The sequence below is a fragment of the Nocardiopsis sp. NPDC006832 genome, assembly GCF_040635885.1.
Classification (GTDB): domain Bacteria; phylum Actinomycetota; class Actinomycetes; order Streptosporangiales; family Streptosporangiaceae; genus Nocardiopsis.
The window spans coordinates 1-43,574 of the sequence record NZ_JBEYLC010000053.1 but is presented as its reverse complement, the minus strand read 5'-3'; the positions used below and the strand labels follow the sequence as shown (position 1 = coordinate 43,574).

Annotated in this window: 37 protein-coding genes; 9 read left to right on the top strand and 28 right to left on the bottom strand. The window is 69.6% G+C overall.

The window, feature by feature from the left end; all coding sequences use genetic code 11:
- Positions 1–639: 639 nt before the first annotated feature.
- The gene (locus tag ABZ717_RS22065; RefSeq protein WP_358513507.1) at positions 640–1,554 is read right to left on the bottom strand and encodes an alpha/beta fold hydrolase; all 915 of its coding nucleotides are present in this window, start codon (positions 1,552–1,554) and stop codon (positions 640–642) included.
- 97 nt (positions 1,555–1,651) lie between these two features.
- On the opposite strand from ABZ717_RS22065, the gene ABZ717_RS22060 reads away from it, so the two are divergent.
- Positions 1,652–2,221 (top strand): TetR/AcrR family transcriptional regulator, encoded by a 570-nt coding sequence (locus ABZ717_RS22060; protein ID WP_358513505.1) that lies wholly within the window; start codon positions 1,652–1,654, stop codon positions 2,219–2,221.
- 127 nt (positions 2,222–2,348) lie between these two features.
- Positions 2,349–3,812: a SulP family inorganic anion transporter gene (locus tag ABZ717_RS22055; protein ID WP_358513503.1), complete on the top strand. Its 1,464-nt coding sequence runs from the start codon at positions 2,349–2,351 to the stop codon at positions 3,810–3,812.
- 33 nt (positions 3,813–3,845) lie between these two features.
- Here ABZ717_RS22055 and ABZ717_RS22050 read toward each other — a convergent pair whose 3' ends face one another.
- The 10 genes from ABZ717_RS22050 to ABZ717_RS22005 all read right to left on the bottom strand — a co-directional run bounded on the left by ABZ717_RS22050 (position 3,846) and on the right by ABZ717_RS22005 (position 13,727).
- Complete coding sequence (locus tag ABZ717_RS22050) at positions 3,846–4,304, bottom strand: DUF1963 domain-containing protein (RefSeq protein ID WP_358513501.1); 459 nt, start codon at positions 4,302–4,304, stop codon at positions 3,846–3,848.
- Positions 4,301–5,530 (bottom strand): VWA domain-containing protein, encoded by a 1,230-nt coding sequence (locus ABZ717_RS22045; protein WP_358513499.1) that lies wholly within the window; start codon positions 5,528–5,530, stop codon positions 4,301–4,303. The genes ABZ717_RS22050 and ABZ717_RS22045 overlap by 4 nt, the downstream gene beginning before the upstream one ends.
- The gene (locus tag ABZ717_RS22040) at positions 5,514–6,329 is read right to left on the bottom strand and encodes an SRPBCC family protein (RefSeq protein WP_358513497.1); all 816 of its coding nucleotides are present in this window, start codon (positions 6,327–6,329) and stop codon (positions 5,514–5,516) included. The genes ABZ717_RS22045 and ABZ717_RS22040 overlap by 17 nt, the downstream gene beginning before the upstream one ends.
- Positions 6,326–7,204, bottom strand: a complete 879-nt coding sequence (locus ABZ717_RS22035) for a MoxR family ATPase (protein WP_358513495.1) — start codon at positions 7,202–7,204, stop codon at positions 6,326–6,328. Before ABZ717_RS22035 ends, ABZ717_RS22040 begins: the two co-directional genes overlap by 4 nt.
- Positions 7,205–8,107 carry an XdhC family protein gene (locus ABZ717_RS22030; protein WP_358513509.1) on the bottom strand — a complete coding sequence of 301 codons (903 nt, stop codon included), beginning with the start codon at positions 8,105–8,107 and terminating at the stop codon, positions 7,205–7,207.
- 34 nt (positions 8,108–8,141) lie between these two features.
- Positions 8,142–10,520 (bottom strand): aerobic carbon-monoxide dehydrogenase large subunit, encoded by a 2,379-nt coding sequence (locus ABZ717_RS22025; RefSeq protein WP_358513493.1) that lies wholly within the window; start codon positions 10,518–10,520, stop codon positions 8,142–8,144.
- The gene (locus ABZ717_RS22020; protein WP_358513491.1) at positions 10,517–11,020 is read right to left on the bottom strand and encodes a (2Fe-2S)-binding protein; all 504 of its coding nucleotides are present in this window, start codon (positions 11,018–11,020) and stop codon (positions 10,517–10,519) included. Before ABZ717_RS22020 ends, ABZ717_RS22025 begins: the two co-directional genes overlap by 4 nt.
- A 2-nt stretch (positions 11,021–11,022) precedes the next feature.
- The gene (locus ABZ717_RS22015) at positions 11,023–11,895 is read right to left on the bottom strand and encodes a xanthine dehydrogenase family protein subunit M (protein WP_358513489.1); all 873 of its coding nucleotides are present in this window, start codon (positions 11,893–11,895) and stop codon (positions 11,023–11,025) included.
- Positions 11,896–12,087: 192 nt separating this feature from the next.
- On the bottom strand, positions 12,088–12,402 hold the full coding sequence (locus ABZ717_RS22010; protein WP_358513487.1) for a hypothetical protein: 315 nt from the start codon (positions 12,400–12,402) through the stop codon (positions 12,088–12,090).
- A 110-nt stretch (positions 12,403–12,512) separates the two neighbouring features.
- Positions 12,513–13,727, bottom strand: a complete 1,215-nt coding sequence (locus tag ABZ717_RS22005; protein WP_358513485.1) for an acyl-CoA dehydrogenase family protein — start codon at positions 13,725–13,727, stop codon at positions 12,513–12,515.
- Between the two features lie 203 nt (positions 13,728–13,930).
- Here ABZ717_RS22005 and ABZ717_RS22000 point away from each other — a divergent pair, with 203 nt between their 5' ends.
- Together ABZ717_RS22000 and ABZ717_RS21995 are read left to right on the top strand one after the other, a co-directional pair.
- A complete protein-coding gene (locus ABZ717_RS22000) occupies positions 13,931–15,745 on the top strand; it encodes an AMP-dependent synthetase/ligase (protein WP_358513483.1) in 1,815 nt (604 codons plus the stop codon).
- Positions 15,746–15,852: 107 nt separating this feature from the next.
- Positions 15,853–16,623: a helix-turn-helix domain-containing protein gene (locus tag ABZ717_RS21995; RefSeq protein ID WP_358513481.1), complete on the top strand. Its 771-nt coding sequence runs from the start codon at positions 15,853–15,855 to the stop codon at positions 16,621–16,623.
- Here ABZ717_RS21995 and ABZ717_RS21990 read toward each other — a convergent pair.
- From ABZ717_RS21990 to ABZ717_RS21970, 5 genes are read right to left on the bottom strand one after another with little or no spacing between them, the layout of a single operon-like run.
- Complete coding sequence (locus ABZ717_RS21990) at positions 16,592–17,584, bottom strand: ABC transporter permease (protein ID WP_358513479.1); 993 nt, start codon at positions 17,582–17,584, stop codon at positions 16,592–16,594. The two genes, ABZ717_RS21995 and ABZ717_RS21990, sit on opposite strands and share 32 nt — an antisense overlap.
- Positions 17,581–18,552, bottom strand: coding sequence for an ABC transporter permease (locus ABZ717_RS21985; protein WP_358513477.1), 972 nt, complete (start codon positions 18,550–18,552; stop codon positions 17,581–17,583). The genes ABZ717_RS21990 and ABZ717_RS21985 overlap by 4 nt, the downstream gene beginning before the upstream one ends.
- Positions 18,549–20,084, bottom strand: a complete 1,536-nt coding sequence (locus ABZ717_RS21980; protein ID WP_358513475.1) for a sugar ABC transporter ATP-binding protein — start codon at positions 20,082–20,084, stop codon at positions 18,549–18,551. The genes ABZ717_RS21985 and ABZ717_RS21980 overlap by 4 nt, the downstream gene beginning before the upstream one ends.
- Positions 20,074–21,180 (bottom strand): ABC transporter substrate-binding protein, encoded by a 1,107-nt coding sequence (locus ABZ717_RS21975; protein ID WP_358513473.1) that lies wholly within the window; start codon positions 21,178–21,180, stop codon positions 20,074–20,076. Before ABZ717_RS21975 ends, ABZ717_RS21980 begins: the two co-directional genes overlap by 11 nt.
- 25 nt (positions 21,181–21,205) lie before the next feature.
- A complete protein-coding gene (locus ABZ717_RS21970) occupies positions 21,206–23,500 on the bottom strand; it encodes an AbfB domain-containing protein (RefSeq protein WP_358513471.1) in 2,295 nt (764 codons plus the stop codon).
- A gap of 260 nt (positions 23,501–23,760) precedes the next feature.
- Between ABZ717_RS21970 and ABZ717_RS21965 the strand changes: the two genes are divergently transcribed.
- Positions 23,761–24,780 (top strand): LacI family DNA-binding transcriptional regulator, encoded by a 1,020-nt coding sequence (locus tag ABZ717_RS21965; RefSeq protein WP_358513469.1) that lies wholly within the window; start codon positions 23,761–23,763, stop codon positions 24,778–24,780.
- Between the two features lie 20 nt (positions 24,781–24,800).
- Here the strand turns inward: ABZ717_RS21965 and ABZ717_RS21960 are convergent, their stop codons facing one another.
- On the bottom strand, positions 24,801–25,688 hold the full coding sequence (locus tag ABZ717_RS21960) for a LysR family transcriptional regulator ArgP (protein ID WP_358513467.1): 888 nt from the start codon (positions 25,686–25,688) through the stop codon (positions 24,801–24,803).
- An 84-nt stretch (positions 25,689–25,772) separates the two neighbouring features.
- On the opposite strand from ABZ717_RS21960, the gene ABZ717_RS21955 reads away from it, so the two are divergent.
- Complete coding sequence (locus tag ABZ717_RS21955) at positions 25,773–26,459, top strand: LysE/ArgO family amino acid transporter (RefSeq protein WP_358513465.1); 687 nt, start codon at positions 25,773–25,775, stop codon at positions 26,457–26,459.
- Between the two features lie 35 nt (positions 26,460–26,494).
- On the opposite strand, the gene ABZ717_RS21950 is transcribed toward ABZ717_RS21955, so the two are convergent.
- Together ABZ717_RS21950 and ABZ717_RS21945 are read right to left on the bottom strand one after the other, a co-directional pair.
- Positions 26,495–28,318: an ABC transporter ATP-binding protein gene (locus ABZ717_RS21950; protein ID WP_358513463.1), complete on the bottom strand. Its 1,824-nt coding sequence runs from the start codon at positions 28,316–28,318 to the stop codon at positions 26,495–26,497.
- Positions 28,308–30,095, bottom strand: a complete 1,788-nt coding sequence (locus tag ABZ717_RS21945; RefSeq protein ID WP_358513461.1) for an ABC transporter ATP-binding protein — start codon at positions 30,093–30,095, stop codon at positions 28,308–28,310. The genes ABZ717_RS21950 and ABZ717_RS21945 overlap by 11 nt, the downstream gene beginning before the upstream one ends.
- A 283-nt stretch (positions 30,096–30,378) precedes the next feature.
- Between ABZ717_RS21945 and ABZ717_RS21940 the strand changes: the two genes are divergently transcribed.
- Together ABZ717_RS21940 and ABZ717_RS21935 are read left to right on the top strand one after the other, a co-directional pair.
- On the top strand, positions 30,379–30,588 hold the full coding sequence (locus ABZ717_RS21940) for a hypothetical protein (protein ID WP_358513459.1): 210 nt from the start codon (positions 30,379–30,381) through the stop codon (positions 30,586–30,588).
- Entirely contained in the window at positions 30,585–30,851 is a 267-nt protein-coding gene (locus ABZ717_RS21935) for a type II toxin-antitoxin system RelE/ParE family toxin (RefSeq protein ID WP_358513457.1), read from the top strand. Before ABZ717_RS21940 ends, ABZ717_RS21935 begins: the two co-directional genes overlap by 4 nt.
- 49 nt (positions 30,852–30,900) lie before the next feature.
- Here the strand turns inward: ABZ717_RS21935 and ABZ717_RS21930 are convergent, their stop codons facing one another.
- From ABZ717_RS21930 to ABZ717_RS21920, 3 genes are read right to left on the bottom strand one after another with little or no spacing between them, the layout of a single operon-like run.
- Positions 30,901–31,767: a carbohydrate ABC transporter permease gene (locus ABZ717_RS21930; RefSeq protein ID WP_358513455.1), complete on the bottom strand. Its 867-nt coding sequence runs from the start codon at positions 31,765–31,767 to the stop codon at positions 30,901–30,903.
- Position 31,768: 1 nt separating this feature from the next.
- The gene (locus ABZ717_RS21925; protein WP_358513453.1) at positions 31,769–32,656 is read right to left on the bottom strand and encodes a sugar ABC transporter permease; all 888 of its coding nucleotides are present in this window, start codon (positions 32,654–32,656) and stop codon (positions 31,769–31,771) included.
- Positions 32,653–33,948: an extracellular solute-binding protein gene (locus tag ABZ717_RS21920; protein ID WP_358513451.1), complete on the bottom strand. Its 1,296-nt coding sequence runs from the start codon at positions 33,946–33,948 to the stop codon at positions 32,653–32,655. Before ABZ717_RS21920 ends, ABZ717_RS21925 begins: the two co-directional genes overlap by 4 nt.
- Before the next feature lie 217 nt (positions 33,949–34,165).
- Between ABZ717_RS21920 and ABZ717_RS21915 the strand changes: the two genes are divergently transcribed.
- Positions 34,166–35,185 carry a LacI family DNA-binding transcriptional regulator gene (locus tag ABZ717_RS21915; RefSeq protein ID WP_358513449.1) on the top strand — a complete coding sequence of 340 codons (1,020 nt, stop codon included), beginning with the start codon at positions 34,166–34,168 and terminating at the stop codon, positions 35,183–35,185.
- 5 nt (positions 35,186–35,190) lie between these two features.
- On the opposite strand, the gene ABZ717_RS21910 is transcribed toward ABZ717_RS21915, so the two are convergent.
- The 6 genes from ABZ717_RS21910 to ABZ717_RS21885 all read right to left on the bottom strand — a co-directional run.
- A complete protein-coding gene (locus tag ABZ717_RS21910) occupies positions 35,191–36,306 on the bottom strand; it encodes a GTP-binding protein (protein ID WP_358513447.1) in 1,116 nt (371 codons plus the stop codon).
- 173 nt (positions 36,307–36,479) lie between these two features.
- Positions 36,480–37,709, bottom strand: a complete 1,230-nt coding sequence (locus tag ABZ717_RS21905) for an FAD-dependent monooxygenase (RefSeq protein WP_358513445.1) — start codon at positions 37,707–37,709, stop codon at positions 36,480–36,482.
- Positions 37,710–37,886: 177 nt separating this feature from the next.
- The gene (locus ABZ717_RS21900; protein ID WP_358513443.1) at positions 37,887–38,732 is read right to left on the bottom strand and encodes an NAD-dependent protein deacetylase; all 846 of its coding nucleotides are present in this window, start codon (positions 38,730–38,732) and stop codon (positions 37,887–37,889) included.
- A 41-nt stretch (positions 38,733–38,773) separates the two neighbouring features.
- Complete coding sequence (locus ABZ717_RS21895; RefSeq protein WP_358513441.1) at positions 38,774–39,487, bottom strand: PIG-L deacetylase family protein; 714 nt, start codon at positions 39,485–39,487, stop codon at positions 38,774–38,776.
- Positions 39,488–39,548: 61 nt separating this feature from the next.
- Complete coding sequence (locus tag ABZ717_RS21890) at positions 39,549–40,352, bottom strand: SAM-dependent methyltransferase (protein WP_358513439.1); 804 nt, start codon at positions 40,350–40,352, stop codon at positions 39,549–39,551.
- A gap of 129 nt (positions 40,353–40,481) precedes the next feature.
- On the bottom strand, positions 40,482–43,574 hold a 3,093-nt coding region (locus ABZ717_RS21885), incomplete at its 5' end, for a pyruvate carboxylase (protein ID WP_358513437.1).

The following is a 43,574-nucleotide window of genomic DNA, read 5'->3' as shown; positions in this document are numbered from 1 at the left end:
CAACCCCGTGTTGTCTCTCCATCATGATGATCTTGTCCGTAGCGCCATGTTGGGCGCCCAACATGGCGCTACGAGCAAGATCATCGCTGAGAAGACCAGAGCCGGCTACCGCTGGGACGCGCCCGGCCCCGTGCCTGGCCTGTAGCGGGTACTTCGTGACCGGACCCGTCACGTAGTGGCGACGCGGCCCACGAGGACACCAGAGGGAAGGGAAGGCATCCGGCCGCCTGCGGCCGGACCGGGCGAAGCCCGGGGCCGTTGGGACCTCAACCACTCTCCCCCCTTCCCCGATAGCCGCCAAACCGCCGCCCGTGCCGTGCGGGTCAAGGCCACCAGCACCGCTGCCAGAGCACCCGACATTGCCTTGACGTGTGCGGTGCGGGCGGCAACAATCACGCGGCGGGGAAGGAGGGAGAACCCACCCCCACCCCGCCCAACCACCCCAAGAGCCAGAAACCCGAGGCGCCCCACCAACCACCCACACAACGCCCAACAACCCCAAGACTCTCAATCCGAGGCTCACCCACCTCAGATGCAGGACCGTTCACCTGGCCGAGGTTCGTCAACCGGCAGACTCTCTGTGCTCCCTTCTGCTCCTCCCGTTCCTTCCCGGTCCTTCCCCTCCCGTCCCGTTCCTTCCTATTCCTTGCTCTCGACCTGGTAGGCGTCGTGTCCTGTGGCAGCGTCATCGATGAGTTTCTTCCAGGGGGCGGGGTCGAGGCCCAATGCGTCGAGGAGGTAGCCGGCGGCGGCGTCCGCTACCAGTGCGACGCGGGCCGGGTCCTCGTCGGTGGTCTCGGCGACCGCCTCTCCGGCGATGCCGCCGAGGGTGTGCTCGCCGTCGGTGATGGTGAGCAATCTCTTGGGGGCGGGGGAGAGGCTGTAAGCGTCGGTGAACCAGTCCGGCCCCCGGGTGGACATCGCCGACTGGTCCTTGTCCCCGGCGATGACGAGCGCCGGCGCGGTCATGGTGGAGTAGTCCGGCCGCATGAACGGCAGGTGCTCGGCGGCGAACGGGGTGAGGGTGTCTCCGGTGCCGGTCGCCGTGATGAGCACGCCGGCCTTGACCCCCGGGTGGGTGAAGCCCTCTCCGGGGTTACCGTCGGAGTCGAACACGCGGGCACCGAGCAGGGTGCCGACCGTCTGGGCGCCCCAGGAGTGCCCGACGACGGTCACACGGTCGAGGCGAGCCCGGGTGTTCAGTTCCCCGGCGCGGGCCAGGACACCGCCGAGGTCATCGATGATGGCGTGCAGGTCGGTGATCCGGGTCCGCCAGATGGTGCCGAACCTGGGGTCGTCGAACCCGATGCCGTGTCGACGGGAATCGAGGTGGGTCGGCTGCACGACGACGAAACCCGCCGCAGCCCAGCGGTCGACGAGTGGCGCGTAGCCATCCATCGACCAGGCGTTGCCGTGCGAGAACACGATGATGGGAAGGTCCTCACCGGTCGCGGGTGCGGTGACCTTCACCCGCAGCTCGATGTCTCGGTCGGGCGCGGGGACGATGATGGGCCTGACCGTGATGAGCTGCTGTTCGGACGGGTTGATAGGCATAGGAGTGCTCTCTTTCGAGGGTGCGGTCCTGCCAGACTTGGCGGAACATTGTTCCGTCAATTTAGCGGAACATGGTTCCGCGAGCAAGGGGAGAGAAGTGACCGAGCCGATCGGCGTGCGAGCGGCGGGAGCGCAACGCACCCGCAAGACCCTCTTGGCGGCCGCGGCGGCCGTATTCGTGGAGCAAGGGGTGAACGCGCCCATCCGTGACATCGCCGGCCGTGCCGGGGTCGGAGTGGGCACCGTCTACCGTCACTTTCCGAACCGGGCGGAACTGGTCATCGCCGTGTACCGGCACCAGATCGAAGAATGTGCCGCGCTGGCCCCACGACTCCTGGGAGAGTCGATCGCCCCGAACGAGGCGCTCTCGCGTTGGGTCGACGCGTTCGTGGAGTTCCTCGTGACCAAGCACGGGCTGGGCGCGGCGCTACAGTCCGATGACGCCGGCCTCCAAGGCCTACATGCCCTCATGCTCGATGAGCTCGTCCCGGCCTGCGGATCACTGATCGACGCGGGAGTCGCGGCGGGCGAGATCGATCCGGACGTCGCCCCGTACACGCTCATGCGCGCGATCGGGAACCTGTGCGTCCTCGGCCCCGGTTATGGAGGGGAGGACGCCCGAACCATGGTGGCCCGCCTACTCGTCGGATGCCGCAGCGCCGACTGAAACAGGCGATATTTCCTCGTGCGCGTAAATGGCATTTTCCTGAATCGCGTGCCTATTTCTCGATGATGGCGCCGGTGGCGATACTTCTCACATAAAAGGGCCCATGGTCCTGGCATAGGGTTGTGCGGTGACCGAATCTCCCACGGCTTTCCAGGTCCTTCGTCGACCGCGCCTTCTCACCACCGAAGTACTCGCCGGCATCGTGACGACCCTCGCGCTCATCCCCGAGGTGATCGCGTTCTCGGTGATCGCGGGCGTCGACCCGAAGGTCAGCCTCATGGCCTCCGTCGTGCTGGCCGTGTCGATGTCGATCCTGGGCGGACGGCCCGCCATGATCACGGCGGCCGCCGGCGCCGTCGCCCTGGTGGTCGCGCCGCTCGTACACGAGCACGGTGCCGAGTACCTGCTGCCGACAGTGATCCTCGCCGGCCTCGTGCAGATCCTGTTCGGCGTCACCGGCCTGGCCCGGCTCATGCGCTTCATCCCGAGGTCGGTCATGATCGGCTTCGTCAACGCCTTGGGCATCCTCATCTTCGCCGCCCAGCTGCCGCACGTGATCGGCGTTCCGTGGCTCGTCTACCCGATGTTCGCGCTCACGCTCCTCATCGTGATCGGCCTGCCGCGACTCACGAAGGCGGTGCCCGCACCACTCGTGGCGATCATCGTCGTCACCTCGATCGCGATGGTCGCCCACATGACCATTCCGACCGTGGGAGACCAGGGGGCCGTCGGCGGTGGGCTGCCCGGAATGACCCCGCTGCTGGTGCCGCTCAACCTCGAAACGCTGCGCATCATCGGGCCGACGGTGCTCAGCGTCGCCTTCGTCGGTCTCATGGAGACCCTGCTCACGGCCAAACTCGTGGATGACATCACCGACACCAAGTCCGACAAGGGCCGTGAGTCGTGGGCGCTCGGTGTCGCGAACATCCTCGCCGGCTTCTGGGGTGGCATCGCCGGTTGCGCCATGATCGGCCAGACCGTAGTGAACGTGAAGCTCGGCCGCGCCCGTACCCGCATCTCCACGTTCATCGCCGGGGTCATGCTCTTGGCCCTGGTCACCGTGCTTTCGGACGTCATGGAGCAGATCCCCATGGTGGCCCTGGCCGCCGTGATGATGGTCGTGGCCATTTCCACCATCGACTTCCACAGCGTGCGGCCCTCGACACTCAAGCGGATGCCACGCTCGGAGACGAGCGTCATGCTCGTCACCGTCGCGGTCGTGGTGGCGACGGACAACCTCGCCATCGGTGTCGGCGTGGGCGTGCTGCTCGCGATGGTGCTGTTCGCGCGCCGGGTCGCGCACGTGGTCACCGTCGAGCGCGTCGTGGAGGCGGAGTCGGTCGTCTACACCGTGCACGGTCCCCTGTTCTTCGGCAGCAGCAATGACCTGGTCGAACAGTTCTCCTACGCGGAGGATCCGGAGTCGGTCACCGTCGACTTCTCGGCGGCACAGATCTGGGACGCCTCGACGGTCGCCGCCCTTGATTCGGTGCAGGCCAAGTACGCCGATCACGGCATCGACGTGCACTTCACCGGACTGGACGAGAACTCGACCCACTTCCACAGCCGCCTCACCGGAACACTCGGCTGAGCCGAGCCGGCACCTTCCGGTCAGGCGTGCTCGTCAGGGTGGGGGAGAGGAAAAGGTTTCTACCTTCACGTTTGTGAAATCACCCTCTTTCAGGTCGGATTTTTGAATGAACCAGAAGTGGATCATGGTGAATTCAGGAAAGTAACCCAAATGGTGCTGGGCCTGGGCCAAGAGGAGCCACTCTCCGCCCTTCTCGTCCGGTGGAGTGTTGGGGTGGGGTGGGTCCTGGGGAGAAAAGGCGTGTCCACCCAGGGTGAGGTCGTATCTCCACATCTCATGACCCTGCTGGTAATAATCCAGATCGTGTTCTCTGTACAGCCGACTCATTTCCGGGTCGGCGGCGATGAACGCTTCGTCGTAGCTCATCGGCATGTCCCAGGATCGCCGAGCGTATATGGGGTGCGGCTCCGTATAGGGAGACGGATCGTACCCTTCTTCGTCATACCGAAAAACTCGCTCTACAGTGGCGGTACCTGCCGGAACATGGATCACGCGGCCTTCGCTGTTGTCCTCCTCGTGGCGGTTTCGGCGGCCACCGCTTCGATGACGTCGCGCAGGGCCGTGAAGCCGTGCGCGGGCAGTAGCGCGTCGCAGTGGGGCAGGGCCGCGGACATGCCGCCCGTGGACGGGGTGAACCCGTGAGCCGCGGCCCTGGGGTTGGCCCACACGATCCGGTGGGCGCGGCGACGCAGTCGTGTCATGGCCGCCGTCATCGCCTCGGGTGAATCGCTGTCCCATCCGTCGGAGAGCACCACCACGACCGCGCCGCGCAGCAGGGCGCCGTGGCGGGAGGCGAGCAGTTCCCGCAGGCTCACGGCGATCCGGGTGCCGCCGAACCGGTCCGTCACCGCTTCGGTCACCTTGGCCACCGCCTCGTCCACGGTGCCTCGGCGCAGCAGCGGCGTCAGGCGGGTGGTCCGGGTTCCGAAGGCGAAGGTCTCGGTCTCCAACAGTGAGGTGAGGGCGCGCGCCAGATGCAGGTGCGCGGCGGCCTGGGCGCGCATGGACCCGCTGACGTCGCACAGCACCACTACGCGGCGCGGCCGTTTCTCGGGACGTTCGCGCACCAGGGTGAGGGGTTCCCAGCCGGTGCGCCGGGCCCGCGTCAGGGTGGCCCGCAGCGACATCTTCCCCCCGGTGCGTCCTCGGGCCCGCCTGCGGGTGCGTCGACGGGGAGGGTCGGGTCGCAGTGTCGCCAGCCACTCGCCCAACAGCGTGATCTCCGCGTCGGAGAGCCGCTCGAAGGGTTCCTCGGCCCGGGCCTCCAGGTCGCTGGGCGAGAGTTCGGGCAGCTCGTGGGTCTCCTCGTCCTCGGATTCCCCCGAGGGCGACAGGGTCGCCCAGGGCAGCCCACCCGAAGCCTCCCCCTCGGGTTCGTCGCCGCTGTCGGAGGTGGCGGGGGAGTCGTCGCGCACCCGTGGGGAGGACGGGGCCGGGATGGTCTCCGTGCCCGACATCCCTCCCTCGAAGGATTCGGCGAACACGGCGTCGAAGCGCGCCAGGTCCTCCGGCCGCCGCACCAGGCACACCCGGGCCGTCCAGTACAGCTCCCCTGTGTCGTCGGGAAGCCGCACGGCCAGCGCACGCGCCAAGGTGCCCGCGGCGTCCAGGTCCACCCGGGCCCCGCGGGTGCGCAGACGCTCGGTGAAGGCGATCGCGAACGCCGCCCGGTCCACCCCCGGCAGTGGGGAGGCGGCGGACTCAGCCGAAGACGGCATAGCCGATGAGGAATCCCGCCGCAAGCGCCACCACCACGGCGATCGCCGGCCACAGCAGCCTGCCGCCACCGGAGACCGCCATCAGGTCCACCGGTTCGGCCTCGGGCCCGTCGATGGTCCGCTTGGTCGGCGCGGTCGGAACGGTCGAAGCGGGCTCGGCGCCGCCGTCGCTCTCGTTCCTCTCGTCGGACAGGGGTCCGCTGCCGGCCATCTGGTCACCGCCGGACATGTGCGCGCCCCCGCTCATGTGGCCGCCACCCGACATGTGGGCACCGCCGGACATGTGCGAGGTCGATCCCGTTCCCTCGCCGGCCTGGTCCTTGTCTTCCGTCATGTCTTCAGCCTCCGTGGTGTCGGGGGCGGCGAGCCTTTCCTCCGCCCTCTCCACGAACTGCCCCAACAGGCGCTCCGAAACGTCCTTGATCATTCCGCCGCCCAACTGGGCGAGCTTTCCGGTGATCTTCAGGTCGGTCTCGACGGTCACGTCGGTGCGCCCGTCGGCCTCCGCCAGACGGACCGTGACCGTCGCCGCGGCGTTGCCCGCGCCCCGGTCGGCCCGCCCGGAGGCCTCCACGACCGCGCGGTGCGCCTCGTCGTCGCGTTCCACGAACCGGGCCGTGCCCTTGTAAGCGGCCACCACCGGCCCGACCCTCACCTTCACCTTCCCGGAGTAGACCTCGTCCTCCACGCCGGTCAGCTGCGCGCCCGGCATGCACGGAGCGAGCTCCTCCACGTCGGTGAACAGCTGCCACACCCGTTCGATGGGTGCGTCGACGGTGAACTCGTTGTCGATCCTCATGTGGTCGTCTCCGCTCGGGGCCTGGTCGGGGGTAGTGCCGCGACCACGGTTTCGTGGTCGTCGGGGGTCTTGACGAGTGCGGACAGGGTGCGAACGACGTCGCCCGAGACCAGATCGGTCACTCCCAGGGCGCCCAGGGCCGAGACCCAGTCGATGGTCTCGGCCATTCCGGGCGCCTTGTCCAGTTCGAGTTCGCGGACCCGGCCCACGAACTCGGTCGCGGACGCCACCAGGGCGGCGTTCGCCCCGGGGACCCGTCGGCGCAGGATGGCCGCGGCCCTCTCGGGCTCGGGGTAGGTGATCCAGTGGTAGAGGCAGCGCCGCCGCAACGCGTCGTGCAGGTCGCGGCTGCGGTTGGAGGTGAGCACCACCAGGGGTGCCCGCTCGGCGGTGAAGGTGCCGAGCTCGGGCACGGTCACCGACGCTTCACCCAGGAACTCCAACAGCAGCGCCTCGAACTCGTCGTCGGCGCGGTCCACCTCGTCGATCAGCAGTACCGGCGGCACCGACCCCCGGTGGCGGACCGCCCGCAGGATCGGCCGGTCCAATAGGAACCGTTCGGTGAACAGGTCGTCGTCGGCCAACCGCTCCCCGCGCGACTCGGCGAGCCGGACCGCGAGCAGTTGCCGCTGGTGGTTCCACTCGTAGAGGGCCTCACCGGCGGTCAGCCCCTCATAGCACTGCAATCGGATCAACGGGGTGTCCAGGACTCGGGCGAGGGCCTTGGCCACGGCGGTCTTGCCGACTCCGGGCTCCCCCTCCAACAGCAGGGGGCGGCCCAGGGTCATCGCCAGCCACAGGGCGGTGGCGGTGCCCTCGTCCACCAGATGGTCCTGGGAGTCCAGCCGCCACCGGACATCCTCGGCGTCGAGCATCTAGCCCTCCGCCGCTTTGCGGTCCCGGCAGCCCGGGCAGCAGAACCACACGTCCTGGCCGTCGACCTCCAGGTGGGGGGTGGTGGGTCCCACGGTGACGGTCATCCCGCACACCGGGTCCACCGCCGTGACCAGGGCCGAGGTCCGCGTCGTCTCCTCGGAGGCCGGAGCCCGCGGGGCGGTCAGCCCGTTCACCCGGACCTCCCGCACGAGCTGGGCCAGGATCGACAGCGCGATCTCCGACGGGGTGCTCGCCCCGATGTCCAACCCGACCGGCGCGTGCACCCGACCGCGTTGGCAGTGGCTCGGCTCCAGGGAGTCCAGCACCGCGGCGCCGCGCTTGCGTGAGGCCACCAGCCCCACGAAGCCCACCCCGGCGTCCAGGGCGGCGCGGATCACCGCGGCCTCGTCACCGCCGTGACTGGCCACCACCACGGCCGTGGCCCCCGCCACCACCTCGGTACCGGTCCCCGACTCCACGACGAACCCCAGGGGCGGGGCCATCTCGCGCAGCGCCGACACGATGGGGGAGTCGCCCACGACCCCCACCACCGGATCCGGCAGCCGCGGCTGGAGGAAGATCTCCAACGCGCCCCCGGACAGGCACGGGTTCACCACCACGTGCGCGCCGGGGGTCTCCGGGAAGGGCTCACCCTCACCCGGCAACACCCGCAGCAGCACACTGCGTCGGTCGCGGATCGCGCCCAAGGCGGCCTCGCGCACCGAACCCTGGGCGCACTGTCCACCCACGAACCCCTCGATGGAACCGTCCTGGAGGACGATCGCACCGTCCCCCGGTCGAACCGAGGCGGGCACCTGCGCCCGCACCACGGTCGCCTCGACGAACGGCACCCTGCCGGCGAGCAGCTCACGGCCGCGCCCGGACACGTCAACGGCGACCATCACGTGGCCCCCTTTCCTGTCTTCTTCCCACGCCTCAGAACGAGGGCTCGGCCCGACCGTTCATGGCGTCCCACACCCGGGAGGGGGTGAGCGGCATGTCGGCGTGGCGCACCCCGAACGGCTTCAGGGCGTCCACCACCGCGTTGACCACCGCGGGCGGGGAACCGACCGTGGCGGACTCGCCCACACCCTTGGCGCCGATCGGGTGGTGCGGCGACGGCGTCACCGTGTACCCGGTCTCCCAATCGGGGACCTCCATCGCGGTGGGCAGCAGGTAGTCCATGAAGGAGCCGCCCAGGCAGTTGCCGTCCTCGTCGAAGGAGATCATCTCCATCAACGCCATCCCGACCCCGTCGGTCAGACCACCGTGCACCTGGCCCTCGATGATCATCGGGTTGATGCGGGTGCCGCAGTCGTCGACCGCGATGAACCGGCGCACCTTGACCTGCGCGGTGCCCGGGTCGATGTCCACGACGCAGATGTAGGCGCCGTGCGGATAGGTGAGGTTCTCGGGGTTGTAGCAGACCTGTGCCTCCAGGCCGCCCTCGATCCCGTCGGGCAGGTCACCGGCGCCGTGGGCGCGCAGCGCGATCTCCTGGATGGTGACCGAACGCTCCGGGTCGCCCTTGACGGAGAACGCGCCCTTGGTCCACTCCAGGTCGGCGACCGAGGCCTCCAACATGCCCGAGGCGATGATCCGCGCCTTGTCGCGCACCTTGCGCGCGACCATGGCGGCGGCCGCGCCCGACACCGGGGTGGACCGACTGCCGTAGGTGCCGAGCCCGAACGGGGTGTTGTCGGTGTCGCCGTGCACGACGTCGATGTCGTCGGGCGCGATGCCGATCTCCTCGGCGACGATCTGCGCGAACGTCGTCTCGTGGCCCTGGCCCTGGGACTGCACCGACAGCCGCACCACGGCCTTGCCGGTGGGGTGGACGCGCAGTTCACAGCCATCGGCCATGCCCAGGCCGAGAATGTCCATGTTCTTGCGCGGACCGGCGCCGACGGCCTCGGTGAAGAAGGACAGCCCGATGCCCATCAGCTCGCCCCGGGCGCGCTTCTCGGCCTGTTCCGCGCGCAACTCGTCATAGCCGGCGATACGCATCGCCTCGCGCAGGGTGGGCTCGTAGTCGCCGGAGTCGTACACCCAGCCGGTCTTGGTGGTGTACGGGAACTGGTCCGGCCGGATCAGGTTCTGGGACCGCAGCTCCGCCGGGTCGGCCTCCAGCTCGTAGGCCAGGCAGTCCACCAGGCGTTCGACCAGGTACACGGCCTCGGTGATCCGGAAGGAACACGCGTAGGCGACGCCACCCGGCGCCTTGTTCGTGTACACCGCCGTCATCTTGGCGTGCGCGGCCTCGATGTCGTAGCTGCCGGTGAACACCCCGAAGAAGCCCGCCGGGTACTTGGTCGGCGCGGCCTGGGCGTTGAACGCGCCGTGGTCGGCGAGCACGTTCGTGCGGATTCCCAGGATGCGGCCGTCATGGGTGGCGGCGATCTCCCCTCGCATGATGTAGTCGCGGGCGAAACCGGTGCTGATGAGGTTCTCGGACCGGTCCTCCATCCACTTGACCGGCTTGCCGACCACCAACGACGCCACGATCGCGCACACGTACCCCGGGTAGATCGGCACCTTGTTGCCGAACCCGCCGCCGATGTCGGGGGAGATCACCCGGATCTTGTGCTCGGGCAGCCCCGCCACCATCGCGTACAGGGTGCGGTGGGCGTGCGGCGCCTGGGTGGTGGACCACAGCGTCAGCCGGCCCTCCACCGAGTCGTAGTCGGCGACGGCGCCGCAGGTCTCCATGGGGGAGGGGTGCACGCGCGGGTACACGATGTCCTCGGTGACCACCACGTCGGCCTTGGCGAACACCGCCTCCGTGGCGGCCTCGTCACCGGTCTCCCAGTCGAAGACGTGGTTGTCGGCCTTGCCCTCCAGGTCGTCGCGGATGACCGGGGAACCCTCGGCCAGGGCGTTGCGCGCGTTCACGACCGGGTCGAGCAGGTCGTACTCGACGTCGATGAGTTCCAGGGCGTCACGCGCGGAGTAGTGGTCCTCGGCCACCACGAACGCGACCTCCTGGCCCTGGAAGCGCACCTTGTCGGTGGCCAGGACCGCCTGCACGTCGTTGGACAGGGTCGGCATCCACGCCAGGCCCTTCTCCGCCAACGCCTCGCCGGTCACCACGGCCTTGACCTTGGGGTGTGCCTCGGCGGCGCTGGTGTCCACCGACACGATCCGGGCGTGCGCCACGGGGGAGCGCAGGATCGCCAGGTGCAGCATGCCGGTCAGCTGGACGTCGTCGACGTAGCGTCCGCGCCCGCGCACGAACCGGGGGTCCTCCTTGCGGAGCATCCGGCCGTGGCCGAGGGGCTTGTCGTCGACGGTCTCGTGGTCGTTCAGCGCGGTCATCGGACCTCCTCCTGCGTGGAACCGTGGGCCGGACAGCCCTTCGCCTCGTGTTCGGCCGCCCAGCGCACCGAACGCACGATCGTGGCGTAGCCGGTGCAGCGGCAGATCTGACCGGAGATCGCCTCGCGGATCTCCTCCTCCGACGGGTCGGGGCTGCGGTCCAGCAGGGCGCGGGAGGTCATCATCATCCCGGGCGTGCAGAACCCGCACTGCAGGCCGTGGCACTCCATGAACCCCTGCTGCACCGGGTCGAGTTCGGCGCCCTTGGCGAGCCCCTCGACGGTGCGGACCTTGCGGCCGTCGGCCATCGCCGCGAGCACGGTGCAGGACTTGACGGGTTCGTCGTCCATCCACACCGTGCACGCGCCGCAGTTGCTGGTGTCGCAACCCCAGTGGGTGCCGGTCAGGCTCAGGTGGTCGCGCAGGAAGTGCACCAGCAGGAGCCGGCTCTCGATCTCCCTGCTGACCTCTTCACCGTTGACGGTCATGGTGACGCGCATGTTCAGGCCCTTCCGGTCCCGGCGACGGCGCGGCGCAGCGTCCGTCGGGTGAGTTCCTTGACGAGGTGGCGCTTGTACTCGGCGCCGCCTCGGCTGTCGGTGGTGGGGTCGCAGGAGGCCGCGGCGACCTCGCCCGCCCGCGTGTACAGCTCCTCGGAGGGGGCCCGACCGCGCAGGGCCTCGGCGATCCCCTCGACGGCCACCGTGTTGGCGCCGACGGCGGTCAGCCCCAGCCGGACGTCGGTGAGGACCCCGCCGTCCAGCCACACGGCGGCGGCGACCGCGGCGACCGCCCAGTCGCCGGCGCGACGCTCGACCTTCTCGAACGCGCTGGACCCGCCGGGCCGGACGGGGAATCGGACCTCGACGAGCATCTCGCCGTGGCCGACGGCCGTCTCGTAGGGGCCGACGTGGAACTCGGCCATGGGGACCAGGCGTTCGCCGTCGGTGCCGCGGATGACGCAGACCGCGTCCAGGGCCCCGCACACGGCGGACAGGTCCTCGGAGGGGTCGGCCTGGCACAGCGAGCCGCCCAGGGTGCCGCGGTTGCGCACCAGGGGGTCGGCGATGACCTTCTCGGCCTCGGCGAAGACGGGGAAGACCTCCGCCAGTTCCGTGGACTCCAGGAGTTCCCGGTGCCTGGTCATCGCCCCGATCCGGACCTCGTCGGCCTCGACCCGGATGTACCCGAGCTCGTCGTGGAGCTCGTTGATGTCGATGAGGTACTCCAGGTCGGTGAGCCGGAGCTTCATCATCGGCAGCAGACTGTGGCCGCCCGCGACCAACCGCGCGGACTCACCCAAACGGTCCAACAGACCGATCGCGTGATCCACGCTGGTCGCGCGTTCGTATTCGAACGGTGCCGGGACCTGCATGCGCACTCCTTCGCATCGTGTGTGAGGCAGTGCACACCGCTTCGTGTTCGGCGGTCAACGGCGACCTAAGGCTTCGCTTAATCAGCGAGGTGGCAGGGGGCGGTGTGAAAGGAGTGCATGATGGGGCGCGGCCGAAAACCCGGTGCGCCGAGCCGGAACATCGTCACCGTCGCCCGCGCGGTCTGAACGACCTCACGTGGGTCGCTGCCCGGGGGGTTCTCCCTCGTCCCTGGGGAAGCGCTCGTCACTCGGTGGGTCCCGTGGCGGATCCTGGGGCGCGTCCTGGGGGCGGTCCCGGTAACCCTCCGCGGGGCCGGAGACGGTGGGCCCCTCACCCCAACCGGTCGGATACGTGCGCCCGTCCGGCTTCTCGTTCCAGTACTCGGGAGAGCGGACGGCCTTCTCCGCCTGACGTTGAACCACGTAGAAGATGCCCAGCACCAGGAAGATGGCGATGACGACCACGGCGATGATGATCAGTGGGACGAACGCGGAGAACGCGGACATCGAACTCACCTCCTTGGTCCGCGCCTACCCGGTCACCCGGGTCCTCACCCATCGACGAGGGGAGGAGGGGCCACCCGGCCCCTCCTCCCCATGTACGGACCGCGCCGTTCCTACCGGACGGGCAGGCCGGTGATGGTGCGGCCGATGATGAGCTTCTGGATCTCGCTGGCACCCTCGAAGATCGTGTAGATCGTGGCGTCGCGGTGCCAACGCTCCACCGGGTACTCGCGGGTGTAGCCGTTGCCGCCCAGGATGCGCAGGGCGTTCTGAGTGACGAAGGTGCCCGTCTCGGAGGCGTAGAGCTTGCTCATGGAACCTTCGGCGTTGTCGAAGTCCTTGCCGTTACGGGCCATCCACGCGGCGCGCCAGACCAGCAGGCGCGCGGCGTCGACGCGGGTGGCCATGTCGGCCAGCAGGAACGCCACGCCCTGGTTGTCACCGATGGGTCTGCCGAACTGCTCGCGCTGGACGGAGTAGTCGCGGGCGTACTCGTAGGCGGCGCGGGCGGTGCCGACCGCCATCGCGCCCACGACGGGACGGGTCGTCTCGAAGGTCTTCATGGCGGCTTGTCCCTTGGAGCGCTTGCCCTCCTTGGCGCGGGCCAGACGCTCGTCGAGCTTGTCCTTGCCGCCCACCAGGCAGGATCCGGGCACGCGCACGTCGTCCAGGACCACCTCGGCGGTGTGCGAGGCGCGGATGCCGTGCTTTTGGAACTTCTGCCCCTGCGACAGCCCCGGGGTGTTCGGCGGGATGATGAAGGACGCCTGCCCGCGCGAGCCCAGTTCGGGTTCGATCGAGGCGATCACGATGTGGACGTCGGCGATGCCGCCGTTGGTGGCCCAGGTCTTGACGCCGTTGAGGACCCACTCGTCCTTGGCCTGGTCGTAGACGGCGCGGGTCTTGATGGCGGAGACGTCGGAGCCGGCGTTGGGCTCGGAGGCGCAGAACGCGCCGAGCTTGACGTCGTCGGGGGTGCCGAACATCTGCGGCGCCCACTCACCGATCTGCTCGGGAGTGCCCGTCGCGCTGAGGGAGGCGGCGGCCAGGCCGGTGCCCATGATGGACAGGCCGATGCCGGAGTCGCCCCAGAACATCTCCTCGATGGCCACGACCATGCCCAGGCCGCTCTCCTCGAAGGCCTGGGTGGCGAAGAAGTCCAGGGAGTACAGGCCGATCTTGGCGGCCTCCTGGATGATCGGCCAGGGCGTCTCCTCACGCTCGTCCCATTCGGCCCCGGCGGGGCGGATGACGTCCTTGGCGAACCCGTGGGTCCAGTCTCGGACGTCGCTGATCTCTTCGGGGAGTTGGAGCGAGAAGTCGGACATGGGGGTGGCTCCTTGGGGTCGGGCAGGGGTGTTACCGGTGGTTACGTATCGATGTTACCCATGGGTAGCAGTCCGCTTTCCGTTCTGTCCAGCCTTGGGGCCCAGGGGTGCGAAAAGCCGCACCCTTTCCCTTGAAAACCGAAAGGACTAGGGTGATGTGTGTCCCAAGTCACACATCGAGGAAGTCGCCCCCAGGAGTACACATGACCTCCGTTCCCGGCACCGCGGACGCCCCCACGAACCGCACCCTTCCCGAACTCCTCCTGAGCAACGCACGCGATCACCCCGATCGCCCGGCACTGTCCTGGCGCGAACCCGGTGCCACCGACTGGACCACCCTGACCTGGGCGCGGGCCCACGACACCGTCGTCGCCCTGGCCGAGGGTTACGCCTCGCTCGGCGTCCGAGCCGGCGACCACGCCCTCATCATGATGGGCAACCGGCCCGAACACTGGCTCTCCGACCTCGCCCTGGTCCAGGCCGGGGCCGTCCCCACCACCGTCTACTCCACCTCCGCCGCCGAACAGATCACCCACATCGCCCGGCACAGCCGGGCCCGCGTCGCCGTCGTCGAGAACACGGAGGTGGCCGCCCTCTGGGAGAGCCTGCTCAAGGACCCCGACACCCCGTTGGAGCGACTGGTCGTGGTCGAGGGCGCCGATCCCGACCGAGGCCACACCCCCTACGCCACCCTCACCGCGGCGACCCCCTCGGGGGCTGCCGACCGTTGGCGCGACCGCGTCCCGGACGACCTCGTCACCGTCGTCTACACCTCCGGCACCACCGGCGACCCCAAGGGCGTGGCGATCTCGCACCGGCGGGTCCTGGCCCAGGCCGGTGCCCTGGACGCGGCCCTGGAACTCCCGGAGTTCCCCGACCACGTCTGCTACCTGCCACTGGCCCACATCGCCGAGCGCATGCTGAGCGTGTACATGCCGCTGGTACGCGTCTCGCACGTGTGGATGTGCGCCGACCCCACCGCGGTGGTCGGGGTCCTGCCACAGGTACGACCCCCGCACTTCCTCGGGGTGCCGCGCGTGTGGGAGAAGTTCGCCGGAGCCGTCCAGGCGGTCCTGTCCTCCCTGCCCGAGGAGAAACGCACCGCCATCGACCAGGCCCGGGCGGTGGCCACCGAACACGTCGAACGGCTCGAACGCGACGGCGAGGTCCCCGCCGAACTGGCGGAACGCTACCGGCGGGCCCACTCCACGGTCCTCGAACCACTGCTGGCCAAGATGGGGCTGGACCGGGTGCTCCTGCCCTCCAGCGCCTCGGCGCCCATGCCCCTGGAGGTGGTCCGTTTCTGGGCCTCCCTCGGCATCGTGATCATGGACGTCTGGGGCCTCACCGAGTCCGTGGGCGTGGCCACCATGAACGTTCCCGAAGCCGGGGGGTTCCGGCTCGGCTCGGTCGGTCGCCCCATCGAGGGCGTCCAGATGCGTCTGGGAGAGGACGGTGAGGTCTTCCTGCGCGGGGCCTCCGTCTTCGAGGGATACCTGGGGGCGGACGGAACCGTCCGTCCCGACACCGACGCCGACGGCTGGTTCGCCACCGGTGACGTGGGCCGGGTCGACGAGGACGGCTTCCTGTGGATCACCGACCGCAAGAAGGAGATCATCGTGACCTCCGGCGGCAAGAACGTGTCGCCGGCACTGGTGGAGAACACCCTCAAGGAACATCCGCTGGTCGGCCAGGCCTTCGCGCACGGTGATGGCCGCCCCTACCTGGTGGCGCTCATCGTGCTCGACCCCGAACTGGCCCCGCTGTGGGCCGCCTCCAAGGGGATCGAGGCGACGGGGGAGGAACTGGCCGCCCACCCGGAGGTCATCGCCGAGATCGAAGAGGCCGTGATGGCGGCCAACGGTCGCCTCAACCGCGCCGAACAGATCAAGCGGTACCGGGTGTTGTCACGGGAGTGGGGGCCGGAGACCGGTGAGCTGACCCCCTCTCTCAAACTGCGCCGCCGCGTGGTGGCCGAAGGTCACGCCGACGAGATCGACGCCCTCTACGAGGACTGACACCCTCCGGCCCGGCCGCCCCGGGGCGGCCGGGCCTCGGCGAAACCCGCGTCGTCCCAAGGGAAACGCAGTATCCTCAAGGACTCGACCCCCTTTGGAGACGGCACATGAGCGTGTTCCCCTCACCCGACGACTCCGAACAGATCATCACCGTCCAGCAGGACTACGACGGTGACACCCCCATGGACACCCACCACCTGGAGACGGGGGAGTCCCGCACCTTCGGACGTGGTGGGCGCAACCGTCAGGTGGACATCCCGTTGGCCGGAGGCGACCGGGCGGTCTCGCGGGTGGCGGGCGAGATCGTCTCGCACGGGGACCACTGGCGGATCAGCAACCTCAGCCCCACCAAGTCCTACGTCGTGGAGAACACCGAACGGCTCGCCGGGTTCGTCCAGGTCCCGCCGCATACCCAGGGCATGCTGGTGCCCTTCGAGACCTCCCGGGTACTGGTCCCCGGAGGCCAGGGCGAGCACGGGTTCCTGGTGATGGCGCCCGCCGCGTGCAGCAGCGTGCTGGTGCCCTCCGGGGAACCGTTCATGGAGGCCGACACCACCGACACCCACGCCGAACGCACCGACATCCGCAGCTTCCGGATCGACCGTCTGCACACCTACTACCGGGTGCTGGCCGCCTTCTGCGAACCCCGCCTGCGCGACCCGGGCACCCGGTACACGCCCACCCAGCACCAGGTCGCCGAACGGCTGAAGCTGTCCAAGGCCGCGGTCAACTCCCACATCGACTACCTGCTCAAGAGCAAGTTCCGCGTGGAACCGGAGGACGCCCGCCAGGGGCAGGACTGGCGGGTGGACATGCTCACCGAGAAGGCCCTGCACTTCGGTCTGGTCACCGAACGGGACCTGTCGGTCCTCCCCTGAGCCGGCTTTGGATCAACACCACCACGATCAGGAACAGCCCGCTGACGACCTCCTGGAAGGCCGAGGTCAGCGTGCCGACCGCGTTGATGATGTTCTGGATGACGCCGAGCAGGAGCACACCGCCCAGGGTGCCGGCCACGAACCCGTAACCGCCGGTCAGCAACGTTCCTCCGATCACCACCGCGGAGATGGCCTGGAGTTCGATGCCGATCCCGAAGATCGTCACGCCCGAGCCCAACCACAACGCGTTCAGCGCGCCCGCCGCCCCCGCGCACAACCCGGAGAACGTGTACACGGCCACCTTGGTGCGCGCCACCGGAACGCCCATGAGCGCGGCGGTCCGTTCGTCGCCGCCCACCGCGTACACGTGCTGGCCCGCCGTGGTGCGGCGCAGTACCAGGCCGCCCACGAAGAACAACGCCACCACCAGCAGGAACGAGTATCCCAGCACGCCGAAGAGCCGGCCGTGCACCAGCGGGGCCAACGCCAGCCCCTCCGGCACCAGGTAGGTGGTGTTGCCCTCGTCGGAGATCGACAGCATCAGCCCCCACGCGCCCAGCATGGTCGCCAGGGTCACGATGAACGGGGCCAGCCCCGCGCGGGCGATCAGCACCCCGTTGAGCAGGCCGATGAGCCCGCACACCACCAGCGGCACCACCAGCAGCGCCAGGCTCCCGTACTGGGACGCCCACGCCGCGGACACCCCGCCGAGCGCGAACACCGTGCCCACCGACAGGTCGATCCCGCCGGTGACGATCACGAACGTCATGCCCAGCGCGATGATCGCCAGGAACGAGGCGCTAACCAGCACCCGGTTCAGGTTGCCCAGGGCCAGGAACCCGTCCAGGGTCATCCCGGCCACCGCCACCACCAGCAACAACACCAGCAGGGCGCCGTGCCGTCGCGCGAGTTCCCGCCAGGGGATCGAGGCGACCGAAGCCTCCTTCGACGTGGTGATCATGTCCTCCCTCGATCCCGGGCCAGGTAGACGGCGGCGATGATCACCGCGGTCTGCGCCATCTGCGTCCACGACGGCGGCAGGTCGTGTTTGATCAACGTGGCCACCAGCAGTTGCATCAACACCGCGCCGGCGACCGTTCCGGCGATCCGCACCCGCCCGCCGGTCAACGGGGTGCCGCCGACCACCACCGCGGTGATCGCCGACAACTCGATGAGCACGCCCACCGAGTTGGGATCGGCCGCCTGCAACCGGGCGGTCACCAGGACCCCGGCCACGGCCGCCAAGGCGCCGCACAACGCGTACACGCCCAGCAACACCCGGCGCACCGGCAGACCGGACAGCTCGGCCGCGCGCCGGTTGCCACCGACGGCGACAAGCCGACGGCCGAACACGGTGCGCCTGACCAGGAACGCCACCAGCGCCACCAGCAGCGCCGCGATCCACACCAGGTAGGGCACGCCCAGGAACGACCCCGAGCCCAGGGCCCGTAGCCCCGGGTTGCGGATCCCGTCCAATTGCGGCAACAGCACCAGCGCCACACCCCGGCCGCCGATCATCATCGCCAGCGTCGCGATGATCGCCTGGATCCCCGCGAACGCCACGAGCACGCCGTTGACCGCACCGGCCAACGCGCCCACCACGATCGCGATGAGCACCGCCACGATCGGGCCGTATCCCAGGTACAGGGAGATCACCGCCGCCGACAGCGCCATCACCGAGCCGACGCTCAGGTCGATGCCGCCGGTGGCGATCACCAACGCCATGCCCAGCGCCACGATCAGTACCGGGGCGACCTGCACGGCCTGGGTGCGGAAGTTCTCCAGCGACAGGAAGTTGGGAGTGAACACGATGTTGAACAGCACGATCAGCGCCACGCCGACGTACACGCCGTACTCCCGCGACCAGCGCAGGAGCCGGTCCCCGTCCACCCGACCTCGAGCCGGCCGGGTCGCGGTGTCCGGGCTCACCTTCCCTCACCCCCGTCCGGCCCTTGGGCGATCGCCGCCATCAGGGCGTCCTCGGTGACCTGAGCGCCCGCCAACTCACCCACCACCGCACCGTCCTTGAGCACCACCACACGATCGGCGCCCGCCACCAGTTCCTCCAGGTCCGAGGAGATGAGCAGTACGCCCAACCCCTCCTCGGCGAGCTCGTCGACCAACCGCTGCACCTCCGCCTTGGCGCCCACGTCGATCCCGCGCGTGGGTTCGTCGAGCAGCAGCACCTTGGGGTTGAGCGCCAACCAGCGCGCCAACAGAACCTTCTGCTGGTTGCCGCCGGACAGCTCCTCCACCTTCTGGTGCGGGCCCACGGCCTTGATGCGCAGGCGTTCCATGAACACCCGCACCACCTCGTCCACCCGCTTCTCCGCCACCAGCCCGAACCGGCTCAACCGAGGCATCGCGGCCAGCGCGATGTTCTCCCGGATGGACAGCCCCGGCACGATGCCCTCGTGCTTGCGGTCCTCCGGCAGCAGACTCACCCCGGCTCGGATCGCGGCCGGGACGGACGAACCGCGCTTGAGCGGGGTCCCCACCACCGACACGCTCCCCGCGTCCAGCGGCAGGGCCCCGGCGATCGCCTTCGCGGTCTCGGTGCGCCCGGATCCCAACAGGCCGCCGAGCCCGACGACCTCGCCGGGACGGATGGTCAACGACACCTCGCGCAACCGGTGCCGGGCGGTGAGCCCCTCGGCCTCCAAGGCCGGGGTGCCCGCCCACGCCTCCCGTTCACCGGAGAAGGTGGTGGCGCCCTCGCGCTCCACCCGCTCCATGTCCCGGCCCAACATCAGGGACACCAACCGCAACCGGCTCAGGTCGGCCATCGCACCGGTGTGCACCGCCCGACCGTCCCGCAGCACGGTCACCCGGTCGCACACCCGGTACAGCTCGTCCAACCGGTGACTCACGTACACCACGGCCACGCCGTCCTCACGCAACCGGTCGATCACCCCGAACAGGGTCTCGACCTCTCGCGGCTCCAACGACGACGTGGGCTCGTCCATGACGACCACACGGGCGTCGGCCGACACCGCGCGCGCCAACGCCACCATCTGCCGGGCGCCCATGGACAGTGAACCGAGCGGGCGCCGCACGTCCACGGCCACTCCGTATCCGCGCAGCGTCTCGGCGGCCCGATGATGCATGCGCGTGAAGTCGATCAGCCCGAACCGCTTGGGCTCACGCCCCAGATACAGGTTGCGGGCCACGCTCAGCAACGGCAGGAGGTCGACCTCCTGGTAGATGGTGGCGATCCCGGCGCGCTGCGCGTGCAGAGGGGTCGTGAAGCGGGCGGGTTCGCCGTGGTGCCACATCTCCCCGCCGTCGGGACGGTACACGCCCGTCAGCACCTTGATCAGGGTGGACTTGCCGGCGCCGTTCTCACCGACCAGCGCGTGGACCTCACCGGGCCGCAGGGTGAGGTCCACCCCGTCCAGGGCCAGGACACCCGGGAACCGTTTGGTCAGCCCGCGGGTGTCCAGGACCGGACTAGTACGCATTGCCGAGTTCCTCCTCGGCGTTGGCGGCGTTGTACTCGCGGTCGGTGATGATGAGGTTCGTCCCGACCTCCTCACCGGCGCCGAACGCCTCGGCGGCCTCGAACGCCAGTGGACCGAACCGCGGGTTCGACTCGATCACCGCGGAGATCCACCCGTCGACGATGTGCTCCACCGCCGCCTCCGTGCCGTCCACGGTGACGATCGCGACGTCACCCGGTGCCTTGCCCGCGCCGTTGAGCGCGGTCACGGCACCGATGCCCATCTCGTCGTTCTGCGCGTAGATCCCGTCGATGTCCGGCTCGGTCTGGATGAGCTGCTCGGTCACCGACTGGCCGCCCTCACGGGTGAAGTCGCCGGACTGCTCGAACACGATCTCGATGTCGGGCGCCTCGGCCTCCAACCGCTCCACGAACCCGTCGGTGCGGTCCGTGGTGACGTTGTTGCCGGGCGCGCCCAACAGGATGGCGACCTCGCCCTCCCCACCGAGCGTGTCGATCATCTGGTCGGCGGCCCGTCGGCCCTGCTCCACGAAGTCCGAGCCGATGAAGGTGACGAAGTCGGCGCAGGCGGTGCCGTTGATGGGCCGGTCGATGGTGATGATCGGGACCGAGGCGGACTCGGCCGCGTCCAGGACCGGCTTCCACCCGTCGGAGTTGAGCGGGGCGATGATGAGCACCTCCGCGTCCTGCGACATCAGGTCCTGCACGTCGCTGATCTGCTGGGCGAAGTCCGACTGGGCGTTGGAGGTGATGAGGTCGACGCCGCGCTCCTCGGCCTCGTCTTTGATCGACTGCGTCTCGGTGATCCGGAACGGGTTGGACTCGGCCTCGGACTGGGAGAACCCGACCGTCTTGTCGGTCAGGTCGAACGCCTCGATGCCGTGATCGGCGGCGCTACAGGTCTCGTCGCCACTGGCGGCCTCGTCCAGGACCTGGGCCTGGCCCTCGCCGCCGCCCTCGTCCGCCGCCGATGGGGCGGTGTCGTCCTCTCCCCGGGCGCAGCCGGTGGCGGCCAGGGTCAGGGCGGCGCACACGGCCGCGGTGGTGAGCAGGGCGCGGCGTGGGCCGCGAGGGGGGATGGGGTGCTGTTCGTTCATGGTCGTTCTCCGCCGGTGCGTCGGATCAGGGGGTCCAGGGGTCTTCGACGGACCAGGTCACGTCGTGGTCGTAGTTCTCGGAGGTGTCGCGGTCCTCCCCGGCGCCGCCGGCCCCGGACAGCCACAGCTCGGACTCGTAGTGGCGCAGATACCGGTCGGGGAAGTTGTAGGAGCGCAGGGAGACGCCCTCGCCGCCGAGACCGGGGACCGCGCACCAGGTGGCGTCCTGGGCGAACAACGTGCTGTCGTCGGAGGGATCTCGGTGCACCCGCGACTCCTTGTGCCGCAGGTACTCGCCCGGGAAGTTCACCGACTCCACGGACACGCAGGTGTCGTCGGCGAGGCCCGGCACGAAACGCCAGGTGGCGTCGGCGCGGGTCTCCTCGGAGCTGGAGCCGTCGACCGGGGTGGTCACGCCCAGCCCCTCGGAGTGGGCCAGGTAGCGGTCCCGGTGGTCGGGTGTGGTGACCCGCAGTGACAGGTTCTCCTCCAACGGCACGTCGACGACCCCGCCGACCGGTTCACCGGACAGCAGTCGCTCGTGCGCGGTGGCGATGACCTCCGGGTCGACCTTCAGCACCCTTCGGTCGTAGGTCCAGAACCCGTTGAGTTCGGTCTCCACGTCGGTGATCTCGGTGTAGATCGCCGCCGACAGCCCGTGCGTGCGTTCCAGGCGCTGCACGCCCGCCATCAGACCGGAGTATCGGGTGGCCAGCGACTCCCCGTCGGTGATGTCCTCGTAGCCGAACCCGTCGCCCGGGCTCCACTCGTGGCCTTCGACGGGCAGGTTGTAGCCGCCGAACTCGCCCAGCACCGAGACGCGGTCCTCCTCGGCCGGGGCGGGGTCGCCGGGGCCGACGTAGATGTGGGAGTCGACGATGTCGCCGTTGCCGGTGTCGTGCCAGCCCGAGGCGCCGGTGACCAGGCGGGAGGGGTCGGAGTCCTTGACGTCCTGGGTGATCCGGGCGTCCTCGTCGTACTGGCCCCAGGCCTCGTTGAACACGATCCAGTTGACGATCGACGGGAAGGAACGGTGTTCGTCCACCAGGGCGCGCAACTCGGTCTCGAACTGCTCACGCCCCTCCTGGCCGGGGTCGCCGGACATCGACGGCATGTCCTGCATGACCATCACACCGAGCCGGTCGGCCCAGTAATACCAGCGGTCCGGTTCCACCTTCACGTGCTTGCGGATGGTGTTGAAGCCCAGGTCCTTGTGCGACTCGATGTCGAAGCGCAGGGCCTCGTCGGTGGGCGCGGTGGAGATGCCGTCGGGCCAGTAACCCTGGTCCAGGGTGCCGACCTGGAAGACGTACTCGCCGTTGAGGAGGGGGCGGGTCACCCCGTCGACCCGTCCCACCTCGATCGAACGCATACCCGTGTAGCCGGCGACCCCGTCGCCCGAGTCCAGTGTGACGTCGACGTCGTACAGGTAGGGGTCGTCCGGGCTCCACAGGTGCGGGTCGGGGACGTCCACGGTGATCGCGGAGTTCGTCGCGCCGGTGGCCGAGCCGACCTCCGCGCCCTCGGCGTCGCGGACCGTCACCGTGGCGGTGGAGTCGTCGGAGCCGGCCGCGTTCACGACCACGTCCAGTCGTTCGCCGGGCACGTCCGGGGTGATGTCCAACCGGGTGACGTGGGTTTCGGGGACCGGCTCCATCCACACGGTCTGCCAGATACCGGTGTGGGTGGTGTACCAGATACCGCCGGGCTCCAGGCGCTGCTTGCCCACCGGCTGTTCACCCGCGTCGCCGGGGTCGTACACCCCGACGATGATCTCGTTCTCGCCCTCTCGGAGGGCGTCGGTGACGTCGAAGGAGAACTTGTCGTAGCCGCCGGTGTGCGAGCCCACGGAGGTGCCGTTGACCCACACCCGAGAGTCCCAGTCCACGGCGCCGAAGTTCAGCAGGACCCGGTCGCCGTCCCAGGAGTCGGGGACCTCCACGCTGCGCCGGTACCAGACCCGGTCGTGGTGTTCCTGTACGCCCGACAGCGCGGACTCGATCGGGTAGGGGACGAGGATCTCGCCGTCCAGGTCGGTGTCGAACGGGGGCTCCTCGCCCTCCTCCGCGGGCGCCCACTGCCAGGTTCCGTTGAGGTTCTCCCAGTCCTCGCGGACCATCTGCGGGCGCGGGTAGTCCGGAAGGGCGTTGTCGGGGGAGACCTCGTCGGTCCAGGGGGTCGTCAAAGGGAGTTCGGGTCGCGCGCCGGCGGGGGAGGCCGACAGCGCGGAGAGGGTCAGGATCGCGGCCAGAACGGGGGCGGTCGCTCGGACCCATGGACGTCGGCCGGGGATGGGGGTGCTGACGGGGGGTTGTCGCATGTGGGTTCTCCGTGTCGAGGTGCGGGCCGTGAGTGGTCCGCGCATTTACAACGTGGGAAACCTGACTTGGCGATGATGAGAACACGAACCGAGGGCTCTGTCCAGACCCTTAATCGAAACTCGTGGAACACCGATGTGACAGCGGAATCGGGCTCCCCGGCACGGCTGGGCAGGGCCGGCGCCCGTGTTGTATAACGATGGAAAGGACACCGAACAAAGGTCACCGATCCCGGGCGCCCCGTCCGGCGGAGGAGGAGCGCGTGGGTATCAGCCTGAAGGACGTCGCACAGCGGGCGGGGGTGTCGATCAAGACGGTGTCCAACGTGGTCAACGGCTACCGGCACGTCACACCCCAGACCCGCCAGCGCGTCCAGCGGGTCATCGACGAGCTCGGATACCGGCCCAACCTCACCGCGCGCCACCTGCGCAAGGGGCGGACCGGGATGATCGCCCTCGCCCTGCCCGAGCTCGGCAACCCCTACTTCGCCGAACTCGCCGACGCCGTCATCGAGTACGCGGGCGGCCTTGAGTACATCGTTCTGCTCGATCACACCGGCGGCCGTCGCGACCAAGAGGTCCTGTTCGCCCAGGGGTTCCGCGCCAGGGTCATCGACGGACTGATCCTCAGCCCCATCGAACTGGAGAACGAGGACCTGCTCGCCCGCGACAGCGACGCGCCCCTGGTCCTGCTCGGTGAACGCCAGTACGACGCCCCCTACGACCACATCGCCATAGACAACGTCGCGGCCGCCCGCACCGCCGCCGCCCACCTGGTCGAGCTCGGCCGCCGCCGAATCGCCTTCCTCGGGGCACGCCACGGCCGTGCCCGCCAGACCGCCCACCTGCGACTCCAGGGATGGCGCGAGGTCATGTCCGAGACCGGGCGCCCCACCGGCGAGGAGTTCATCGCGGTCACCGACGGCTACACCCGCGAGGACGGTGCCCAGGCCATGGCCCGCCTCCTGGACTCAGGGGTCCGCCCGGACGCGGTGTTCTGCTACAACGACCTCATCGCCATAGGCGCCATGCGCACCCTCGGTACCCGTGGCCTGCGCGTCCCCGAGGACGTCGCCGTGGTGGGCTTCGACGACATCGAGGACGGGCGCTACTGCGCCACCACCCTCACCACCGTCGCCCCCCACAAGCGCGGCATCGCCCGCGCGGCCACCGACGCCCTACTGGAACGCCTCGCCGCCGGCACCGGCAACGCCATCGAACCGAGGCGGCTCCAGCCGGGCTTCGCGTTGATCACCAGGGAGAGCACCGCCGGCAAACCCTGACCGGGTCGGTGCCACCGACGTCACATGGGGTGGAGGTGGAGGGCGGCTTCGGCGCGCACGCATTCGGTGATCCGGTCGAGCAGGGGCGAGCGCAGGTTCCAGCGCTGCCAGAACAGTCGCACCTCCACCGGGTGTTCCGGGGCCAAGGCCACCAGCCGCCCGCTCTCCAGGTGCGCCCGGCACTGCTGTTCGGGGACGGCGCCCCAACCCAGGCCCAGCAGCACCGTGCGGGCGAAGTCCTCCGAGGCCGGGATGTAGTGGCGCGGCCCCGTCGAGCCCTCACCGGTCAGGTCCCGTAGGAAACGGTCCTGGAGTTCGTCCTTGCGGTCGAAGTTCACCACCGGCGCCGCGTTGAGCCCTTCGACCCCGCGCAGCCCGTGGCGTTGGGCGAACTCCGGGTGGCACACCGCCTGGTAGCGCATCACGCCCAGACCCCGGACCGAACATCCCTGCACCGCCTCGGGGGTGGAGGTCACCGCGGCCATCACCGAACCCGAACGCAACAGGCTCGTGGTGTGCTCCTCGTCCTCGCGGTGGATCTCGAACACCGCGCCGAGTTCGGCCGGCAGTTCGGCGAGGGCTTCGAGGAACCAGGTGGACAGGCTGTCGGCGTTGACCGCGAGCGGCACGTGGTCGCGCCGCTCCTCTCCGCCCTGGCGCAGTTCGGACAGCACCTCCCGGTCCAGCAGCAACACCTGACGCGCGTAGCGCAGCACCGCGTCGCCGGCCTCGGTCGGGGTGACCGGGTTGGTCCGCCTCACCAGTACCTTGCCGGCGCTCTGTTCCATCGCCCGGATCCGCTGCGACACCGCGGACGAGGTCACGTGCAGCCGTTCGGAGGCGGCCTCGAAGGTGCCCTCGTCGATCAGCGCGGTCAGCGTGCTCAGATGGTCGAACTGGAACGGCATCCGCGGCCTCTCCTAAGCGTCCCTTAAGCCTTCTAAGAAACTTTAGCTTTACTGCGGACCCGTGGTCGGGGGAGGCTACCGGACGTGAACGAAACGCTCCTTCCCGCACTTCTCGGCCTGGGCACCGGGCTCGCCCTCATCGTCGCGATCGGCGCGCAGAACGCCTACCTCCTGCGCCTGGGCATCGACGGAAACCCCCGCACGGTTCTGGCGGTGGTCCTGGTCTGCGCGTTCTCCGACGCGATCCTCATCGCCGCCGGTGTGGTCGGCATCGGCGGCCTGGTCCAGGCCATGCCCGCCGCGCTCGTGGTGATCCGGATCCTCGGCGCGGGCTTCCTCATCGTGTACGGGTTGCTCGCCGCGCACCGGGCACTGAAACCGGGAGCGGCGCAGACGCTGGTTCCGGCGGGGCCGGAGCCCGAACCCGTGCGGGACGGCGGCGCGGTGACCACACTGCGAACCGGCACCCGTACGCGCTCTGCGTCGAGTGCCGCCGTCCTCACCGCGCTGGCCCTGACCTGGCTCAACCCCCATGTGTACCTGGACACCGTGGTCTTCCTGGGCTCGCTCGCCAACCAGCAGGTCGGCGACGCCCGCTGGTGGTGGTCGGCCGGGGCGTTGACCGGCAGCTTCGTGTGGTTCTTCGCCTTGGGGTTCGGGGCCCGGCTGCTGCGTCCCTTCTTCGCGCGCCCCGGCGCCTGGCGGGCGCTGGACGGGATCATCGCCGTCCTCATGCTCGCCCTGGGCGTCCGCCTGGCCCTCGGCGTCTGAGCGTTCGTCGACTCAGTGCCCGAAGGCCCCCGCGCTCACGACGAGGACCGGTTCTCGCCCGTGCTCCGGACGCGATAGGCGCGTGCCTGGATTCCGTACAGCTCGGCGTAGCGCCCATCGAGTTCCATGAGGTCGTCGTGGGTTCCCCGCTCGATCACCCGTGCCCCGTCCAGGACGACGATGAGGTCGGCCATGCGCACGGTCGAGAACCGGTGGGAGACCAAAAGCGTGAGATGGTCCCGGCCGCGGAGGGCGCGGGCGCGTTCCGCGTACCGCTCGAACAACAGGTGCTCGGTCTCGGCGTCCAACGCGGACGCGGGTTCGTCCAGGAGCAGCAGCAGGGGGTGGTCGCGCATGTAGCCGCGGGCGAGCGCGACCTTTTGCCACTGGCCCTCGGACAGCTCCACCCCTTGGGCCCACGTGTTGCCCAGCTGTGTACTCAGTCCTCGGGGGAGCCGCTCGACGAGGGCACCCGCGTCCGCGCGCTCGACGGCCCGCTCGACCGCGTCCTCCTCCTCGGCCCGGGGCAGGTCGCCGAGGCCGATGGAAAGACGCAGCGGGTACTCGAAGCGGGCGAAGTCCTGGAAGGCGCCCGACAGCCGCTCGCGCCATGTGTCGGCCGCCATGCCGGCCAGGTCTTGCCCGTCGACGAGGATCCGCCCGGAGTCGGGTTCGTACATCTTGGCCAGTAGCTTGACCAGCGTGGACTTGCCCGCCCCGTTCTCGCCGACCACGGCCACCACCGCGCCCGCCGGCAAGTGCAGCGAGACCTCCTCCAGGACGGGTCGGTCCGTCCCCGGATAGCGGAACGACACCCGGTCCAGGGTGATCCCGCCGCCCACCCGCTCCGGCGCGGACACGACGCCCCGTCGCTCGGCGGCCGAGGCCAGTTCCTCCAGCCACAGCAGGCGGCGGCCCCCTTCCAACCAGATGGTGCGCAGGAAGTGGACCTGGCCCAGGATGTGGCCGATGTACTGGGCCAGTCGGCTCCCGGCGGTGAGCAGCAGGACCACCTGGGCCGCCGAACCGGTACCCAGGGACACCCAGACCAGCGCGCACACGAACGCGCCGGCGAAGACCGTCAGCGCCGCCGCCTGCCACGCGGCGGTGACCCACCGGGCCCGCGCCATGATCCGATGGCGCGCCTCCCAGGCCCGGTGACGACCTTCCCGAACCCGCTCCCGTGCTCGACCGACACGGAGTTCGCGCCCGGGTGAGGCCTTCGTGCCGAGTAGGAAGAAGTGCCGCGCCAAACGCTCGTGGTGGCCGACCCTTTCCTCCAAGGCGTGCTCCGCCCCTCCGCGCCAGTGGGAGACCAGGCTGGTGGGCACGGCGAACAGGCACAGCAGACCGAGCAGGGGATGGATGGTCATCAGCAACGCCGTGGTCAGGGCCAGGCGCAGGATGGCGCCCACCGCCTTGAACAGGTACTGGTAGACCTCGCTGAGCGTGTCCGCGTGGTCGCGCAGGAGTTGGGCGCGGTCGACGTAGGTGGGGCGTTCGTGGTGTTCCAGGGAGGGGATGCCGCCCTGCAACCGGACCACGTGCGCTTCCATGAACACGGCGGCGCGGTCGGCGAAGCGGCGGTCGGCCCGCTCGCTCACCACGCGCAGCAGCCAGCTCAACGCGGCCAGCGCGCCCAAGGCCACCGCGGCCACGACCATGTGGCTCCCCGCACCGGAGATCACCGCGTCGATGAGCCAGGCCAGGGCGATGGCGATCAGGACGTCGGGCAGGGCCGCGCCGACGGTCGTGACGAACGCGACGGCGATGAGCCCGGGGGAGGCCGCCCAACCCAGGCGCAGCGTTCGGGCCAGCGCCCGCCAGGACGAGGGCAGCGGGTGGTCCTCACTCGACACGGTCGGCTCCGTCCTGTTCCTCGTTGAATCGCGCGGCCTGGAGACGGAAGAGCCGCGCGTAGGTGCCCTTCAGCGCCATGAGTTCGTCGTGGCTTCCGAGCTCCACCACCCTGCCCTCGTCCACCACGCAGATCCGGTCGGCCCTTCGGACCGTGGAGAAGCGGTGGGAGATGAGGATGGTCGTGCACCCCCGGGTGGCCGCCAGGACCCGGTCGAAGACCTCGGCCTCCCCGCGCACGTCCAGTTGGGCGGTGGGTTCGTCCAGGACGACCACGCCCGCGCCCTGGTGCACCGCGCACAGCACACGGGCGAGGGCGACCCGCTGCCACTGTCCACCGGACAGGTCGGTGCCCTTCGAGTACCCGGGGGAGAGCACGGTCTCCACGTCGCGCAGGTCCGTGGCGCCGGCGATCGTCAACGCTTCCTGGACCTCCTCGGGGGAGGCGCCCAGCGGGGCGACGTTGTCCTTGAGCGGCAGTTCGTAGCGGATGAAGTCCTGGAAGATCGCGCTGACGCGGCGGCGCCACGATTCCAGGTCCAGGTCCCTCAGGTCCGTGCCGTCCACCTCGATCGTTCCCGAGACCGGGTCGTAGAGCCGGCACAACAGCTTGACCAGGGTGGACTTGCCCGCCCCGTTGACGCCGACCACGGCCAGCGAACTTCCGGCCTCGACGGTGAGGTCGAGACCGTCCAGGACCGGCGCCGACCCGCCGGGGTAGGAGAACCCCACGTCACGGAACCGGATCTCGGAGGTGGGCGTGCCCTCCGCCGGTTCTCGCCCGGAGACCACCGAATGTGCCGCGGCCGTGGTCGACATCGTCCGCTCCACACGAAGCACCGACGCCACGGCGTCGGTGGCCAGGGACAGGGCCCAGTTCAGGCCGCCGAAGGCCAGCGCGCTCGCGCCGACGGCGGCGTAGGCGAAGGTGCTCACCTGCCCCGGGTCGATGGCGCCCGACGCGGCGTCGCGGCCCAGGGACCAGAAGAACAGCCCTCCCGAGACCACGAGTACCGCCACCGCCCAGCGCATCGGTTTGCGTCGTAGCCGGGTGGCGTGCCAGCGCAGCTCGACGAGGTCGCGCCGGTCCGCGGCGAAGCGCTCCGTCAGCCGGCTCGCCAGGCCGAAGAGCCGGATCTCCTTGGCGGCGGGGGAGTCCACCGCCAACCGGTAGGAGTACTCGGCTCGGCGTTGGGCGTCCAGGACCTCGCCGGTATCGCGGTCCCACTGTGAGCTCTCGCGCAACAGCCAATGGGTGGAGAGCCAGGCCCCGCCGACCAGGAAGGGGGCCCACCAGGCGTAGCCGGCCAGGACGACCGCCTGGGCCAGGCCCGCCACGGCCTCGACCAGCCCGCCCGCGATGATGCCCATGGACAGGTGCAAGGGTGGACCGGTCATACCGAGGTCGAAGTCCCGCGCGGCGGTCAACTCGTCCATGTGCGCGCGGTCCTCCAGGTGCTCGACACCGTCGGGGGCGTTCGCGGCGGCCAGGAGCCGGTCGTGCAGGCGGTCGGAGACCTGTTCGCCCAGCAGGGAGCCGACCTGGGTGTGCAGGGGCGTCATGACCTGCATCAGGACGAAGACGACACCGATCAGGATCAACGGCGTACGCAGCGATTCGTCACCGGCGACCGCGCCGACCAGCATGCCGACCGCCACGACGAACACGGCGGGAAGGATCCCCTGGACCAGGATCAGCGCCCACCACGTCACGGTGAGCCGACGATGCGATCGCCACAGTGTGGCGAAGAAGAGCAGGTTCTTGGCAGGGGTCGACACCCTGGGACACCGACCTTGGGGTGAGGGGGCGGAAGCTCGGCGAAGTGGAGCCTACGGCGGCCCCGAACGGAGTATCAATCGATTTTCCCCGCCCCGATACCGCGAACCAGGGTTCGAAACCGGGGGGACTGAGCCTCGAAGTTGCCTAGGATGGACATGATATGCAGTGTTCCCCGCGCACGTGGGGATGGCCCATGCACAGATGGTTCAACGACATCGAGGTCGAATGCCTGTTCCGCACATGGGTCCTTCGCAGTCGCCATCCAGATGTGGAGGGAACGCCATGACCGCGATGCCAGTGGACCCTGAGGGCACTCCTGGGGTGGGTCGGGATCTCACCGGATACGTGCTCGTGCCTGCGAGTTGGGTCGAGCACTATGAGCGGCTTCTCGAAGAACATGACGACGCTGAAGCAGTGCGGATCTCAGAAGATGTGAGAGCCGGCAGAGAAGAAGTCTTCGACCACGACGAAGTGTGGGGAGACGAGGAGTGAGCCGGTACGAACTGCGATACACCCACGCAGCCCGTAAAGGCATCAAGAACCTTGATGGATCGGTTCGTAAGCGTGTGCGCCGAGCGATCGAAGCTCTGGCTGAAAACCCTCGGCCAGAAGGTCGTGTCCAGATCAAGGGACAGACCGACATGTGGCGGATTCGAGTTGGTGGTTATCGTATCCGTTACGAGATCGACGATGATGTGCTCGTGGTCTTGTTGCTGAAGGTCGCGCCTCGAGGTGGTTTCTACGACGACCTGTGATGCGGAGAGGGGGCGCCTCCGAGTCCCGTGTTCGGTGCGCCCCCTCGGACTACTTTCCGAACCCGGCGGCCAACCCACCGAGCAACTGTCTGCGGCCGAACAGGTACAGGGCGAGGATGGGCAGGGACGACAGCACCACGGCCGCCATCAGCCCGGGGACGTCGGTTCCGTACTGGGTCTGGAACGCCCACAACCCCAGCGGTAGGACCCGCGTGGACTCGGACTGGGTCAGCACCAGCGGGAAGATGAAGTTGTTCCAGGCGTTGAGGCCCACGAAGATCGCCACCGTCATCACGCCCGGCCGCGACAGCGGCAGCACCAGACGCAGGAAGACCTGACGGTTGGTCGCCCCGTCCAACGCCATCGCCTCGTACAACGACCCGGGCACGTCGCGCAGCGAACTGGTGAGCACCAGGATGGAGATCGGCAGGCTGAAGGCCGCCGTGGGCAGGATGACGGCGATGAGGGTGTCGTACAGGTTCATCCTGGTGATGAGCAGGTACACCGGGATGATCACCGCCTGGGCGGGCACCGCCAACCCCAGCAGGAACAGCGAGAAGGTCGTGGCCACGACGCGGCTGCGACTGCGCACGATGCCGAACGCCGCCGGGACCGCCACGAGCAGCACCAGGCCGACCGCGCCGAGTGCCACGACGAGGCTGTTTCCCAGGAACCTCAGGAACCCCACTTCGAACACGTGGAGGTAGTTGTCGAAGGTGAGGCTGTCGGGGATGGCCAGCGGCCCCTCCGACATGTAGTCGCCGGAGCCGCGCAGGCTGGTGGCGATGAGGAAGTACAGCGGGATGGCGACGATGACGAGCCAGAAGGCGGCGCCGAGCCCGGACCAGTAGGAGGGGCGTCCGCCGGATCGACGACGCCGCCGGGGAACCGGCCTGTCCTTCACGTTCGGGGCCATGTCAGATGCCCTCCCTCTGGCTGGTCATGCGGGAGTATCCGGTCACGCGCACGACCAGCAGCGACATCCCGGTTCCCAGGACGACCAGCACGACCGCGATCGCGCTCGCGTAGCCCATCTCGAAGGAGACGAAGCCCTGGGAGTACATGTACAGGGGCAGGATCCGGGTGGCGTTGCCCGGGCCGCCGTTGGTCAGCAGAAGGACCGTCTCGAAGTAGGTCATCGACCCCACGATCATCAGCACCGACGAGGCGATGATGGTGTGGCGCAGTTGCGGGACGGTGATCCTCAGGAACCGTTGGAACGGGGAGGCCCCGTCCAGTTCCGCCGCTTCGTAGAGCGACCGGGGCACCTGACGGGCCGCTGCCTGGTACAGCAGCATGTGGAACGGCAGGAACTGCCACAGCACGATGAACGCGATCGCGTACAGCGCCAGGGTCGAGTCGCCCAGGATGTTGCCGTTGAACCCGAACAGCGGTCCGATCTGGCCGGGCAACCCGTAGTGGGGTTCGAGGATGGCCTTCCAGAGCAGGGCGATGGCCGCGGTGGACAGTAGCAAGGGCAGGAAGAAGATCGAGCTCACCACGGCCCGGGACTTCTGGGTGCCGGCCGCCCACGATCCGAAGGCCAACGCCATCGGTGTCTGGGTGGCCCAGCACAGCACGGTCAGGAACAGTGTGATGCCCAGGCTGGATCGCACCTGTTCGTCCTCGCCCAGACGGACCCAGTTGTCCAGACCCACCCACGCGGGGGTGCCGAGCCCGCTCCAGTCGGTCAGGCTCAGGTACAGGACGATCAAAACCGGGCCCAGTCCGAACAGGCCGAAGAACAGCAGGGCCGGAGCGACCCAGACGAACCCGGGCCGCTCCGTGGTGTGGGTGGACCTCACAGGAAGGACTCCATGTCCTCGGCGAAGTCTTCCGGAGTGGTCTCGCTCAGGAAGAGCAGCTGCAGGTTGGTCAGCAGGGCCTCGGCGGCGGCCGGCGGGATGGCCTGGTCCCAGGACTGGGTGAAGCTGGGGGCTTCGGAGACCATGCCGTGGGTGAAGACCGCGAAGTCCGCGTAGTCGCTGCCGGCGAGCTGGTCCTCGATGCCCTCGACGGCGGGCACCTGGCCGGCGTCGATCAGACCGGTCACGTACTCGTCGGAGGTGACGGTCTCCACCAGGAAGTCGACGGCCGCGTCGGGGTTGAGGCTGTCGTTGTTGATGGAGAAGTAGTTGCTGGGGTTGCCGACGACGGCGCCCTCCTCGCCCTCGCCGCCCTCCACCGTGGGGAAGGGGACATAGCCGAGGTCGCCGCCGGAGGCGAAGTCGGGGTGGTTCTCCTGCTGCTGGGACAGGTCCCAGCTGCCCATCAGGAACATCGCGGCGTCACCGTTGGCGAGCATCGCCGAGGCGCCGCCGCCGTCGTAGTCGATGGAGGCGAAGTTGGGGCCGAACGCGCCCAGTTCGACGAGTTCCTGGCACTTCTCCATGGCCTCGATCATGGCGGGGTGTTCCCAGGCGCCCTCTTCGCCGTCGACCACGGCCTGGAAGACGTCGGGGCCGCCGATCCGCTCCACCAGGTAGGACAGCCACATCAGTTGGGTCCAACCCTGGGCACCGGGCAGGACGATCGGGGTGACCTCGTCCTGCTTGAGGACCTCGATGGCCTCCAGCAGCTCGTCGTAGGTCTGCGGGGCCTCCAACCCGGATTCTTCGAGGACGGCGTTGTTGGTGAAGAGCACCACCGGCTGCATGCCGAGCATCGGCACCCCGTAGTAGCCGTCCTCGATCCGGGCGACGTCCAGGACGCTGGGCAGGAACGAGTCCCGGAACTCGGGGTTCTCGTCCAGGGCGGTGGTCATGTTGAACACCTGGCCCTGGTCGACGTACTCGCTGAGGTTGCCGCCGCCCCAGTTGAAGAAGACGTCGGGGGCGTTGGGGGAGCCGAGGGCGACCTGGAGGCGCTGTTTGTAGGCGTCGTTGACGAAGGTGACGAGCTCGGAGTCGATCTCGGCGCCCTCGTTGTAGGAATCCATGGAGGCCTGGAGGACGTCGTTGACGGCCGCCTCCTCCAACGCCCAGACCTGGAGGGCGTCCTCCGACATTCCGGGTCCGGAGGATCCACAGGCCGTGGCCACCAGGGTGAGGGCCAGGGCGGTACTTCCGATCACGCTTATCCGGTGAGTGCGACTCATGGCGTGGACACCGTTCTCTGGTCGAACATGGGGGGCGACCGAAAGCTTCCGAAATGTTTCCGATAGCTTTCGGGATGCTTGACGCTAAGTCGTCCACCAAGAGACGTCAAGGGGAGCACGGGTTTCGAGGAGGTTACGGTGTGGGGTGGCGAAATGTTTCGGGCTACAATCCGCTGAGCGGACCACGGGACCTCGATCCCCGACGTTGAGGAGGCATATGGCGAAGAGACGACCCACCCTGGCCGAGATCGCGGGGGAGGCGGGGGTCTCCGTCTCCACCGTCTCCAAGGTGATCAACGGACACATAGACGTCGCGGCCGACACCCGACGTCAGGTGGAACGATTGCTCGAACAACACCGCTACCAGCCGCGCAGGCATCGGGGCAGGCGGACGGTCGGCCTCATCGACCTGGTCTTCCTCGACCTGGGCAGCCCCTGGGCGATGGAGATCCTCACCGGCGTCGAGGAGGTCACCCACGAAGCCGGGTTCGGCATCGTCGTCTCGGCGGTGCACGACCGCAAACGCAGCCGTCCGGGCCGCAAGTGGCTGGACAACATCCAGGCCCGTCACTCCGACGGCGTGGTCCTGGTGCTGTCCGAACTCTCCACGCAGCAACAGGCGCAGCTCGACGCCCTGGGCATCCCCGTGGTGATCGTCGACCCGATAGGGGACCCCGCACGCGGCGTCCCGGCCGTGGGCGCCGCGAACTGGGACGGCGGGCTCACCGCCACCGAGCACCTGATCGCGCAGGGCCACCGGCGGATCGCCACCATCGCGGGCCCCGCACACGTGATGTGCAGCCGGGGGCGCGTGGACGGGTACCGCAGCGCCATGCGCAACGCGGGCCTGCCCGTCCTGGACGGCTACGTCACCCACGGCGACTTCATGGCCGGCACCGGCAAGGAGCTCACCGAGGCGCTGTTCGAACTGCCCGAGCCGCCCACCGCGATCTTCGCCGGTTCCGACCAGATGGCCCGGGGCGCCTACGAGGCCCTGCACGAACGTGGCCTGAAGGTGCCCGACGACGTCTCCGTGGTGGGCTTCGACGACCTGCCCGAGGCGCGTTGGGCGATCCCGCCGCTGACCACGGTCCGGCAACCGCTGCGGGACATGGCGCAGATGGCCACCCGCATGCTCATCGACCTGGTCGGCGGCGACGTCCCCGAGACCACCCGGGTGGAGCTCGCCACCCGCCTGGTGGAACGCCACAGCACCGCGCCGCCCAAGGACGCCTGAGCGGGTCAGAGCGCGTCGGCGAAGGGGTCATCGGCCGGCGTCCGACCCGTCTCCTCCTCGGTGACCAGGCAGGAGTCGAGCAGTTCCACCAGGCGTTCGGCGTCCAGGTCCACCCCGGTGAACGCCAGGTGCTGGCGACGGTCGCCCACCACCGGGTCCCAGTCCAGGAGGGCCGAGGCACGGCGGGTCTCGCCGACCAGGTCCAACGCCGCCTCGGGCAGGGCGTGCAGCCAGGGGCCGCCGCTCTCCAACAGCAGGGCGTCGTTGTAGGCGTTCCACACCAGGAGGGTGTCGGTGCGGCCGGCCAACCACACCCGTCCACGGCCGCGCAGCCCGAAGGAGACGATGCGCTCCATCGCCTCGCGCAGGCGGCCCGGGTGCAGGGGGCGTTTGCGGGTCCACACCACGGTGGAGACCCGTTCGTCGGACCGACCCGTGTACTGGGCCCAGACGGGGTCGAGCCGGTTGCGCGCGCGGTCCGGGTCGAAGCGTCCCCCGGTGAGGGCGACCAGACCACCGCCGGGCGGCACCACCACGGCGGCCGGGTTCAGATGTTCGAGCAGCGCGCGTGCCTCGTCGCGGTGGCGGGCGCCGTGCAACACCAGCACGGTCGGGTATTCGACCTGGTGGGACAGGACCTCGGCGACCGCGCGCTGATCCTCCACGGCGATCCCCAGGGAGCGGTCGGCGAGGTCGTCGTGGCCGGACAGGTCGGGGAGCAGCCGGTCGGAGTCGACCGCGGTCACCACGGCGGCCAGGAGCAGCCTCGGGTGGTCGGCCAGGACCTCGCAGACCCCACGGGGTTCGATCCCGTCGAAGGTCTCCACGACGACCATCGTGTGCTCGCCGCGCTCGGCCAGTTCCTCCAGTGTGGGGACGAGGTCCCGACGCAGGGTGCAGGAGGCGCACAGGTGGTCGAGTTCGACGCGGTCGTGACCCACCGGCCCCCATCGGTCGCGCAGCACGCGGTACACGGTGCCCTCCGCGATGCCGTCGAGGTCGTGGTGGACCGCCAGTGAATCCGGGACCGCGGTGATGAGGTCGTCGACCGTACGGTGGCGGGCGGCGCGGTGGAGACCGGAGACGACGACCACGCGCAGGGGAGAGGAGACGTCGGACATGGGGCGGAACCTCCCAGCGACGGAAACGATAATCATTATCGTAAACCATGCGTGGGTGTCCGAGGACAGGATCCGGTGGCCGCGGAGTTCCGGTCGGGATCGTCCACATCGTCCAAGGCGAACGACACGGCCGACCAGGAGACCCCGCGGCCGTCGCGGCGTCCCGGCGGGGATCAGGCGGCTCGCGCCTCGAACATGGTGGCGTAGCGTTCCAGGGCGAACTCGTCGCCCACCGGGTCCTTGGCGGGCTGGAAACCCAACTTGTTCATGAGCCTGGCGCCACGGGACAGGGCGGCCTCGGCGCGTTCGCGCATCCACATCTCGTACGGTTCGACCTCCGGGGCGCCGGTCTCCACCGACTGCGGCGCCACCGCCTGGGCCTCCCGCACCGTGGGCCGCACCGCCGCCTCATAGGAGAAGTACGCCCGATCGTGGTCGCCGTCTCCGTAGGCGAGCTCACCGGCCAGGGCCAGGGCGCCGATCAGGGCGGTCCCGGGGCCGTGCCCGCTCAGCTGGTCCGGACAGTAGGCGGCGTCCCCGACCAGGACGACTCGGCCCTTGGACCACAGGTTCATGCGCACCTGCGTCGAGGAGTCCACCGTCACCTCGGTCTCGCGCATGGCCTCCAACAAGCGCGGCATGCACCACCCGTCCGCGCCGAAGTACTCCTCCACCACGCGGTGCAGGGACCCCTGGTCCAGGCTTCCCGGGCGCACCGGGAAGCGGTCGCGCATCATCAACACCACGTACAGGCGTTCGTTGTCGGGCAGGGTGGCGGCCACACAACCCCGGTGCGGCCAGGTGTGCCAGGACAGGGAGTCCCGGGTGCCCAGCACGTTGGGCGCCTCGAAGGTGGCCACGTTGGCCTCCAACCGGCGCAGGTGGTTCTCGTCGGGCCCCTCGAAGGCCAGTCGTCGCACCGGGGAGTACAGGCCGTCGGCGCCCACCACCAGGTCGAAGCGACGGCCCTGGGCCCGGGCGAAGGTGACGTCCACCCCGTTCTCGTCCTGGGTCAGGCCGGTGACGGTGTCGCCGTCCATCCGTTCGACGCGGGCGTCGGGGAGGCCGTCGGTCTCCTCCCGCAGTACCCGGACCAGGTGGTCGTGACGGACCATCACGGATCCGGGGTCGAAGGGAAGGAGGATGGGGGCGGTACGACCGCTGATGTGGTTGCGGATCTGAGTGTGGTTCGCGCCCAGGGCACGGACCCTTCCTCCCAGACCCATGCGGTCCAGGAGTTCCATGCCGCGCCGGGATACCTCGACGTGGTCGCCCTCGGCGCGAGGGCCCGGGGCCGAATCGACGATGGTGGGAGTGAAGCCCTTTCGGGCCAGCCAGAGAGCGAGCGCCGAACCGGCGACACCGCTTCCCGAGACGAGGATGTTCCTGTTACAGAACGGCACGCGATCCTCCGTGTGCAAAGTCGGCCGGGATCATCCACCCGGTCCGAGAAAAGCCGATAAAGGCGGGGATCCACCCCGAGCATCCCCCGTGGGTGCGCACCGCACACGCTCAACACGTGTGAAGACGGGATGAGCGGAGGGCCTCGACGGTCACCGTACCCCTCGGGCGGTACGAAGTCAGACGCGGTGGGTGTCGGCCAGGGCACGCAGTACCGGGGAGCATCCGTGGTCGAGGGTCAACGTGGCCATGTCGTCGCAGCGGGTCGTGCCTCGGTTGAGGATCACCACCGGCTTTCCCATGGCCACGGCGCGCTTGACGAACCTGCGGCCGGAGAAGACCGTCAGCGACGAACCCACCACCAGCAGGCTCGCGGCCTCCTCGACCATCGCGTAGGCCTCCAGTACCCGGGGCTTGGGCACGTTCTCGCCGAAGTACACGATGTCGGGCTTGAGCGTGCCGCCACAGCCCGCGCAGTCGGCCACCCGGAAGTGCTCGGTGCGGGCCAACACCGCGTCGGCGTCGGGGGCAACCTCCACGTCGGCGACCTCCTCGACGAAACCCGGGTTGAGCCCGGTCAACCGCACCGCCAGTTCCGCACGGTCGCTCACCACGCGGCAGGCCAGACAGACCACCCGGTCGAAGCGCCCGTGCAGGTCGATGACGCGCCTGCTACCGGCGGCGTCGTGCAGGGTGTCGACGTTCTGCGTGATGACCCCGTGCACCGCCCCGGCGCGCTCCAACTCGGCCAAGGCCAGGTGGCCGTCGTTGGGCCGGGTCCGCTCCACGTGCCGCCACCCGACGTGGTTGCGCGCCCAGTAGTGGCGCCGAAAGGCGGCGTCGCCCACGAACTCCTGGTAGGTCATGGGTTTGCGCGGGGGCGAGTCGGGCCCCCGGTAGTCGGGGATGCCGGAGTCGGTGGAGACCCCGGCCCCGGTCAACACGGTCGTCGGGCCCGTACCGAGGATCGCGCGGATCCGATCGGCGGCCTTCTCGGCGGCGTGAGCGTGGAGCGTGTCGGTCACGCCCCGAGGATACGTCCCCCTGTCCACCCCCGGCGTGGCGCTCAGGCGGTCTTCACGATCCGGAACACCTCGGCCAAGGACCCCTCCGGCAGGCCGCCCTTGACGGCGTTCTCACCCATCCATGTGCGCAGGAACGGCGCGAGTTCGTCGATGTCGGAGATCTGGCTCTCGTGCGCGGCCAGCGCCGCCAGCTTGCGCTCGAAGACCGGGGTGATGTCGGAGTAGTGGTGGGGGCTCGGACCACCGGTCACCCACACCTCCGGCACGGTCCAGGGGGCCAGGCCCTCCACGTGCAGGAGCTCCCGGTGCGCGTGCGGGTTGCGCGCGTCGGGGAAGACCGCGTTGATCGCGGCCTCGCCGGTGGCCATGTGGTCGGGGTGACTGGCGGCGATGCTGTCCCAGTCGCGTTCGGGGTCGGGGATGACCATGCGCTGGGGGCGCACCTGGCGGATGATCCGGGCGATGTCGCGGCGCAGGTCCAGTGAGGCGACCACACGCCCGTCCGGGTGGCCCAGGAACCGCACGTCCTTCACCCCCACCTCCGCGGCGGCCCTGCGCTGCTCGCCCCGGCGCATCGCCCCGATCTCGGCACTGTCCAGGGTGAGTTCGTCACCGCCCGCCTCGCCGTCGGTGACCATCAGGTAGACCACCTCGGTCCCGGCCTCGGTCCACAGGGCGACGGTGCCGGCACAGGAGAAGTCGGCGTCGTCGGGGTGCGCCATCACGACCAGGGCGCGTTCGGGGGCGTCGGACACAGGAGCTCCTTGTCTTCGCGGGAGGGACCCGCGTTCTCGGCGATTCCCCCATGCTACGAAGTCAGGGATTGTGGGCCACACCCGCGTACATGTCGGTGCGCGGGACCGTCCCGACCTTCGAGTTCTCGGGGCGCCACCGGGTGGAGGGGACCACGCCGGGCTCCAGGAGTTCCAAACCGTCGAAATAGGAGGTGAACTCGGCGAGGGTGTGGGTGCGGTAGGCCAACGCCGCCCCCTCGTTCCACCGTTCCAAGGCCTCGATGGCGACCGGGTCGTCGGGCATGACGTTGTCGCCCACCACCAGGAAGCCGCCCGACGGCAGGTCGGACATGTAGGCGCGAACGAGGTCGGTGGCCTCCGCCATCGTGGGCACGTGTCCCAGGACGCCGATGATCGACAGCGCCACCGGGCGGTCGAGGTCGAGCACCTCCCCGGCCCTGGCCAGGACCAAGGACGGATCGCGCAGATCGGCGTCGACGAACGCGGTGGCCCCATCGCGGGATCCGGTCAGGAGGGCGCGGGCGTGGGCGACCACCATGGGGTCGTTGTCCACGTACACCACTCGGGACTCGGGGGCGACGGCCTGGGCGATCTCGTGTGTGTTCTGGTGGGTCGGCAACCCCGTACCCAGGTCCAGGAACCCGCGTACTCCCTCTCGTGCGGCCAGATGGGTGATGGCACGCACGAGGAAGGCCCGGCCGGCGCGGGCGTCGACGGCGATCTGCGGGTAGAGCGACACGATCTGGTCGCCGAAGGCGCGGTCGACGGGGTAGTTGTCCTTGCCGCCGAGCCAGTGGTTCCACACCCGGGCGGAGTGCGGGACGGAGACGTCGACGCCGTCGGGGACGGCCGGGCTGCCGCTCATGGGAATCCGATCCGGTGCGGGGACGAGGCGCGACCAGTCTGTCCCAAGCGAGCCCGCCCGGGAACCCCGAAACGCCGAGAACCCCCGCACCACAGGGCCTCCTGCGGTGCGGGGGTTCGGGGTTCGGGATCAGCCCAGGCGGACGATCAGGTCGCCGCCCTCCACTCGCTGGACACCCTCGACCGCGACACGCTCGACCACGCCGGCCCGCGAGGCGGTGATCGAGGCCTCCATCTTCATCGCCTCGATGGTGGCGACGGTGTCACCGGCCGCCACCTCGTCTCCCTTGGCCACCACCGGGGTGACCACACCCGCGAACGGCGCCGCCACCTGGGAGGGGTCGTCCCGGTCGGCCTTCTCCGCCTCGGGGGCGTTGGAGGCCAGGGCGCGATCCCGCACGTGCAGTGGACGCAACTGGTCGTTGAGCGTGGTCATCACGGTGCGCATCCCACGCTCGTCCGGCTCGCTCACCGCCTGGAGCCCGATGAGCAGTCGCACACCCGGCTCCAGGTCGACCACGTGCTCCTCGCCCTCGCGCAACCCGTAGAAGAAGTCCATGCTGTTCAGCACGCTGGTGTCGCCGTAGGAGGCGCGGTGTGACTCGAACTCCTTCGTGGGCCCGGCGAACAGCAGCCGGTTCAGGGTGGGACGCGGGTCCTCGGCCAGACCGGCACGGTCCACCGAGGTCAGCTCCACGGCCTCGCGCGGCTCGCCGCGACCGCGCAGCGCCTTGGTGCGGAACGGCTCGGGCCACTCGCCCGGGGGGACCCCGAGCTCACCGCGCAGGAAGCCCACCACCGAGTCGGGAACGTCGAACCGGTCCGGGTCCTTCTCGAAGTCCTCCGGGGCCACGCCCGCGCCCACCAGGTGCAGGGCCAGGTCGCCGACCACCTTGGAGGAGGGGGTGACCTTCACCAGTCGGCCCAGCATGCGGTCGGCCGCGGCGTACATCGCCTCGATGTCCTCGAACCGGTCGCCCAGCCCCAGCGCGATCGCCTGGGTGCGCAGGTTGGACAGCTGGCCACCGGGGATCTCGTGGTGGTACACGCGGCCGGTCGGGGAGGCCAGGCCCGCCTCGAAGGGCGCGTAGACCTTGCGCACCGACTCCCAGTACGGCTCCAGCTCGTTCACGGCGTCCAACGAAAGCCCGGTCGGGGTCTCGGAGTGGTCGAAGGCCGCCACGATCGCCGACAGCGACGGCTGCGACGTGGTGCCCGACATCGACGCGACCGCACCGTCGACGGCGTCGGCGCCGGCCTGCACCGCGGCCAGGTAGGTGGCCAGCTGGCCACCGGCGGTGTCGTGCGTGTGCACGTGGACGGGCAGGTCGAACTCCTCGCGCAGCGCGGTGACCAGGCGCTTGGCCGCCGGGGCGCGCAGCAGGCCGGCCATGTCCTTGATCGCGAGCACGTGCGCGCCCGCGTCCACGATTCGCTCGGCGAGCTCAAGGTAGTAGTCGAGGGTGTAGAGCTTCTCGTTCGGGTCGGACAGGTCGGCGGTGTAGCACAGCGCCACCTCCGCCACCCCGGTGCCGGTCTCCCGGACCGCGTCGATGGCCGGACGCATCTGGTCGACGTCGTTGAGGGCGTCGAAGATACGGAACACGTCCACCCCGGTCCTGGCCGCCTCACGCACGAACGCGTCGGTGACCTCGGTGGGGTAGGGGGTGTAGCCGACCGTGTTGCGCCCGCGCAGCAGCATCTGCAGGCAGATGTTGGGTACCGCCTCGCGCAGCGCCGCCAGCCGGTCCCACGGGTCCTCGGCGAGGAAGCGCAGGGCCACGTCGTAGGTGGCGCCGCCCCAGGCCTCCAGGGACAGCAGCTCGGGCAGCGTGTGGGCGACGGTGGGCGCGACGGCCAGCAGGTCGTTGGTGCGCACCCGGGTGGCCAACAGCGACTGGTGCGCGTCGCGGAAGGTGGTGTCGGTGACGCCCAGGTTCGGCGACTCGCGCAGCCAACGGGCGAAACCCTCCGGGCCCAGCTCGTCCAGGCGCTGCTTGGAACCGGCCGGTGGCGCCTCCTGGGGCGCCTCGACCAGCTTCGCGGTGGGGTCGAGCAGTTGCGGGCGCTCGCCGTGCGGCTTGTTCACCGTCACGTCCGCCAGGTAGGACAGCAGGCGGGTGCCGCGGTCCGCGGAGGGGCGCGCGGTCAGCAGCTGCGGGCGCTCCTCGATGAAGGAGGTGGTGGCGCGACCCGCGCGGAAGTCGTCGTCCTCCAACACCGCCTGTAGGAACGGGATGTTGGTGGAGATGCCGCGAATCCGGAACTCGGCGACCGCGCGGCGGGCGCGGCTCACCGCGGTCTCGAAGTCACGACCGCGGCAGGTGAGCTTGACCAGCAACGAGTCGAAGTAGGCGCTGACCTCCGAACCGGCCGCCGCCGTGCCACCGTCCAGGCGAATGCCCGAACCACCGGGGGAGCGGTAGGCGCTGATCGTTCCGGTGTCGGGGCGGAACCCGTTGGCGGGGTCCTCGGTGGTGATGCGGCACTGGAGGGCGGCGCCGTGCACGACGATGTCGTCCTGGCTCAGGCCCAGGTCGGCGAGGCTCTCCCCTGCGGCGATACGGAGCTGGGACTGCACGAGGTCGACGTCGGTGACCTCCTCGGTCACCGTGTGCTCGACCTGGATGCGCGGGTTCATCTCGATGAACACGTGCCGGCCGTCCTTGCCGAGCAGGAACTCGACGGTGCCCGCGTTGCGGTAGCCGATCTCCTTGGCCAGGCGCACCGCGTCGTCGCAGATCCGCGCGCGCAGCTCCGGTGACAGGTTCGGCGCGGGGGCCATCTCCACCACCTTCTGGTGGCGACGCTGCACCGAGCAGTCACGTTCGTACAGGTGGATGACGCCGCCCTGGCCGTCGGCGAGGATCTGCACCTCGATGTGGCGCGGGTCCACCACGGCCCGCTCCAGGAACACCGTGGGGTCGCCGAAGGCGGTCCCGGCCTCGCGCATGGCGGCCTCCGCCGCCTCGGCCAACGTGTCGGCGGTGTCGACCCGGCGCATGCCACGGCCACCGCCGCCGGCAACGGCCTTGACGAACAGCGGGAACCCGATCTCGCGGGAGGCCGCGATCAGGGTGTCCATGTCGGTGGAGGGCTCGGAGGAGTCCAGGACGGGGATGCCCGCCCGCTTGGCCGCCGCGATCGCGCTGGCCTTGTTGCCGGTCAGGTCCAGGACCTCGGCGGGCGGCCCGACGAAGGTGATGCCCGCGTCCGCGCAGGC

Excerpts from the sequence above, each read along its gene's own strand:
- ABZ717_RS21995 (WP_358513481.1), top strand. The coding sequence starts at position 15,853 with ATGAGCGTGTTCCCCTCACCCGACGACTCCGAACAGATCATCACCGTC.
- ABZ717_RS21920 (WP_358513451.1), bottom strand. The coding sequence starts at position 33,948 with ATGAGTCGCACTCACCGGATAAGCGTGATCGGAAGTACCGCCCTGGCC.
- ABZ717_RS21940 (WP_358513459.1), top strand. The coding sequence starts at position 30,379 with ATGACCGCGATGCCAGTGGACCCTGAGGGCACTCCTGGGGTGGGTCGG.
- ABZ717_RS21915 (WP_358513449.1), top strand. The coding sequence starts at position 34,166 with ATGGCGAAGAGACGACCCACCCTGGCCGAGATCGCGGGGGAGGCGGGG.
- ABZ717_RS21930 (WP_358513455.1), bottom strand. The coding sequence starts at position 31,767 with ATGGCCCCGAACGTGAAGGACAGGCCGGTTCCCCGGCGGCGTCGTCGA.
- ABZ717_RS22045 (WP_358513499.1), bottom strand. The coding sequence starts at position 5,530 with ATGCCGTCTTCGGCTGAGTCCGCCGCCTCCCCACTGCCGGGGGTGGAC.
- ABZ717_RS21970 (WP_358513471.1), bottom strand. The coding sequence starts at position 23,500 with ATGCGACAACCCCCCGTCAGCACCCCCATCCCCGGCCGACGTCCATGG.
- ABZ717_RS22020 (WP_358513491.1), bottom strand. The coding sequence starts at position 11,020 with ATGCGCGTCACCATGACCGTCAACGGTGAAGAGGTCAGCAGGGAGATC.
- ABZ717_RS22010 (WP_358513487.1), bottom strand. The coding sequence starts at position 12,402 with ATGTCCGCGTTCTCCGCGTTCGTCCCACTGATCATCATCGCCGTGGTC.
- ABZ717_RS22000 (WP_358513483.1), top strand. The coding sequence starts at position 13,931 with ATGACCTCCGTTCCCGGCACCGCGGACGCCCCCACGAACCGCACCCTT.
- ABZ717_RS22040 (WP_358513497.1), bottom strand. The coding sequence starts at position 6,329 with ATGAGGATCGACAACGAGTTCACCGTCGACGCACCCATCGAACGGGTG.
- ABZ717_RS22015 (WP_358513489.1), bottom strand. The coding sequence starts at position 11,895 with ATGCAGGTCCCGGCACCGTTCGAATACGAACGCGCGACCAGCGTGGAT.
- ABZ717_RS22065 (WP_358513507.1), bottom strand. The coding sequence starts at position 1,554 with ATGCCTATCAACCCGTCCGAACAGCAGCTCATCACGGTCAGGCCCATC.
- ABZ717_RS22030 (WP_358513509.1), bottom strand. The coding sequence starts at position 8,107 with ATGGTCGCCGTTGACGTGTCCGGGCGCGGCCGTGAGCTGCTCGCCGGC.
- ABZ717_RS22035 (WP_358513495.1), bottom strand. The coding sequence starts at position 7,204 with ATGCTCGACGCCGAGGATGTCCGGTGGCGGCTGGACTCCCAGGACCAT.
- ABZ717_RS21910 (WP_358513447.1), bottom strand. The coding sequence starts at position 36,306 with ATGTCCGACGTCTCCTCTCCCCTGCGCGTGGTCGTCGTCTCCGGTCTC.
- ABZ717_RS22005 (WP_358513485.1), bottom strand. The coding sequence starts at position 13,727 with ATGTCCGACTTCTCGCTCCAACTCCCCGAAGAGATCAGCGACGTCCGA.
- ABZ717_RS22025 (WP_358513493.1), bottom strand. The coding sequence starts at position 10,520 with ATGACCGCGCTGAACGACCACGAGACCGTCGACGACAAGCCCCTCGGC.
- ABZ717_RS21960 (WP_358513467.1), bottom strand. The coding sequence starts at position 25,688 with ATGCCGTTCCAGTTCGACCATCTGAGCACGCTGACCGCGCTGATCGAC.
- ABZ717_RS21890 (WP_358513439.1), bottom strand. The coding sequence starts at position 40,352 with ATGAGCGGCAGCCCGGCCGTCCCCGACGGCGTCGACGTCTCCGTCCCG.
- ABZ717_RS21980 (WP_358513475.1), bottom strand. The coding sequence starts at position 20,084 with ATGCGTACTAGTCCGGTCCTGGACACCCGCGGGCTGACCAAACGGTTC.
- ABZ717_RS21990 (WP_358513479.1), bottom strand. The coding sequence starts at position 17,584 with ATGATCACCACGTCGAAGGAGGCTTCGGTCGCCTCGATCCCCTGGCGG.
- ABZ717_RS21975 (WP_358513473.1), bottom strand. The coding sequence starts at position 21,180 with ATGAACGAACAGCACCCCATCCCCCCTCGCGGCCCACGCCGCGCCCTG.